This is a genomic window from Sphingobium sp. CCH11-B1, from assembly GCF_001556865.1.
Classification (GTDB): domain Bacteria; phylum Pseudomonadota; class Alphaproteobacteria; order Sphingomonadales; family Sphingomonadaceae; genus Sphingobium.
In genome coordinates, this window is the sequence record NZ_LSJY01000022.1 from 1 (window position 1) to 54603 (window position 54603).

60 protein-coding genes and 1 tRNA gene (1 of these 61 only partly in view) are annotated in these 54603 nt (G+C 65.4%); 29 read left to right on the forward strand and 32 right to left on the reverse strand.

Annotation, left to right across the window (positions count from 1 at the left end):
- Both AX724_RS02765 and AX724_RS02770 read right to left on the reverse strand, forming a co-directional pair.
- Positions 1 to 593: RBBP9/YdeN family alpha/beta hydrolase (locus tag AX724_RS02765; protein ID WP_066763510.1), on the reverse strand; the 593-nt coding region annotated here is incomplete at its 3' end.
- Positions 594 to 745: 152 nt separating this feature from the next.
- Positions 746 to 1108 carry a PRC-barrel domain-containing protein gene (locus AX724_RS02770; RefSeq protein ID WP_066763320.1) on the reverse strand — a complete coding sequence of 121 codons (363 nt, stop codon included), beginning with the start codon at positions 1106 to 1108 and terminating at the stop codon, positions 746 to 748.
- A 90-nt stretch (positions 1109 to 1198) separates the two neighbouring features.
- Between AX724_RS02770 and AX724_RS02775 the strand changes: the two genes are divergently transcribed.
- The gene (locus AX724_RS02775) at positions 1199 to 1630 is read left to right on the forward strand and encodes an OsmC family protein (RefSeq protein ID WP_066763324.1); all 432 of its coding nucleotides are present in this window, start codon (positions 1199 to 1201) and stop codon (positions 1628 to 1630) included.
- On the opposite strand, the gene AX724_RS02780 is transcribed toward AX724_RS02775, so the two are convergent.
- The 9 genes from AX724_RS02780 to AX724_RS02820 form a co-directional block, all read right to left on the reverse strand.
- Positions 1602 to 2480: a DMT family transporter gene (locus AX724_RS02780; protein WP_066763511.1), complete on the reverse strand. Its 879-nt coding sequence runs from the start codon at positions 2478 to 2480 to the stop codon at positions 1602 to 1604. The two genes, AX724_RS02775 and AX724_RS02780, sit on opposite strands and share 29 nt — an antisense overlap.
- Positions 2481 to 2571: 91 nt before the next feature.
- Entirely contained in the window at positions 2572 to 3381 is an 810-nt protein-coding gene (locus AX724_RS02785; RefSeq protein ID WP_066763326.1) for a class I SAM-dependent methyltransferase, read from the reverse strand.
- Positions 3382 to 3511: 130 nt separating this feature from the next.
- On the reverse strand, positions 3512 to 5044 hold the full coding sequence (locus AX724_RS02790; protein WP_066763328.1) for a CpaF family protein: 1533 nt from the start codon (positions 5042 to 5044) through the stop codon (positions 3512 to 3514).
- 244 nt (positions 5045 to 5288) lie between these two features.
- Positions 5289 to 5543, reverse strand: coding sequence for an ATP synthase F1 subunit epsilon (locus AX724_RS02795; protein ID WP_066763330.1), 255 nt, complete (start codon positions 5541 to 5543; stop codon positions 5289 to 5291).
- A 55-nt stretch (positions 5544 to 5598) separates the two neighbouring features.
- Positions 5599 to 7044 carry a F0F1 ATP synthase subunit beta gene (atpD, locus tag AX724_RS02800; protein ID WP_066763332.1) on the reverse strand — a complete coding sequence of 482 codons (1446 nt, stop codon included), beginning with the start codon at positions 7042 to 7044 and terminating at the stop codon, positions 5599 to 5601.
- Between the two features lie 21 nt (positions 7045 to 7065).
- Positions 7066 to 7950: a F0F1 ATP synthase subunit gamma gene (locus AX724_RS02805; RefSeq protein ID WP_066763333.1), complete on the reverse strand. Its 885-nt coding sequence runs from the start codon at positions 7948 to 7950 to the stop codon at positions 7066 to 7068.
- Between the two features lie 108 nt (positions 7951 to 8058).
- Positions 8059 to 9588, reverse strand: coding sequence for a F0F1 ATP synthase subunit alpha (atpA, locus tag AX724_RS02810; protein ID WP_066763334.1), 1530 nt, complete (start codon positions 9586 to 9588; stop codon positions 8059 to 8061).
- Between the two features lie 11 nt (positions 9589 to 9599).
- Entirely contained in the window at positions 9600 to 10154 is a 555-nt protein-coding gene (locus AX724_RS02815) for a F0F1 ATP synthase subunit delta (protein ID WP_066763335.1), read from the reverse strand.
- 202 nt (positions 10155 to 10356) lie between these two features.
- A complete protein-coding gene (locus tag AX724_RS02820; RefSeq protein ID WP_066763336.1) occupies positions 10357 to 11916 on the reverse strand; it encodes a S1C family serine protease in 1560 nt (519 codons plus the stop codon).
- Between the two features lie 133 nt (positions 11917 to 12049).
- Between AX724_RS02820 and ada the strand changes: the two genes are divergently transcribed.
- Positions 12050 to 13102 carry a bifunctional DNA-binding transcriptional regulator/O6-methylguanine-DNA methyltransferase Ada gene (gene ada / locus AX724_RS02825; RefSeq protein WP_066763338.1) on the forward strand — a complete coding sequence of 351 codons (1053 nt, stop codon included), beginning with the start codon at positions 12050 to 12052 and terminating at the stop codon, positions 13100 to 13102.
- 68 nt (positions 13103 to 13170) lie between these two features.
- On the forward strand, positions 13171 to 14691 hold the full coding sequence (locus tag AX724_RS02830) for a hypothetical protein (protein ID WP_066763340.1): 1521 nt from the start codon (positions 13171 to 13173) through the stop codon (positions 14689 to 14691).
- Here the strand turns inward: AX724_RS02830 and AX724_RS22560 are convergent.
- Together AX724_RS22560 and AX724_RS02835 are read right to left on the reverse strand one after the other, a co-directional pair.
- Positions 14648 to 14899 (reverse strand): DUF1289 domain-containing protein, encoded by a 252-nt coding sequence (locus AX724_RS22560; protein ID WP_331711409.1) that lies wholly within the window; start codon positions 14897 to 14899, stop codon positions 14648 to 14650. The genes AX724_RS02830 and AX724_RS22560 overlap by 44 nt on opposite strands.
- The gene (locus AX724_RS02835; protein ID WP_066763343.1) at positions 14827 to 16995 is read right to left on the reverse strand and encodes a primosomal protein N'; all 2169 of its coding nucleotides are present in this window, start codon (positions 16993 to 16995) and stop codon (positions 14827 to 14829) included. The genes AX724_RS22560 and AX724_RS02835 overlap by 73 nt, the downstream gene beginning before the upstream one ends.
- Before the next feature lie 84 nt (positions 16996 to 17079).
- Here AX724_RS02835 and fsa point away from each other — a divergent pair, with 84 nt between their 5' ends.
- A complete protein-coding gene (gene fsa, locus AX724_RS02840; protein WP_066763344.1) occupies positions 17080 to 17733 on the forward strand; it encodes a fructose-6-phosphate aldolase in 654 nt (217 codons plus the stop codon).
- Between the two features lie 42 nt (positions 17734 to 17775).
- Here fsa and AX724_RS02845 read toward each other — a convergent pair.
- Positions 17776 to 17852 (reverse strand) — tRNA-Arg (locus AX724_RS02845).
- Between the two features lie 69 nt (positions 17853 to 17921).
- Between AX724_RS02845 and AX724_RS02850 the strand changes: the two genes are divergently transcribed.
- Both AX724_RS02850 and AX724_RS02855 read left to right on the forward strand, forming a co-directional pair.
- A complete protein-coding gene (locus tag AX724_RS02850; RefSeq protein WP_066763512.1) occupies positions 17922 to 18644 on the forward strand; it encodes a queuosine precursor transporter in 723 nt (240 codons plus the stop codon).
- Positions 18645 to 18707: 63 nt separating this feature from the next.
- On the forward strand, positions 18708 to 19676 hold the full coding sequence (locus tag AX724_RS02855) for a GGDEF domain-containing protein (RefSeq protein ID WP_066763348.1): 969 nt from the start codon (positions 18708 to 18710) through the stop codon (positions 19674 to 19676).
- Here the strand turns inward: AX724_RS02855 and truA are convergent.
- Together truA and fmt are read right to left on the reverse strand one after the other, a co-directional pair.
- On the reverse strand, positions 19649 to 20407 hold the full coding sequence (truA, locus tag AX724_RS02860; RefSeq protein WP_066763349.1) for a tRNA pseudouridine(38-40) synthase TruA: 759 nt from the start codon (positions 20405 to 20407) through the stop codon (positions 19649 to 19651). The two genes, AX724_RS02855 and truA, sit on opposite strands and share 28 nt — an antisense overlap.
- Positions 20408 to 20411: 4 nt before the next feature.
- The gene (fmt, locus tag AX724_RS02865) at positions 20412 to 21320 is read right to left on the reverse strand and encodes a methionyl-tRNA formyltransferase (protein WP_066763350.1); all 909 of its coding nucleotides are present in this window, start codon (positions 21318 to 21320) and stop codon (positions 20412 to 20414) included.
- 54 nt (positions 21321 to 21374) lie between these two features.
- On the opposite strand from fmt, the gene recR reads away from it, so the two are divergent.
- The 4 genes from recR (at position 21375) to AX724_RS02885 (ending at position 24038) form a co-directional block, all read left to right on the forward strand.
- Positions 21375 to 21971: a recombination mediator RecR gene (gene recR, locus AX724_RS02870; RefSeq protein WP_066763351.1), complete on the forward strand. Its 597-nt coding sequence runs from the start codon at positions 21375 to 21377 to the stop codon at positions 21969 to 21971.
- A 201-nt stretch (positions 21972 to 22172) separates the two neighbouring features.
- Complete coding sequence (def, locus tag AX724_RS02875; RefSeq protein ID WP_066763357.1) at positions 22173 to 22703, forward strand: peptide deformylase; 531 nt, start codon at positions 22173 to 22175, stop codon at positions 22701 to 22703.
- 213 nt (positions 22704 to 22916) lie between these two features.
- Positions 22917 to 23219: a hypothetical protein gene (locus AX724_RS02880; RefSeq protein ID WP_066763361.1), complete on the forward strand. Its 303-nt coding sequence runs from the start codon at positions 22917 to 22919 to the stop codon at positions 23217 to 23219.
- 57 nt (positions 23220 to 23276) lie between these two features.
- Complete coding sequence (locus AX724_RS02885) at positions 23277 to 24038, forward strand: L,D-transpeptidase (protein WP_066763362.1); 762 nt, start codon at positions 23277 to 23279, stop codon at positions 24036 to 24038.
- Positions 24039 to 24053: 15 nt separating this feature from the next.
- Here the strand turns inward: AX724_RS02885 and phoB are convergent, their stop codons facing one another.
- From phoB to AX724_RS02920, 7 genes are all read right to left on the reverse strand, one after another.
- Entirely contained in the window at positions 24054 to 24755 is a 702-nt protein-coding gene (phoB, locus tag AX724_RS02890; RefSeq protein WP_066763364.1) for a phosphate regulon transcriptional regulator PhoB, read from the reverse strand.
- 4 nt (positions 24756 to 24759) lie between these two features.
- Complete coding sequence (gene phoU / locus AX724_RS02895) at positions 24760 to 25455, reverse strand: phosphate signaling complex protein PhoU (RefSeq protein WP_066763367.1); 696 nt, start codon at positions 25453 to 25455, stop codon at positions 24760 to 24762.
- A 17-nt stretch (positions 25456 to 25472) separates the two neighbouring features.
- The gene (gene pstB / locus AX724_RS02900) at positions 25473 to 26261 is read right to left on the reverse strand and encodes a phosphate ABC transporter ATP-binding protein PstB (protein WP_066763370.1); all 789 of its coding nucleotides are present in this window, start codon (positions 26259 to 26261) and stop codon (positions 25473 to 25475) included.
- 5 nt (positions 26262 to 26266) lie between these two features.
- Positions 26267 to 27523: a phosphate ABC transporter permease PstA gene (gene pstA, locus AX724_RS02905; protein ID WP_066763375.1), complete on the reverse strand. Its 1257-nt coding sequence runs from the start codon at positions 27521 to 27523 to the stop codon at positions 26267 to 26269.
- Positions 27523 to 28791 (reverse strand): PstC family ABC transporter permease, encoded by a 1269-nt coding sequence (locus AX724_RS02910; protein WP_066763377.1) that lies wholly within the window; start codon positions 28789 to 28791, stop codon positions 27523 to 27525. Before AX724_RS02910 ends, pstA begins: the two co-directional genes overlap by 1 nt.
- 7 nt (positions 28792 to 28798) lie before the next feature.
- Positions 28799 to 29851, reverse strand: coding sequence for a substrate-binding domain-containing protein (locus AX724_RS02915; RefSeq protein ID WP_156447981.1), 1053 nt, complete (start codon positions 29849 to 29851; stop codon positions 28799 to 28801).
- A gap of 102 nt (positions 29852 to 29953) precedes the next feature.
- Positions 29954 to 31240, reverse strand: a complete 1287-nt coding sequence (locus AX724_RS02920) for an ATP-binding protein (protein WP_066763514.1) — start codon at positions 31238 to 31240, stop codon at positions 29954 to 29956.
- Positions 31241 to 31341: 101 nt separating this feature from the next.
- On the opposite strand from AX724_RS02920, the gene AX724_RS02925 reads away from it, so the two are divergent.
- From AX724_RS02925 to AX724_RS02940, 4 genes are all read left to right on the forward strand, one after another.
- Positions 31342 to 31785, forward strand: coding sequence for a hypothetical protein (locus AX724_RS02925; RefSeq protein ID WP_066763382.1), 444 nt, complete (start codon positions 31342 to 31344; stop codon positions 31783 to 31785).
- Positions 31786 to 31874: 89 nt separating this feature from the next.
- Entirely contained in the window at positions 31875 to 32171 is a 297-nt protein-coding gene (locus tag AX724_RS02930) for an HPr-rel-A system PqqD family peptide chaperone (RefSeq protein ID WP_231736453.1), read from the forward strand.
- The gene (locus tag AX724_RS02935) at positions 32168 to 33031 is read left to right on the forward strand and encodes an HprK-related kinase A (protein ID WP_066763384.1); all 864 of its coding nucleotides are present in this window, start codon (positions 32168 to 32170) and stop codon (positions 33029 to 33031) included. The genes AX724_RS02930 and AX724_RS02935 overlap by 4 nt, the downstream gene beginning before the upstream one ends.
- The gene (locus tag AX724_RS02940) at positions 33028 to 34017 is read left to right on the forward strand and encodes a nucleotidyltransferase domain-containing protein (protein WP_066763386.1); all 990 of its coding nucleotides are present in this window, start codon (positions 33028 to 33030) and stop codon (positions 34015 to 34017) included. Before AX724_RS02935 ends, AX724_RS02940 begins: the two co-directional genes overlap by 4 nt.
- A 13-nt stretch (positions 34018 to 34030) precedes the next feature.
- Here AX724_RS02940 and AX724_RS02945 read toward each other — a convergent pair whose 3' ends face one another.
- On the reverse strand, positions 34031 to 34624 hold the full coding sequence (locus AX724_RS02945; RefSeq protein WP_066763390.1) for a TetR/AcrR family transcriptional regulator: 594 nt from the start codon (positions 34622 to 34624) through the stop codon (positions 34031 to 34033).
- A 72-nt stretch (positions 34625 to 34696) separates the two neighbouring features.
- On the opposite strand from AX724_RS02945, the gene bdcA reads away from it, so the two are divergent.
- Positions 34697 to 35410, forward strand: a complete 714-nt coding sequence (gene bdcA, locus AX724_RS02950; protein ID WP_066763392.1) for an SDR family oxidoreductase — start codon at positions 34697 to 34699, stop codon at positions 35408 to 35410.
- Between the two features lie 109 nt (positions 35411 to 35519).
- On the opposite strand, the gene AX724_RS02955 is transcribed toward bdcA, so the two are convergent.
- The 4 genes from AX724_RS02955 to AX724_RS02970 all read right to left on the reverse strand — a co-directional run bounded on the left by AX724_RS02955 (position 35520) and on the right by AX724_RS02970 (position 39699).
- A complete protein-coding gene (locus AX724_RS02955; protein ID WP_066763395.1) occupies positions 35520 to 36902 on the reverse strand; it encodes an amidohydrolase in 1383 nt (460 codons plus the stop codon).
- 129 nt (positions 36903 to 37031) lie between these two features.
- A complete protein-coding gene (locus tag AX724_RS02960; protein WP_066763397.1) occupies positions 37032 to 37583 on the reverse strand; it encodes an opacity protein in 552 nt (183 codons plus the stop codon).
- A gap of 134 nt (positions 37584 to 37717) precedes the next feature.
- On the reverse strand, positions 37718 to 38509 hold the full coding sequence (locus tag AX724_RS02965) for a 3-hydroxybutyrate dehydrogenase (RefSeq protein WP_066763399.1): 792 nt from the start codon (positions 38507 to 38509) through the stop codon (positions 37718 to 37720).
- Complete coding sequence (locus tag AX724_RS02970; RefSeq protein ID WP_066763400.1) at positions 38506 to 39699, reverse strand: DUF3734 domain-containing protein; 1194 nt, start codon at positions 39697 to 39699, stop codon at positions 38506 to 38508. The genes AX724_RS02965 and AX724_RS02970 overlap by 4 nt, the downstream gene beginning before the upstream one ends.
- Before the next feature lie 145 nt (positions 39700 to 39844).
- On the opposite strand from AX724_RS02970, the gene ypfJ reads away from it, so the two are divergent.
- Together ypfJ and AX724_RS23235 are read left to right on the forward strand one after the other, a co-directional pair.
- The gene (ypfJ, locus tag AX724_RS02975) at positions 39845 to 40726 is read left to right on the forward strand and encodes a KPN_02809 family neutral zinc metallopeptidase (RefSeq protein WP_066763402.1); all 882 of its coding nucleotides are present in this window, start codon (positions 39845 to 39847) and stop codon (positions 40724 to 40726) included.
- A 9-nt stretch (positions 40727 to 40735) separates the two neighbouring features.
- On the forward strand, positions 40736 to 40876 hold the full coding sequence (locus AX724_RS23235) for a hypothetical protein (protein ID WP_156447982.1): 141 nt from the start codon (positions 40736 to 40738) through the stop codon (positions 40874 to 40876).
- A gap of 56 nt (positions 40877 to 40932) precedes the next feature.
- Here AX724_RS23235 and AX724_RS02980 read toward each other — a convergent pair whose 3' ends face one another.
- Complete coding sequence (locus AX724_RS02980) at positions 40933 to 41121, reverse strand: hypothetical protein (RefSeq protein WP_066763404.1); 189 nt, start codon at positions 41119 to 41121, stop codon at positions 40933 to 40935.
- Between the two features lie 87 nt (positions 41122 to 41208).
- On the opposite strand from AX724_RS02980, the gene AX724_RS02985 reads away from it, so the two are divergent.
- The 9 genes from AX724_RS02985 to AX724_RS03025 all read left to right on the forward strand — a co-directional run bounded on the left by AX724_RS02985 (position 41209) and on the right by AX724_RS03025 (position 50047).
- The gene (locus AX724_RS02985; protein ID WP_066763406.1) at positions 41209 to 43911 is read left to right on the forward strand and encodes a bifunctional [glutamine synthetase] adenylyltransferase/[glutamine synthetase]-adenylyl-L-tyrosine phosphorylase; all 2703 of its coding nucleotides are present in this window, start codon (positions 41209 to 41211) and stop codon (positions 43909 to 43911) included.
- Positions 43895 to 44359 carry a thioredoxin-dependent thiol peroxidase gene (gene bcp / locus AX724_RS02990; protein WP_066763407.1) on the forward strand — a complete coding sequence of 155 codons (465 nt, stop codon included), beginning with the start codon at positions 43895 to 43897 and terminating at the stop codon, positions 44357 to 44359. Before AX724_RS02985 ends, bcp begins: the two co-directional genes overlap by 17 nt.
- On the forward strand, positions 44359 to 45165 hold the full coding sequence (locus AX724_RS02995; RefSeq protein ID WP_197421456.1) for a ferritin-like domain-containing protein: 807 nt from the start codon (positions 44359 to 44361) through the stop codon (positions 45163 to 45165). Before bcp ends, AX724_RS02995 begins: the two co-directional genes overlap by 1 nt.
- Positions 45166 to 45273: 108 nt before the next feature.
- Positions 45274 to 46002 (forward strand): M23 family metallopeptidase, encoded by a 729-nt coding sequence (locus AX724_RS03000; RefSeq protein ID WP_082733382.1) that lies wholly within the window; start codon positions 45274 to 45276, stop codon positions 46000 to 46002.
- Positions 46003 to 46084: 82 nt separating this feature from the next.
- A complete protein-coding gene (erpA, locus tag AX724_RS03005; RefSeq protein ID WP_066763413.1) occupies positions 46085 to 46411 on the forward strand; it encodes an iron-sulfur cluster insertion protein ErpA in 327 nt (108 codons plus the stop codon).
- A gap of 114 nt (positions 46412 to 46525) precedes the next feature.
- The gene (gene xth, locus AX724_RS03010; RefSeq protein WP_066763415.1) at positions 46526 to 47302 is read left to right on the forward strand and encodes an exodeoxyribonuclease III; all 777 of its coding nucleotides are present in this window, start codon (positions 46526 to 46528) and stop codon (positions 47300 to 47302) included.
- A gap of 63 nt (positions 47303 to 47365) precedes the next feature.
- Complete coding sequence (locus tag AX724_RS03015; protein WP_066763417.1) at positions 47366 to 47899, forward strand: DUF2239 family protein; 534 nt, start codon at positions 47366 to 47368, stop codon at positions 47897 to 47899.
- Between the two features lie 109 nt (positions 47900 to 48008).
- Complete coding sequence (locus AX724_RS03020) at positions 48009 to 48377, forward strand: BlaI/MecI/CopY family transcriptional regulator (protein WP_066763421.1); 369 nt, start codon at positions 48009 to 48011, stop codon at positions 48375 to 48377.
- Complete coding sequence (locus AX724_RS03025) at positions 48374 to 50047, forward strand: M56 family metallopeptidase (RefSeq protein WP_066763423.1); 1674 nt, start codon at positions 48374 to 48376, stop codon at positions 50045 to 50047. Before AX724_RS03020 ends, AX724_RS03025 begins: the two co-directional genes overlap by 4 nt.
- 4 nt (positions 50048 to 50051) lie before the next feature.
- Here the strand turns inward: AX724_RS03025 and hemW are convergent, their stop codons facing one another.
- Entirely contained in the window at positions 50052 to 51224 is a 1173-nt protein-coding gene (hemW, locus tag AX724_RS03030; RefSeq protein WP_066763521.1) for a radical SAM family heme chaperone HemW, read from the reverse strand.
- Between the two features lie 82 nt (positions 51225 to 51306).
- Here hemW and AX724_RS03035 point away from each other — a divergent pair, with 82 nt between their 5' ends.
- Positions 51307 to 52038, forward strand: coding sequence for a CAP domain-containing protein (locus AX724_RS03035; protein ID WP_231736454.1), 732 nt, complete (start codon positions 51307 to 51309; stop codon positions 52036 to 52038).
- Here AX724_RS03035 and rdgB read toward each other — a convergent pair.
- Both rdgB and rph read right to left on the reverse strand, forming a co-directional pair.
- Positions 52035 to 52664 (reverse strand): RdgB/HAM1 family non-canonical purine NTP pyrophosphatase, encoded by a 630-nt coding sequence (gene rdgB, locus AX724_RS03040; protein WP_066763425.1) that lies wholly within the window; start codon positions 52662 to 52664, stop codon positions 52035 to 52037. The genes AX724_RS03035 and rdgB overlap by 4 nt on opposite strands.
- A gap of 100 nt (positions 52665 to 52764) precedes the next feature.
- Positions 52765 to 53481, reverse strand: coding sequence for a ribonuclease PH (rph, locus tag AX724_RS03045; RefSeq protein ID WP_066763429.1), 717 nt, complete (start codon positions 53479 to 53481; stop codon positions 52765 to 52767).
- Between the two features lie 109 nt (positions 53482 to 53590).
- Between rph and AX724_RS03050 the strand changes: the two genes are divergently transcribed.
- Both AX724_RS03050 and hrcA read left to right on the forward strand, forming a co-directional pair.
- The gene (locus AX724_RS03050) at positions 53591 to 54085 is read left to right on the forward strand and encodes a DUF6438 domain-containing protein (RefSeq protein WP_331711410.1); all 495 of its coding nucleotides are present in this window, start codon (positions 53591 to 53593) and stop codon (positions 54083 to 54085) included.
- Between the two features lie 43 nt (positions 54086 to 54128).
- Positions 54129 to 54603, forward strand: partial view of a heat-inducible transcriptional repressor HrcA gene (hrcA, locus tag AX724_RS03055; RefSeq protein WP_066763432.1) — the beginning only. The gene runs 569 nt beyond the window's last position; the window shows 475 of its 1044 coding nt (coding positions 1–475); its start codon is at positions 54129 to 54131; its stop codon lies off the right edge, out of view.

Consider the following 54603-nt stretch of genomic DNA (forward strand, 5'->3'; position numbering starts at 1 on the left):
GCGGATGCCTGTTCGCACGCATTGTCTATCAACTGTTCCAGCAGGGATTGGCCGAACTGCCAGTCACCCAGGCCTGAGTCCGCGTTGATATGGCCTGCATAGCCCGCATCGACGAACTGGCTGCCCCAATTCTTGCCGATGCTGTGTGCCCGTTCGAAGAAGATATAGGGGTCGTCACGGCTGGCCACCATGATCGAGGGGAAGGGAAGCTGGGCGCGCGGCGTGGGGCCGAAGCCGCCGATCGTCTCGGGCGTTTCCATCCGGTCGCAATCGGGCGGCGCGACCAGCAGCGCGCCTGTGACGGGCCAGCCATAGGCCTGACTTTGCAGCGCGCCCCACCAGGCGACGGCCATGCAGCCCAGGCTGTGCGCGGCCAGGATGACGGGCGCATTGGCTTCGCGAATCGCCGTGTCGAGCCGCGTCACCCACGCGTTGCGGTTCGGGCTGGCCCAGCTGCCAAGGTCAACCCGCTGGCAATCGCCCCGCCGTTCGTCCCACAAAGTCTGCCAATGGCCCGGTCCGCTATTGTTAAGGCCCGGGATCGTCAGCACCACCGGCTGGCGCGCATCGCCCGAGAAACCGAATCGCTCCATCGTCTGATCCTCATCCTTGTCGGAGCCTTTCAAAATAATTCTATTGTTTTGATAGACAATGGTTCAGCGGCGAATTGTGGTGAAATTTGGGCGGTCGGAAAAGCGGCTGCATGGGTGCGTCGGCAAGCGCCGATTTTCGTGCTCAGCCGCCCTCACCAGGGATAGATCAACCCATAATATTGATAGACGTTGCGGCCATAATCCTCGTCATAGCCCGGCTCGTCGCCAGCCCCGTAGCGCGGCGCATTTTCCAGCAGCCGCTTGTCCAGGTCGACCACATATCCGCCCTGCTGCATGTCATAGCGCAGCATCGACCAGGGCAGGGGATAATGATCCTGCCCTATCCCCAGGAAGCCGCCGAAGGACAGGACGGCATAGCGGACCTGGCCGCTTACCTTGTCCACCATGAAGCGGGCGATCCGGCCGAGATGGTCGCCCTGCCGGTTGAAGACCGCGGTTCCTTCCACCCGGTCGGATGCGATCAATTCGCCCTGATGGGCCGGAATGTCGATCATCGTCACTCTCCTGCATCAATTGCTCTATTCTATGGCAACCATAGGGAGCCGAGCGGGTTCCTTCGGTTCATCATCAAGGGAGCAGAGGCAATGAAGATCAATCGCAGCGGATCGGCGGTCTGGACGGGCGGCCTCAAGGACGGGAAGGGCGCGATTTCCACCCAGAGCGGGGCCTTGAGCGCCTATCCCTACGGCTTTGCCGCCCGGTTCGAAGGACAGCCGGGCAGCAATCCGGAGGAACTGATCGCGGCGGCGCATGCGTCCTGCTTCACCATGGCGCTGTCGCTCATTCTGGGCGAAGCGGGGCTCACGGCGGAGAAAATGGAAACGAACGCCGTCGTGACGCTGGAACAACAGGATGGCGGCTATGCCGTCACCGCCAGCCACCTGACGCTGAAGGCCACCATCCCCGGCACGGACGACGCCACCTTTCAGGAACTGGCCGGCAAGGCGAAGGCCAACTGCCCGATCTCGAAGTTGCTGAAGGCCGAGATCAGCCTTGAGGCGGAACTGCTGAACTGACGACCGGCAGCCTGGCGCGCACATGCTCGCGCCAGGCGATATAGAGGCCGCTGGCGATGATGAGGACCGCCCCGATCCACGTCGTCGCCATCGGCCAGCCTTCGCCGATGAACGCGCCGAGCAACGTCGTCCAGATGATCGCGCTGTAATCCATCGGCAGCACGACCGCGACGGGCCCAAAGCGCAGCGCTGCCGTCATCAACATCTGCGCCGCCCCACCGACCACGCCGATGATGAGGAGCAGGCCCCAGGTCGCCGCGTCATGCTGCTGCGCGAAGAAGGGTATGGCAAGGCCGAGCGGCGCCATCGACAGCAAGGTGAACCAGAACACCACCGTGCCCGCTTGTTCGGTGCGGCCCAGTTCGCGCAACACCAGGCTCACCACGGCGGTCAACATGGCTGCGGCGAGCGCCACCGCGACGCCTTCCGCCGGGAAATGACCCGCGTCCGGGCGGACCATCACCAGCACCCCGGCAAAGCCCAGCAGCACCGCGCTCCAGCGGTGCATGCCGGTCGCCTCGCGCAGGATCACTGCGGACAGGATCGTGCCGAAAATCGGCATGGTGAAGCCGATCGTCGCCGCCTCGGCCGGGGGCAGCAGAATATAGGACAGGAAATTCAGTATCATGCCGACCAGCCCGATCGTCATCCGCGCCGCGTGGACGCCGATGCGGCGGGTGCGGATCGTGCCGATGCCGCTCGTCATCGCGACCGTCGCGAACACGACCGGCAGCGCGATCAACTGGCGGTAGAAGGCCGTTTCGATGAGGTTCACGCCATGATCGGCGGCGATCCGGCCGGTGACGAACATGATCGAAAGACACAGGACAGCGACCAGGCGCAACGCCATCGCCAGCAGCGGGCGATGGGGACGGGGGGCGGGGGCGGCGGTCACGCCACCCCCTTAGCCCGGTAGCGCCGCAGCGCAACCGGGCCACTTGTCATTTGGTGGGCTTGAGCGGCTTGCGGAATTTGAGGGTCATGCGGTCGCTTTCGCCGATGGCGAGATATTTGGCCTTGTCCACTTCCCCATTTTGCAGAACGGGGGGCAGGGTCCACACGCCCTCTTTCCAGTCGGCCGTATCCTTGGGGTTGGCGTTGATCTCCGACGCGCCGACAAATTCGAAGCCGGCCTGCTGCGCGATGCGGCGGATGGTGGAGACCTTGAGATAGCCGCTGGTCTTTTCCAGGGCGGCGTCGCGGCTTTCGGGCAGGCGGTGGTCGACCACGCCCAGCGTGCCGCCGGGCTTCAGCATCGTATAGAAGGCCTTGAACGTCGCCGCCTCCGTTCCGCCCATCACCATGTTATGAACGTTGCGGAAAGTCAGCACGGTGTCGACGGTGCCGGCGGGAATCGTCGCCACTTCGTCGGGATAGGCCACCACCTTCACCTTGCCGTAAACGTCCGGCTTGGCGGCAAGGAAGCTCTTATAGCCGTCCAGCCCCCGGCCGGCGGGCTGTAGCGCATAGAAAGTGCCCGATTGCGCCAGGAGCGGCGCCAGGATTTCGGAGTACCAGCCCCCGCCGGGCGCGTATTCGACCACCGTCTGGTCGGGCTTCACACCGAAAAAGGCCAGCGTTTGCGCCGGATGCCGATATTTGTCGCGTGCGACGTTGGCGGGCGTGCGACCGGGGGCGGCGATCGCCGCGGCGATCGGGTCGGCGGCCTTGCCATGGCCGGCATGTTGGGCAACGGCGCCGCCCAGCGGCAGCAGCATGGCGGCGAGGGCGATCGGGACGAGACGGTTCATGCGGGGAATCCTCTCTCTTTGGGGGAGAGGAGGATGTGCCGGTCAGGATGCCGCCTTGCAAGGGAAGAATATCGTCATCCCCGCTTTGACCGTCGGTCGCCCTTCGGGTCGCGGGAACGACGATGGGTTCCTACAGGCAGGCTTCGAGGAACGGCTGGTCGAAGCCGAACATGCGCGCCTTGTCGAGCGTGTAGGGACGCAGGCCCATGGAGCGATATTCGCCAACGATCTTCCCGCTGTCATCCTCGTCATGATATTCGAACTTGAACAGTTCCTGGGTGACGATAACGTCGCCTTCCATGCCGATGACTTCGGTGATGTTGGTGACACGGCGTGAACCGTCGCGCAGGCGCTTGACCTGAACGATCAGATCGACCGAGTCGGCGATCTGCTTGGAAATGGCTTCCTTCGGGATCTTGATGTCGCCCATCAGGATCATATTCTCCATACGGCCCAGGCACTCGCGCGGGCTGTTGGAGTGGAGCGTACACATCGAGCCATCATGGCCGGTGTTCATCGCGGCGAGCAGGTCGAAACATTCCGCGCCACGAATTTCGCCCAGGATGATACGGTCAGGACGCATACGCAGGGCGTTCTTGACGAGATCGCCGATGGTGATCGCGCCTTGTCCTTCCAGGTTCGGCGGCCGGGTTTCCAGCGGCAGCCAGTGTGGCTGCTGCAACCGCAGTTCCGCCGCGTCCTCTATCGTCAGCACGCGCTCGCCCGGATCGATCATCTTGGACAGGGCATTGAGCATCGTGGTCTTGCCCGAACCGGTGCCGCCCGAAATGACGATGTTGAAGCGGCAGGCTCCGGCGATCTTCAGCGCGGTCGCCATCTTGGGACTCATCGCGCCCCACTGGGCCAGCATGTCGATGGTGATCGGCTTGGCGGAAAATTTACGGATCGAGATGGCGGTGCCGCGCAGCGAGAGCGGCGGCACGATCACGTTGACGCGGCTGCCGTCGGGCAGGCGGGCGTCGGCCAAGGGCGTCGTCTGGTCGACGCGGCGGCCGACCTTGTTCACGATGCGCTGCGCGATCTGGAACAGATGCTCCTCGTCGCGGAACTTGATCGGCGCGATCTGGAGCTTGCCCTTCTTTTCGATGTAGGTCTGTTCCGGCCCGTTGACCATGATGTCGCTGACGTCCGGGTCGGCCAGCAATTCTTCGAGCGGACCCAGGCCCAGCAGCTCGTCGACCAGCACCTTCTCCAGCGCGAACTGCTCGCGCCGGTTGAGCGTCAGCTTCAGTTCCGCCAGCACTTCCATGATGATCGGGCGGAATTCCTCCGCCAACTCATCCTTGGTGAGCGTCGCCGCTGCCTCGGGATCGACACGTTCCAGCAGGCGAGGGAGCACCTGTTCCTTGATCTTGTGGACGCTTGCCTCGAACCCGGTGGGGCCGGCATCCTGCACATGTTCGGCGTTGGCGCGTTCGGACAGGCGCGACATGGCGTCGGCGTTGCGCTGCATCTGGCTGGTCGGCACGGACAGCGGATCGAACGGCGCTTCTCCCGGCAAGGACGCGATGTCGAGGGGCGGGAACTGGTCCCCGCCGCGCGGCAATTCCTCACGCTGGGGGGAGCCGCCCTGCATTGGCCGGGCTACGCCGAAGCCGGGCTTGATCCCGGCAGGTCCATTCTTCCGTCCAAAGGCGCTCATGATTCTCCGCCGCTTTGCCGGATCGAGCCACGCCGATGGCCACCGATCCGATAGGGTTCGGAAAGGTGAATAAGACGGAAACTTTGATAAAAGGCTAATGTCGGCGCGCTGGGCGGCAGGCCGCATCGGTTGGCAATCCGGCTGGCATGATGCTCGGCCATGGCCCCGGCGGCGAGGGAGCGCCTAAGCAGAAGCCGCGCTCCTTGCGGAACGCGGCTTCTGCTTCGATCATCGATGGGTCAGATCAGCCCGCCTTTTCGGCGAGCACCGTCAGGCCCTTTTCGTTGACCTCGGCAAAGCCGCCTTCGACCGGGATGATCTCCGGCGCGGCGCCCGCGCTGGCATAGATCTGGATCGCGCCGTCGCGGACCGTGGACATGAAGGGCGCATGACCTTCCAGCACGCCGAAGTCGCCCTCGGTGCCGGGGACGACCACCTGATAGACCTCCTGCGAGCGGATGAGCTTTTCAGGGGTCACGAGTTCGAAATGCAGTGCCATCAACTAAACTCCCCCCTCCCGCGTCGAGCAGGAGGGGTTATCCTTGAGGTCGCGATCAGGCGGCTTCCGCAGCCAGCTTCTTGGCCTTCTCGACCGCCTCGTCGATGCCGCCGACCATGTAGAAGGCGTTTTCGGGCAGATGGTCATATTCGCCTTCGACCACCGCCTTGAACGAGCGGACCGTGTCCTCGATCTGGACAAACTTGCCGCTGATGCCGGTGAAGACTTCGGCAACGTGGAAGGGCTGCGACAGGAACTTCTGGATCTTGCGCGCGCGGGCGACGGTCAGCTTGTCCTCTTCGGACAGCTCGTCCATGCCCAGAATGGCGATGATGTCCTGAAGCGACTTGTACTTCTGCAGGATCGCCTGGACCGCGCGGGCGGTTTCATAATGTTCCTGGCCGACGACGCGCGGTTCCAGAACGCGGCTGGTCGAATCGAGCGGATCGACCGCCGGATAGATGCCCAGTTCCGAAATGGCGCGGTTGAGAACGGTGGTGGCGTCAAGGTGCGCGAAGCTGGTGGCCGGCGCCGGGTCGGTCAAGTCGTCCGCGGGGACGTACACGGCCTGCACCGAGGTGATCGAGCCCTTGTTGGTCGAGGTGATGCGCTCCTGCAGCGCGCCCATGTCGGTCGACAGGGTCGGCTGATAGCCCACCGCCGAAGGAATACGGCCAAGCAGCGCCGACACTTCCGCGCCCGCCTGCGTGAAACGGAAGATGTTGTCGACGAAGAAGAGCACGTCCTGATTCTCGACGTCGCGGAAATATTCGGCGATCGTCAGGCCCGACAGCGCGACGCGGGCACGCGCGCCCGGCGGTTCGTTCATCTGGCCGTAAACGAGGGCGACCTTCGAGCCTTCGCTGATCGCGTTGCCCTCGGCGTCCTTGGCGATGACGCCGGCGTCGAGGAATTCGTGATAGAGGTCGTTGCCCTCGCGGGTCCGCTCACCCACGCCCGCGAAGACCGAGGTGCCGCCATGGCCCTTCGCGATGTTGTTGATGAGTTCCTGGATGAGCACGGTCTTGCCCACGCCCGCGCCGCCGAACAGGCCGATCTTGCCGCCCTTGGCATAAGGGGCGAGCAGGTCGATGACCTTGATGCCGGTGACGAGGATCGATGCGTCGGTCGACTGGTCGATGAACTCGGGGGCCTTGGCGTGGATCGGCGACTTGAGCTCCGTCGCGACCGGGCCGCGCTCGTCGATCGGTTCGCCCACGACGTTCAGGATGCGGCCGAGCGTGGCGGGGCCGACGGGCACGCTGATCTGCGCGCCGGTGTCGGTCACTTCCTGACCGCGGGTCAGGCCATCGGTCGAATCCATCGCGATGGTGCGGACGGTGTTTTCACCCAGATGCTGGGCGACTTCCAGCACCAGCCGCTGGCCGTTGTTGCTGGTTTCCAGCGCCGAAAGGATCGCCGGGAGCGCATCGGGGAAGGTCACGTCGACGACGGCGCCGATGACCTGCGAAATGCGGCCTACATTGTTGGTGGTTGCCATGACTGCTGTCCTTGCCTGCACTTAAAGGGCTTCGGCGCCCGAGATGATTTCGACGAGTTCGGTGGTGATCGCGGCCTGGCGGCTGCGGTTATACTGGATCGTCAGCTTGTTGATGAGGTCGCCGGCGTTGCGGGTCGCATTGTCCATGGCGGTCATCGACGCGCCCTGTTCCGATGCATTGTTTTCCAGCAGCGCCTTGAAGATCTGCACCGTCACATTGCGCGGCAGCAGGTCATCGAGGATCGCTTCCTCGCTCGGTTCATATTCCACCGTCGCGCCGATGGCGTTGCGGTCGGCATCGGCGGGAATCTTGACCGGGATGATCTGCTGCTCGGTCGGGATCTGGGCGAGGGCCGACTTGAAACGCGAATAGAAGAGGTGGGCGACGTCGAACTTGCCGTCGAGGAACATCTTGCTGAGTTCCTGCGCCACCGCCTGCGCCTGCGCGAAGCCCGGTTCCTTGGCCCCGGTCGTGTCGTAATTGGCGACGATCTTGCCCGGATAGGCGCGGTTGATGACCGGGCGGCCCTTGCGTCCGATCAGGTAGAACAGCACCTTCTTGCCGTCCAGCTCCAGCGCGCGCGCCTTGGCGAGCGCGGCCTTGACGATGTTGGCATTGAACGCGCCGGCAAGGCCGCGGTCGGAGTTGGCGACGACCAGCAGGTGGACCTCATCCTTGCCGGTACCCGCGAGCAGCGGCGAGGCGCCTTCGCCCGAGCCGCCGGCGATCTTGCTGGCAAGGCTCGCCACCACCGCTTCCAATCGCTGGCTGTACGGGCGCGCGGCCTCGGCGGCGGCCTGCGCCTTGCGCAGCTTCGCGGCGGCGACCATCTGCTTCGCCTTGGTGATCTTCTGGGTCGATTTGACCGACCCGATCCGAATTTTCAGTTCCTTGAGGCTGGGCATGACGAACCTTCTGGTTCGTCATCCCGACGAAGGTCAGGATCTCGTGCCTCCAGGTTGGACCTGTGCGGCCTGAGATCCCGGCCTTCGCCGGGATGACGGATTTAACTGTTACGCAAACGTCTTCCCGAACGCGTCGAGGGCCGCCTTGAGCTTCGCCTTCGCGTCGTCGCCCAGATCCTTGCTGTCGCGGATGGCGGCCAGCACTTCGGGATGATCGTGGCGGAGGTAAGCCAGCATCAGTTCCTCGTAACGGGTCACGTCCTTGACCGGGATGGCGTCAAGATAGCCGTTGGTGCCCGCGAAGATCGACGCGGTCTGCTCCTCGAAGGGGAGGGGCGAGAACTGCGCCTGCTTCAGCAGTTCGGTCAGGCGCGCGCCGCGATTGAGCAGCTTCTGCGTCGATGCGTCCAGGTCCGAACCGAACTGGGCGAAGGCCGCCATTTCGCGATACTGGGCCAGCTCCAGCTTGATCGAGCCCGACACCTTCTTCATCGCCTTGGTCTGCGCGGCGGAGCCGACGCGCGACACCGAAAGGCCCACGTTGATCGCCGGGCGGACGCCCTGGTAGAAGAGGTTGGTTTCAAGGAAGATCTGGCCGTCGGTGATCGAAATCACGTTGGTCGGAATATAGGCCGACACGTCGCCAGCCTGCGTTTCGATGATCGGCAGGGCGGTCAGCGAACCCGCGCCATTGGCGTCGTTCATCTTCGCCGCGCGCTCCAGCAGGCGGCTGTGCAGGTAGAAAACGTCGCCGGGATAGGCTTCGCGGCCCGGAGGGCGACGCAGCAGCAGCGACATCTGACGGTAGGCGACGGCCTGCTTGGAAAGGTCGTCATAGACGATCACGGCGTGCATGCCGTTGTCGCGGAAATATTCGCCCATGGTGACGCCGGTATAGGGCGCCAGATACTGGAGCGGAGCGGGTTCCGAAGCGGTCGCGGCGACGACGATGGAATATTCCATCGCGCCATTTTCTTCGAGCTGCTTGACGATCTGGGCGACGGTCGAGCGCTTCTGGCCGATGGCGACGTAGATGCAGTAGAGCTTCTTGCTCTCGTCATCGCCCGCGTTGATGCCCTTCTGGTTGATGAAGGTGTCGATCGCGACGGCGGTCTTGCCGGTCTGGCGGTCGCCGATGATCAGCTCGCGCTGGCCACGGCCGACGGGGACGAGGGCGTCGATGGCCTTGAGGCCGGTCTGCACGGGCTCGTGCACCGACTTGCGGGGAATGATGCCCGGGGCCTTCACTTCCACGCGCTTGCGCTCGGTGTACTGGATCGGGCCCTTGCCGTCGATCGGGTTGCCAAGGCCGTCCACGACGCGACCCAGCAGGCCCTTGCCCACGGGAACGTCGACGATGGTGCCGGTGCGCTTGACGGTGTCGCCTTCCTTGATCTCGGCGTCCGAACCGAAGATCACGACGCCGACATTGTCGGCTTCCAGGTTCAGCGCCATGCCCTGCACGCCGTTGGCGAACTCGACCATTTCGCCCGCCTGGACATTGTCGAGGCCATGGACGCGGGCGATGCCGTCACCCACGGTCAGCACGGAACCGACTTCGCTCACCTGCGCTTCGGTGCCGAAATTGGCGATCTGGTCCTTGATGACCTTCGAAATTTCTGCGGCGTTGATGTCCATGATTTGAGCCTTCAGCCTTTCATCGCCATGGCGAGGGTGTTCAGTCGGGTACGGATGGAGCTGTCGATCATCTGGCTGCCGATCTTGACGACCAGCCCGCCCAGGATCGCGGGATCGACCTTTGCGTCGATGGCGACCTCGCGGCCAACGCGGGCGCGCAGGCTGCGCTGGAGCGCGACGACCTGATCGTTGTCGAGCGGGTGGGCGCTCGTCACTTCGGCCCGGGCCTCGCCCTTGTGATTCGACAGCAGCGTTTCATAGGCGCGGATCACGGCCGGCAACTGGGCAAGGCGGCGGTTCTGCGCCAGCACGCCCAGGAATTTTGTCGTCAGCGCGTCGATTCCCATGGCGGATGCGACCGCCGCGATCGTCTTGCCTGCTGCATCCCGGCTCAGCACCGGGCTGTTGATCAGGCCCTTGAAGTCGGGCGATTCGGCCAGTGCGGCCTTGAGCCCGCGCAGGCTGTCCGCCACGGTGTCGAGCGATTGCGCGTCGCGGGCCAGATCGAACAGCGCCACCGCATAGCGGCCACTGAGGCTGGCCTGAATACCGCCGCTAGTCTCCACGCGCTTATCGTCCTCCGTTGACTATACGGCGCTTGATACGCCGGTCATGCAAAAAGAGGGCGCGGTCTGATCCCGTCCCGAGCCCCTGTCGACGGGCCGGTTAGCAGTGCCATTATGACTATGCAAGTCATGTGACGCGATTCGCGTGAAAGCCCGAAATGCGTGCCAAAATCGCCCGGCCATCGCTGCCGGCCCGAATCGCTCAGGGCGTCGGATCGGGCGGGGCGAGGCTTCCCTTCTGGCAATGATAGACGATGCGCTCGTTCGGCTGCTCCGGCAGCAGGGCCGCGACATCGTTCCGCAACGTCGCGATACGCGCGAGCAGGCCGGCGTCCGCGCTGCAACCCTTCACCGGCTTGTCCTTGGTAAGCGCGCGGACCTTGTCCATCGTGTCGAGGTCGGGCAGCCAGCGCCGCACGCGCAGCGTCCCGGTGGCGGGATCGAACTGGCTGTCGGTCACATAATTGCCTTCGTCCGGAACGCCGGTCCGCTGCCACAGCGATCCGGTGGACACATATTGGGTGCCGCCGTCCACGCATCCGCCTTCGGCCCAGTTGAAGCCGATGTCGCTGGGCTGCGACACCGTCAGGCGGCTGCGGGTGAGGTCGACCTTGCACACATTGTCGCCTGCCCAGGCGAAGGCTCCATTGCTGGTCACGCTTCCATCCTGGGGCAGCTTCACCCGATCGTCGATGCTGGAAAAGCTGGGCTTGAGGAAAAACAGGCCAAGCGCCGCGAGCAGCATCACGCCACCGCCCGCCAGGAACCAGGTCGACTGCTTCTCCTTGCCCTGGGAGTAGAACAGCCCGCCCGCGCCTAGGCCCAGCACCGCGAGAGCCAGCAGCACGGCCGCGCCCGCCATCGCGTTCTCGCGCGCGGTGATGACGTCGCGCTCGGCATCGTCGCGGGCCTTCGCCAAGGCTTGGTCGCGCGCTTGACTGGCGGCCCGGTCCTTCTGTTCGCTCGCCTGCGCCTCCCGCTGGGTCAGCGAGGCTTCGGCGGCGTCGGCTTCCGCCATGGAGCGGCAGGGCACGACGGTGTGGAGCGACGATACGCCCGCCTGCCGCAGGAAGGACGCGACTTCCCGCCATGACACAGCGAAGCCGAATTCGGCGTCATTGCCGTCCGACACCGATCCGAAGCTGTTGACGCCCAGCACCCGGCCGCAATCATCCACCAGCGGACCGCCGCTATTGCCCGCCGCCAGCGGGGCGGTGTGCAGGATCGTGTCGAAGCTCTGGCTGGCGCGGCCCGACGAGATGTTGCCGCTGGTCTTCACGGTCGCAAGCGGCTCGACCAACTGTTTGAGGCCAAGGCCCTGCGCGCGGTCGACCGTGCCGGGATAGCCGATCGCGGTCACATGGCTCCCGTCGGCCACCGCCCCGGCGTAGAAGGTGCTGACCGGAAGCCGCCCTTCCTCCAGTTGGATGAGGGCAAGGTCGTTGCCCGGCGAATAGGCGATGATGCGCCCGCCATAGGTCTTCGTGCCCTCGGATGGGATCACGCCGATGACGAGGTTTTTCTCCTCGCGCGCCAGTTCGACGACATGGGCGTTGGTCAGCACCTTGTCCGGCGCGACCGCGAAGCCGCTGCCATGGCCCACGAAATAGGCGTCCGATCCGTCCGTCGCGACCAGCGCGACCCGCACCACGCCGCGCGCGGCGGCGGCGATGTCCTGCTGTTCCGCACGCGAAACGGACGGCGCGGCCAGGGCGATGGCGAAGCCCATAAGGATGGCGAAGCGGCGGCGAAGGGCGTGCATAGGTTTGCGCATCCATATTCAAACCCGTCCGCCGTGCAATCGGGAAATGGCGGGACGCCCCACAAGGCAGGCGGGCTTTTGACCGCAATCGGCGGGAAGCGTGGCGGCCGGGCAAGGTTTATCGCATAAAGCCATGACCCATATGACTCGCCTTGCGCCGCCCATGCCCGACAATGATGCCTGCTGGCAGGCCTTCCTGGCCCGCGACCGGATGATGGACGGCCGCTTTGTCGGCTGCGTCACGACGACCGGAATCTATTGCAAGCCAAGCTGCGCCGCGCGCCACCCCCGGCGCGAAAATATGCGCTTCCAGCCCGATCCCGCGGCAGCGCGGGCGGCCGGCTTTCGCGCCTGCCTGCGCTGCCGGCCGGACGAAGTGGGACGCGACAGGCTGGCGGTGGATGCGGCCGTCGCCTTCATCCGGGCGGCAGAGGAAGTCCCGGCTCTCGGCGCCCTGGCCGCGCATGTCGGCTATGCCCCCCATCATTTCCATCGCCTGTTCAAGCGAGAAACGGGGCTGACGCCTGCCGCCTATGCCCGCTCGCTGCGCGCCGAGCGGTTGAAGGCGGCGCTGGGGCAGGGGGGAAGCATCACCAACGCCATTTATGAAGCGGGCTATAGCGCGCCCAGTCGCGCCTATGCCGATGCGCAGCGGCATTTGGGGATGACACCCAGCGCCTGGAAGGATGGCGGGCGCGGCGCCGCGATTCGCTGGCGGGCGATCGAAACCAGCCTGGGGCCGGTTCTGGTCGCCGCGACAGAAAAGGGCCTGTGCCGCATCAGCTTTGGCGAGGGCGAGGAGGAACTGCGCGCGCATTTTCCGAAGGCCGACATATTTCCCGCCGACTCCGCGCTGGACGCGATGGCGGAGGCGGTCGCCGCGCTGGTCGAAAATCCGGCCGCGTCGCCGGACCTGCCGATGGACGTGGGCGGAACCGCGTTTCAGCAGGCGGTCTGGTCCGCGCTACGCGCGATCCCGCCCGGCGAGACGCGCAGCTACGCGCAACTGGCGGCGGCGGCGGGTCGTCCAACCGCCACCCGTGCGGCGGGCAGCGCATGCGGCGGAAACAGCCTGGCCGTTCTCATCCCCTGCCACCGCATCCTGCGCGGCGACGGTTCGCTTGGCGGCTATGCCTGGGGCACGGATCGCAAGCGCGCCTTGTTGGATCGGGAACGGGGCAAGTGATGGAAATATAGCGCTTTCCATTTTGTCCGCTGTGCGCCAACCTGCATGACTGGGGGCAGGGGAAGACGATGGGGAAATGGTTAAGGGCTCTGGCGGCGGCGGGGTTGATGCTCTGCGGCATGGGGAGCGCGCAGGCGGCATGGTGGCAGGCGCAGACACAGCATTTCACGGTCTATAGCGAAGGCAACGACCAGAAGCTGCGCGCCTTTGCCGAGCGGCTGGAGAAGTTCGATTTCCTGCTGCGACGGCTGACCGGTGTCACCGATCCGCAGGCGGGCGCGGCGGTGAAGGTCTACCTTTTGTCCAATGAGGACAAGGTGAAGAAGCTGGCCCGCAATCCCAATATCGCGGGTTTCTACACCACCTCGACTCGCAACGCCTTCGCCGTGCTGTCGCGCGAGGCAAAGGACGGCAGGTTCGATTTCGGCGCGGAGGAGGTGCTGTTCCACGAATATGCGCACCATTTCATGCTGCACCATTTTCCGGCCGCCTATCCCGCCTGGTATGTCGAGGGTTTCGCCGAATTCTTTTCCGTGGTGAAATTCCCGCAGGACGGGTCGATCGAATTCGGCAATGTCCCGATGGGGCGCGTTCCCGGCCTGGTGCTTGGGTCGCCCTATCCTGTGAAGAACCTGTTCGCGCGCGACGCGGACGGTCTCAGCCTGCGCGACGGGGACCGTTATTACGGCACCGCCTGGCTGCTCACCCATTATTATCAATATAACAAGACCGGGCGCCGGGCGGAAATCCAGCATTATCTGGACGATGTGGCCAAGGGCGTCCCCAACCTGCAGCCGGACAGCTACTTTGCCGGCGGCCTCAACGGGCTGGAAAAAGACCTCAAGGCCTATATGCGGCATCGCCTGTCCGCGTCGAAATTCGCCAGCAGCGAAATGACGATCGGCGCGATCGACGTGCAGCCGGTCGAGGCGTCGCGTGCCGCGCTGATCGAGGACGAACTGCGCCTGATCAATCGGCCGTCGACAGAGGATCTGCCGGGCATTGTCACCGCCATCCGCGCGACCGCCGCTCGCTATCCCGGCAGCGCCTATGCCCTCGCGCTGCTCGCCGAGGCGGAATGGGCGGCCGAACAGCAGGACGCGGCGCTTGCCGATGCCGACCGGGCGATCGCCATCGATGCGCAGTCCACGCGCGCCCATGCGGTGCGGGCGCGCGTCCTGCTCGACCGGGCGCAGGTAAGCGACAAGGCGGAGGATTGGAAGGCGGCGCTCGGCGCCATCGTGCGCGCCAACTGGGCGGACACGGAGGATCCGGTGCCGCTCGACCTCTTCTACCGCTACCATGCGATGCGCGGCGGCAAGATGCCGCAGGTCGGTTATGACGGTTTGCGAAAGGCGTTCAGCCTGTTGCCGCAAAACCCGTCCTATCGAATGACGCTCGCCCACGCGTTGTCGGTCCGCGGCGATTATGCGGAGGCGTCCGCGCTGCTCGATCCCATCGCCTATTCGCCGCACGGCTCCGACATGCGGAACGTGGCGCTCAAGCTGAAGGCGGAACTGGACGAGCAGGCGGCGCAGAAGGCGGTCACGGCCGGGGCGAAGGCCGGAAGTCCCGCACCCGCGTCATGACGACGGCGCGCTGCGCGTCCGTCATGCTGCGCCAGTGGACGATCTCTTCCATCGTCCGCCCGCATCCCGTGCATGTCCGGCGTCCGGCGTCGAGCGCGCAGAGGTTGCGGCAAGGGGTGGGGAGCGGCGTCGTCATCACATGAAACTGTAGGGATCGACGTCCACCGCGACGCGCGTGCCCGATTTCCAGGCGAGATTGCCCAGCCATTCGCGGATCGCGCCCTGCACGTCCACCTGCCGGCTGGCATGGATCAGCAGCCTGTGCCGGTGCCGCCCCCGCAGCACGGATAGCGGCGCGGGCGCCGGGCCATAGACGCGCATCCCGTCGATCACAGGCGCGGACTTGCCGATCAGCCGCGCGGTCTGCGCCGCCTCGTCCGCATCCTCGCTCGACACGATGATCGCGGCGAATCGGCCGAACGGCGGGGCGTTCGCGCGCCGCCGATTCTCCGTCTCGACATCGTAGAAGCGCGCGCTGTCGCCATCGATCAGCGCCTTGATGACCTCGCTTTCTGGCATCCGCGTCTGGATATAGACCCGGCCCGGCTTCTCGCCCCGGCCCGCGCGCCCCGCCACCTGAACGATCTGCTGGAAAGTCCGCTCCGCCGCGCGCAGGTCCCCGCCTTCAAGGCCCAGGTCGGCGTCGATCACGCCTACCAGCGTCAGGTTGGGGAAATGATAGCCCTTCGTAACCAGCTGCGTGCCGATGATGATGTCCACATCGCCCGCCTCCACCGACTTCACGAAATCGGCGACCCTGGCCGGCGACCAAAGCGTGTCGGACGTGACGATGGCGGTGCGCGCGTCGGGCCAGAGCGCCTTCACCTCGTCCGCGATTCGCTCGACGCCCGGACCGCAGGCGACCAGCGAATCCTCCTCCTTGCATTCCGGGCAATGGCGGGGAGCAGGCGTCACATGGCCGCAATGGTGGCAGGCGAGCCGATGGGTGAGGCGATGTTCGACCATCCATGCCGTGCAGTTGGGGCATTGGAAGCGATAGCCGCAATGACGGCAGAGCGTCAGCGGCGCATAGCCGCGCCGATTGAGGAAAAGCAGGCTCTGCTCGCCTTTCGAGCGCGTCTCGTCGATCGCCTTCACCAGTTCGGGCGCGATCCAGCGGCCCCGCTCGGGCGGATCGGTCAGCAGGTTGATGCCATGGATGTCGGGCATCTCCGCCCCGCCATAGCGCGATGGCAGCTTGATCTCGGCATAGCGGCCCAGCTCCACCTGATGCCGAGTCTCGATCGCGGGGGTTGCGGACGCCAGGATCACCGGGAATTTTTCGATGAGGCCGCGCATCACCGCCACGTCGCGGGCGTGGTAGTGGACGCCGTCCTCCTGCTTGAAGCTTGCCTCATGCGCTTCGTCCACGACGATGAGGCCAAGGTTCGGATAGGGAAGGAACAGGGCGGAGCGCGCGCCTACGAGCACCTGCGCCTGGCCGCTGGCGATGGCGCGCCATGCCCTGCGCCGCTCGCTCTGGCGCAGGCCGCTGTGCCAGTTGACGGGAATTGTGCCGAAGCGCTTCTCGAACCGTTCCAGAAAAGGTTCGGTCAGTGCGATTTCCGGCAGCAGCACCAGGACCTGCCGGTCCGATCGGATCGCAGCGGCGATCGCCTCGAAATAGACTTCCGTCTTGCCCGATCCGGTTACACCGTCGAGCAGGAAGGGCGCGAAGTCATGCGCCCGCACCGCATCGGCCATCCGGGTGGCGGCGGCGGCCTGCGCATCGGACAAGGTGGGCGGCGCATGGTCGGGATCGGGCATGGGGAAGGGCGTATCGACGCTGACTTCCACCGGCTCGAAGATGTCCTGTTTGATGAGGCCGCGGATCACCGCGTCGCTTACCCCACCGATCATCGCGAGTTCGCGGATCAATCCCTGCCGCTCGCCGATTCGTTCAAGCGCCTGCGCGCGCTGCTCTGTCATGCGGTCGGGCACCGCACCGGTCGCCCGATATTCGATCACCGTGCGCGCGCCTTCCAGCGCCGACATGGAGGACAACGCCATGCGCAGCACGGCGGCGGGCGGCGACAGATAATAATCCGCCGTCCATTCGATCAGCCGGCGCAGCGGCTCGGGGAGGGGCGGCGCGTCCACCACTTCCAGCAGGTTGCGCAGGCGATTGTCCCCCACAGCGTCCACATCGGGGAAGCTATCCTCTTCCCATACCACGCCGATCAGCTGGCGCGGTCCCAGCGGCGCGACGACGATGCTGCCCGGTTCCACCCGCATCCCGTGGGGCACGCGATAGTCCAGGGGGCCAAGGGCGGCGTTGAGCAGGAGGACACGGGCGCGGGACATTTGCGACCCCATGTAGGACAGCAGGGGCGGGGGACGCTATAGGCGCAGCCAACGAATCACTTTTCCGCGCGAGGGGAGCATCCCATGAAATTCTTCGTCGATACCGCAGACATCGCCGAAATCCGTGAGCTGGAGGCTACCGGCCTGCTCGACGGCGTCACCACCAATCCGACCCTGATCCACAAATCGGGCCGCAAGTTCCTGGAAGTGATCGAGGAAATCTGCGGGGCGGTGGACGGTCCCGTTTCGGCCGAAGTCGTCGCGCTCGACCATGAGACGATGATGAAGGAAGCCGAAATCCTGCGGAAGATCGCGGACAATGTCTGCATCAAGGTGCCGCTGACCATCGATGGCCTCAAGACCTGCAAGGCGCTGACCGGTGAGGGGACCAAGGTCAATGTCACCCTTTGCTTCTCCGCCAACCAGGCGCTGCTGGCGGCCAAGGCGGGCGCGACCTTCATCTCGCCCTTCGTCGGCCGGCATGACGACAATGGCTTCGACGGCCTCCAACTGATCGAGGATATTCGCCTCATCTACGACAATTACAGCTTCAAGACGGAAATTCTGGCTGCCTCGCTGCGCCACCCCATCCATGTGCTCGACTGCGCGAAGATCGGCGCGGACGTCATCACCGCGCCGCCCGCCGTCATCAAGATGCTGTCCAAGCATGTGCTGACCGACAAGGGCCTCGACGCGTTCGCCGCCGACTGGGCGAAGACGGGGCAGACAATCCTTTGATCGGGCGCCGGGCGGGCCGTTTCGGCCCGCCTGCGTGACGGATGGCGACCCCGGCAGGATTCGAACCTGCGACCATTCGCTTAGAAGGCGAATGCTCTATCCAACTGAGCTACGGGGCCGTGCACCGGTCCCGATAGCGGGCGATGCCGGTGCTTGCAATCGCCCGGCCAGCCGATAAGCATGGCGGCATGAGCGAAGGGGCGGTTCAAAGGGTCGATGCTGGCGCGCTAGGCGCGCGGCCGCTGCGCTATTATGATTTCTTCATGGCGGCCTTCGTCGCCATCCTGCTGCTGTCGAACCTGATCGGGGCGGCGAAGCTCTCGACGGTCGGCGGCTTCACCTTCGGCGCTGGCATTCTCTTTTTTCCGCTGGGCTATGTCATCGGCGACGTGCTGACGGAAGTCTATGGCTATGCCCGCGCCCGGCGCTGCGTCTGGGCGGGCTTTGGCGCGATGCTGTTCATGGCGTTGATGAGCTGGGTGGTCGTCGCCCTGCCGCCAGCGGACGGCTGGCCCGACCAGCGGGCCTATGAGGCGGTTTTCGGCAGCACATGGCGCATCGTCTTCGCCTCGCTCATCGCCTTCTGGGCGGGCGAGTTCGCCAACAGTTTCGTCCTCGCCCGGATGAAGCTGCTGACGCAGGGCCGGCATCTCTGGATGCGCACCATCGGCTCGACGGTCGTTGGGCAGGGGGTGGACAGCCTGCTCTTCTACCCGCTTGCCTTCCTCGGCAACTGGACGACCGCGCAGGTGCTGGTCGTGATGGTCACCAATTGGGCGATGAAGGTCGCTTGGGAAGCGCTGCTGACGCCGGTCACCTACGCCGTGGTGAACGCTCTCAAGAAGCGCGAGGGGCTGGACGTTTATGACGCCGGCACCGACTTCACCCCCTTCCGCGCCCGGCTATCCTGAAATTTTCGCGGCTTGCCGCACCGATAAGGCCATATTTACCACTTTCCCGGCAAAGCGCCTTGGATGAGCAGGCATTGGCACGATCAATTTGGCGCGGTCGCGCAGGGGCAGGATGTCGAACAGCTGGCGCGGGATATCGCGGCCCAAAGCTATGGCGTGGTCGAAGCCGAACTCGCCCGCGCCCGCCGCCGTTTCGACGCGACATTCCATCACGCGCCGGTGGGGATGGCGCATGTCGCGCTGGACGGCAGCTTCCTGCTGGTCAACCCACGCTTCTGCGCCATCAGCGGCTATGATGCCGACACGCTGCTCCGTACCGGATTCCAGCAGATCACGCATCCTGACGATCTCAATGCCGACGAAGCGCTGCTCGCCCAGCTGAACGCGGGCGAGCTGCCGCGATATTCTATGGAAAAGCGGTACATCCGGCCGGACGGCACGATCATCTGGGTCAGGTTGACCGTGGCCATGGCGCGGGATGAGGCCGGCGAACCGGAGCTCTACGTCGCTGTCATCGAGGATCTTTCGGAATTGCGGCAGGCGAGTTTCGAGGCGATCCACGATCCGCTGACGGGGCTGCTCAACCGGCGCGGCTTCGCGTCCCGTGCGCGCAACCGGCTGGGCGCGGCGGGCGCGTCGCTGCCGCCCTGCCTCCTCTTTCTTGACCTGGACGGGTTCAAGCAGCTCAATGATCGGGAAGGGCATGGCGCGGGGGACGCCTGCCTGATCGACGTCGCCGGACTGCTGCGCGAGGGAGCGGGCGAAGGCGACCTCATCGCCCGGCTGGGCGGCGACGAATTCGTCCTGTTGATGCTCGACGCGGATGCGGGCAGCGCGCGCTCCCGCGCGGAACGGCTTTGCGACGCTCTCGCCCGGTGCAACTGGGACATCACAGGGAGCATCGGCCTCGCCGTTGCGGAGGCGGACGATCGGGAACTCGATGGCCTTATCGCGCGGGCCGACACGGCGATGCTGGCCGCCAAGCGCATGGGCAAGAATCAGGTTCAGGTCGCGGCGTCCGCGTCGCGATAGGTGGCGCGCAGGAAATAGAGGCCATCGGGCGGCGCGTTGAGGCCGAGCGCCGCACGGTCGCGGGCCTCCAGCGCGGCACGCAGGTCGCCAGTGGTCCACCGCCCCATCCCGACCATCGCCAGGCATCCCACCATCGACCGCACCTGATGATGCAGGAAAGATCGCGCCGCCGCATGGATGGCGATGCGGTCGGCGTCTTGGCTGACCTCCAGCCGGTCCAGCGTCTTGACCGGGCTGGCCGACTGGCAGTGGGCGGAACGGAAGGTGGTGAAATCATGCAGCCCCACCAGCAGTTGCGCCGCATCGTGCATCGCATGCGCATCGAGCGGCTGGATCACCCGCCAGGCAAGCCCCTGTTCGACCGTCAGCGGCGCGCGACGGTTGACGATGCGATACACATAGGACCGGCCGACGCAGGAAAAGCGCGCATGCCAGTCGTCAGGCACCACCACGCAGTCGAGGATCGCGACGGGATGGGGCCGCAGCCGCGCGTTCAGCGCCTCCATCAGGCGGAAGGGTGCGATTGGCTTTGCCACATCGGCATGGGCGCGCATGGCGATGCCATGGACGCCCGCATCGGTGCGGCCGGCGGCGTGGACGGCCGCGCTCTCGCCGGTGACGGCATGGATCGCCGTTTCGATCGCCTGCTGCACGCTTGGCCCATGCGCCTGCCGCTGCCACCCCATGAAGGGACGGCCGTCAAATTCGACGATGAAGGCGAAACGGGTCATGCGTTCAGGCGTCTACGTGGCTGCCCGCCGGCATGTCGTAGCCGCGCAGCAATTCGCCCGCGCTCATCGCGCCCTTGCCGGCGCGCTGCACCAGCGTCGGACGGATCGCGTCATGGCCGCAGCCGATCAGAAGGCTGTCGTCCAGCAATTCGCCTGCCGGGCCGGCATGATGTTCGACATGAGCGGCAAGGATGCGGAACCGCTCGCCGCGATATTGGAAAAAGGCGCCCGGCGCCGGATTGAAGGCGCGCACCTGCCGCTCGACGGCATGCGCGTCCTTGGCAAAGTCGATCCGCGCCTCCGCCTTGTCGATCTTGGCGGCATAGGTCACGCCTTCGTCGGGCTGCGCCATGGGTGGGTACAGCGCAATATCCTCTAGCACTTCCACCATCAGCGCCGCGCCCGCTTCGGCCAGTTCCTGCGTCAGCGCGCCCGCCGTCTTGTCCTCGATCGGCGTCACATGCTTGGCGCGCATCGGTCCGGTGTCGAGGCCCGCCTCCATGTCCATGATCGTCACACCGCTCAGATTGTCCCCGGCCAGGATCGCCCGCTGGATCGGCGCGGCCCCGCGCCAGCGCGGCAGCAGCGAGGCATGGATGTTCATGCAGCCATGGCGCGGCGCGGCCAGGATCGGGCGCGGCAGGATGAGGCCATAGGCCGCGACCACCGCGACATCGGCATCCAGCGCGGCAAAGGCGGCCTGCGTTTCCGCGTCCTTCAACGACAGGGGCGTGCGTACCTCTATCCCCATCGCTTCCGCGCGCAGCTGCACCGGGGATGGGCGCAGGCCCTTGCCCCGGCCGGCGGGCCGCGGCGGCTGGCTGTAGGCCGCGACGATCTCGTGCCCGGCCTTCGCCAGCGCGTCGAGCGCGGGGACGGCGAAATCGGGAGTGCCCATATAGACGATACGCATGATCCGCTCCTCAAACCCCTTGTCGTCGGGACATGCAACCCTTTATCTCACGATATGGCCTCACCTGAAATCGACGCATTGACGCAGGCGCTTTCGCGGCTTCCCGGTCTTGGCCCCCGCTCGGCCCGGCGCGCGGTGCTGCATCTCCTCAAGAAGCGCGAGGGGGCGATGGAACCGCTGCTGCGCGCGCTGGAGGCAGTGAACGAGCGGCTGGTGACATGCCATGTCTGCGGCAATGTCGACACGATCGACCCCTGCGGCATCTGCGCCGATCCCCGGCGTGATCCGCGCGCGCTGTGCGTGGTCGAGGATGTGTCGGACCTTTGGGCGCTCGACCGGTCGCGGCTTTTCCCCGGCCGCTTCCATGTACTGGGCGGTCGCCTGTCGGCGCTGGAGGGGGTGCGGCCGGAGGATCTGGCGATCGACGCGCTGGTCGCCCGGCTGGAACAGGGTGGGGTGGACGAAGTCGTGCTGGCGATGAACGCGACATTGGAAGGGCAGACCACCGCCCATTATCTCGCGGAACGGCTGGAGCATTTCCCCATCCGATTGACGCAGCTGGCGCATGGCGTGCCGGTGGGCGGGGAACTCGACTATCTGGATGAGGGCACGCTGGCGCAGGCGCTGCGCGCGCGACGGCCACTGGGCTGACCTGTCCTATCCCGCCGGGACGTCCTAGGCCGGTATCCGTCCGGCGATGGCCGTGCGACCGAATATGTCCCACATAGGAAATTCAATGTCGGCTTTTACGGGAAATATGCGAAGTTAAGGGGGTAAGATCGATCAGTCTGATCGACACGATCCGCCGTCGCCCGGCTTGATCCTGCGGCGCGTTCCGCCTATGTTCGGGCCATGGCCATACGTCCCATTCTCGAAGCGCCCGATCCGCGCCTGCGTACCATCTCGACCCCGGTCGAAGCGATCGACGACGATCTGCAAACGCTGATCGACGATATGTTCGACACCATGTACGACGCGCCGGGCATTGGCCTCGCCGCGATCCAGGTGGGGGTGCCCAAGCGCATTCTGGTGATCGATCTGCAGGAACCCGAATCGGACGAAGAGGGCGCGCCGCCAGTCAAGAAGCCGATGGTCTTCATCAACCCTCAGACTCTGAAGGGTTCTGAGGAACTTTCGGTCTATAATGAAGGCTGCCTTTCGGTGCCTGACCAGTTTGCGGAGGTCGAGCGGCCCGCCGTCATCCGCGCCAGTTGGATGGACCGGGACGGCCGAATCCATGAAGAGCAGCTGGAAGGGCTGCTTGCCACCTGTCTCCAGCATGAAATGGACCATCTGGAAGGCGTACTTTTCATCGATCATCTGTCCCGGCTGAAGCGGGATATGTTGATGAAAAAGCTGATAAAGGCGCGCAAGGCGGCTTGATTTGAATCAGTTTTTACAGGCTCTCTGAGTGACGCTCCGACTCCCAAAGTCGGGGCGTTTTTCTTGGCATTTTTCCGAAAAATCCTTTTCTTTCAATCTGTTCATTTTCCTCATTCCGTCTTTCCAGCGGCACGTCCGGACGGAAACCCCATTGTCGCTGGCGCGTTGCTGCGTTTGAGGTGCGTGGGGTTATTGACCAAGGAGGAATAATATATGTCGCCGTCTCTGACGAAAATGGGGGCCCTCGCCCTGGTGCTGGCCGGCTCGGTCAGCCTTGGCGGCTGCGCCACCAAAGGCTTCGTGCGCGAACAGGTCGCGACCGTGAACCAGCGCGTCGATGCGCTCGACGCAAAGCTGCAGCAGACGGATGCCACGGCGCAGCAGGCGCTGGGCGAAGCCCGTTCCGCTTCGGGTCTGGCGCAGCAGAACGGCCAGCGTCTCGACCAGCTCGGCGCCCGCGTCGACAGCGTCGAACAGCGCATGGTCGAAGCGCAGCGCAAGCGTCCGCGCAACTGATGCGATCATGGCCGGCGCCCCTTGTCGCCGGCCATAATTTCCGAGTATCCAGCCCGCATGAAAAGCCTGTCCCGGCTCCTGCTATGTCTAAGCCTGATCGCCATTCCGTCCGTTCAGGCCGCTGAGAAGGCCAGGCCCAAGACCACCGCCGCGAAATCCACGAACGCAAAGACCCCCGCGTCGAAGGCGCGGGCCGCGAAGACGTCCGTCGCCAAGGCGTCCGCTCTTCCGGCGATCCCCGATGCAACGGAGATGGTGGTGGACCCGACGCCGCAGGCGGCGCGAATTCTGAACTGGGTTACCGGCGCGGCCGATAACAAGGCGCTTCCCTATGTCGTGCTCGACAAGGCGGCCGCCCGGATCTGGCTGTATGACGGGAAGGGCAAGCGGATCGCGGACGCGCCCGTGCTGGTCGGCATCGCGCTGGGCGACGATGCGACGCCGGGCGTGGGCGCCAAGTCGCTGGCGGAGATCGGCCCGGCCGAAAAGACCACGCCTGCGGGCCGCTTCCTCGCCAAGTTCGGCGTCGCGGCGGGCAAGACCCGCGTCCTGTGGGTCGATTATGCGACATCCGTCGCGCTCCACACCATTCCGCCGGGCAATCCGAAGGAAAAGCGGGTGGACCGGATGCTGTCCCCCGACATCGCCGACAACCGCATCACCTTCGGCTGCATCAACGTGCCCAAGGCCTTCTATGCGAAGGTCGGGCCGCTGTTTCGGAAGAAGGGCGGCTATGTCTATATCCTGCCCGACGCAAAGCCGATCGAGGAGGTGTTCCCGCAGCTTCACGCCTATCCGGCCGTTGTCGATGCAGCCTGACGGGCAGGCGCTGCGTCAGCCCATGCCTTCGGTATCGAGGGCGTAGCCCGCCGACCGCACGGTGCGGATGATGTCCTGATACTGGCCGTCCGCATTGATAGCCTTGCGCAGGCGACGGATATGGACGTCGACGGTGCGCAATTCGATGTCGCTGTCCTGTCCCCATACGCTGTCGAGCAGCCGCTCGCGCGAGAAAACCCAGCCGGGATGCTCCAGGAAATGCTTGAGCAGCCGGAACTCGGTGGGGCCCAGCGGGATCACCTGACCACTGCGGCGGACCTTGTGCCCCACCGTGTCCATCTCGACATCGGCGAAGGTCAGCGTCTCGCCGGCGAGCGCCGGACGTACGCGGCGCAGCACCGCGCCCACGCGCGCCACCAGTTCGCGGGGCGAAAAGGGCTTGGTCACATAATCGTCCGCGCCGGTTTCCAGGCCGCGCACCCGATCCTCTTCCTCGCCGCGCGCGGTGAGCATGATGATGGGGACGTTTGCGGTGCCGTTCATCCGGCGCAGGCGGCGGCACACCTCGATGCCCGACAGGCTTTCCACCATCCAGTCGAGCAGAACGATGTCGGGCGTGCTTTCCTGCGCCATCAGCAGCGCTTCCTCGCCATCGACGGTATGGGAAACGTCGAAATCCTCGCGCTTGAAATGCCAGATGAGCAATTCGGCCAACGCCGCGTCATCCTCCACCAGCAGCATCTTTGCTCGTGCCATCGGTTCAATCCTCTTGGGTCAGGTCGCCGCCGCGCTCGCGTTCGGGCAGCGTCTGGCCGGTCGCGGCGTAATAGACCATCTCGGCCACGTTGGTGGCATGGTCGCCGATCCGTTCGATATTCTTGGCGATGAACAGCAGGTGCGCGCATTCGCTGATCGTCTTGGGGTTTTCGACCATGAAGGTCACAAGCGTGCGGAACACGCTGTTGTAGAAATCGTCGACCACCGTGTCGCGTTCGACCACCGCCAGCGCCAGATCGGGGTCGCGCGCGGCAAAGGCGTTCAGCGCGTCATGCACCATTTCGCCCGCCACCTGGCCCATGGACGGCAGCAGCGAGATCGGCTCCAGCGTGCGGGTGTTGGTGGCGACCAGCGGAACGCGCTTGGCGATGTTCTTGGCATAATCGCCGATGCGCTCGACCACGCTGACGATCTTCAGCGCGGCGATCACGTCGCGCAGGTCGTTGGCCATCGGCGCGCGAAGGGCAATGACCTGGATCACCAGCTTCTCGACCTCGGCCTCGATCGCGTCGATGCGCTTGTCGTCGGCGACGACTTCGGCGGCCAGTGCGCGGTCCTGCCGCTGCAACGCCAGCATGGCATTCTCGATCGCCGCTTCGGCGCGCCCGCCCATTTCGGCGATCAGCCCGCGCAGCCGGTCTATCTCTTCGTCGAATGCCTTGATCGTATGTTCAGCCATAATCTTTCTCCCCCGGATCAGCCGTAGCGACCGGTGATGTAATCCTTGGTCCGTTCCGCCTTCGGATTGGTGAAGATGTCGGACGTCACGCCATATTCGACCAGCTCGCCCAGGTGAAAGAAGGCCGTCCGCTGGGACACGCGCGCTGCCTGCTGCATATTGTGCGTGACGATGACGATGGCGTAGCGGCCGCGCAGTTCGTGGATCAGCTCCTCGATCTTGGCCGTGGCGATGGGGTCCAGCGCCGAACAGGGCTCATCCATCAGGATGACTTCGGGTTCGACCGCGATGGCGCGCCCGATGCACAGGCGCTGCTGCTGTCCGCCGGACAGGGCGGTGCCGCTGTCGGACAGCCGATCCTTCACTTCTTCCCACAGCCCCGCGCGGCGCAGCGACTTTTCCACGATCACGTCCATGTCCGCCTTGCTCGCGGCCAGTCCGTGGATGCGCGGGCCGTAGGCGATATTCTCGTAGATCGACTTGGGAAAGGGATTGGGCTTCTGGAACACCATGCCGACACGGGCGCGCAGCTGCACCACGTCCATCGAGGGGGCGTAGATATTCTCGCCGTCGAGCGTGATTTCCCCCTCGACCCGGGCCGAGGCCACGGTGTCGTTCATGCGGTTGAGCGTGCGCAGGAAGGTCGACTTGCCGCAGCCCGACGGACCGATGAAGGCGGTGACATTGTCCATGTCCACATCGATGGACACACCCTTGATCGCCTGTTTGGCGCCGTAGAAGACTTTCACGTCGCGCGCGGTCATCTTCGGGTCGGCGGGGGCGAGGTTTTTCTGTTCTTCGGTCATGGCGGTTACCACCGTTTTTCGAATTTGTTGCGCAGGTAGATGGCGAGGCCGTTCATCGCGAGCAGGAAGACCAGCAGGACGATGATCGCGGCGGAGGTTTTTTCGACAAAGCCCTTCGAGACTTCGTCGGACCAGAGGAAGATCTGCACCGGCAGCACGGTCGCCGGATCGGTGACGCCGCCCGGAGGCGTGGCGATGAAGGCGCGCATGCCGATCATCAGCAGCGGCGCGGTTTCGCCCAGCGCGCGCGCCATGCCGATGATGGTGCCGGTCAGGATGCCGGGCAGGGCGAGCGGCAGGACATGCTGGAACACCACCTGCACGGGCGACGCGCCGATGCCGAGCGCCGCGTCGCGGATGCTGGGCGGCACCGATTTGATCGCGTTGCGGCCGGCGATGACGATGACCGGCATGGTCATCAGCGCCAGCGTCATGCCGCCCACCAGGGCGGCCGATCGCGGCAGATGCACCAGGTTGAGGAAGATGGAGAGACCCAGCAGGCCGAAGATGATCGATGGCACCGCCGCCAGATTGTTGATCGACACTTCGATGATGTCGGTCCACCAGGTCTTGGGCGCATATTCCTCAAGATAGAGGGCAGTGGCCACGCCGATCGGAAAGCTCAGGATCAGGGTGACGAGCATCGTCAGCAGCGATCCCTTGAACGCCCCCCAGATGCCCACCTGCGTCGGATCGGTCCCGTCGCTGGCGGTCAGGAAGTTCCAGTTGAAGCCGGTAGACAGCAGGCCCGCCCGGCTCAGCCGGTCGACGGCGGCCTCCGCCTCCGGCGATCCGTCGCTCTTGACGGCAAGGTCGATCGCGGTGGACGCGGGGACGCTGATCGTTTCCGTCCGGCCCAGAATCTTGGGATCGGCCTTGATCGCATCACGGATACTGACCCAGGCGGAGGGCGACAGCAGGTCGTCGGCCTTGTCGCCCAGCTCCGCCTTGGCGACCGTGCTCGTCACCATCGGCAGGTTGGCATTGGCCAGCGCCTCGTCGGTGACGGCATCGGGATCGAGCAGCAGCGGCGAGGCGGGAAAGTCGACCTTCAGCGCGATTTCCGTGCGGGTGAAGCCGCGCAGGCCGTTGCCCATCATGGTGACGAGCAGGAAGGCGAGGAACGCGGCCGACAGCAGCACGGCGCCCAGGCCCAGCAGGCGGAAGCGTCGTTCCGCGGCGTAGCGGCGGGCGATCCGCCGGCGCATCGCGTCCGATTTCCAGTCGGTGGGGAGGCGACCGGGAGAGCTTTCGACGGTCATTATTCGTAAGCCTCGCGATATTTCTTCACGACCCGCAGGGCCACGATGTTGAGCAGCAGGGTGACGATGAAGAGGACGAGCCCGAGCGCGAAGGCGGCCAGTGTCTTGGCGCTGTCGAATTCCTGGTCGCCCGTCAGCAGCTGGACGATCTGGGTCGTCACCGTGGTCACGCTGGCGAAGGGATTGGCGGTCAGATTTGTTGTCGCGCCCATCGCCAGGCTGCCGTCGCGCATCGACTGCGGCACGGCGGCGATACTGTCGTCGGCCATGGAGGATACGAAGGGGATGATCATCACGCCCATGACGAGGCCGGCGGCGAGCGCGCTTTCCGACGATGCGCCGCTGATGCCGATCGATACCGCAAGGTCGCGCAACGCCGGCGCGACCGTCAGCGCGGCGAAATAGCCGTAGACGACCGTCGGCACGCCCGCCAGCACCTCAAGGATCGGCTTCATCCACTTGCGGACGGTGGGACTGGCATATTGCGTCAGATAGACTGCGCTCATCAGCCCCAGCGGGATGGCGACGATCATGGCGATGATTGCACCGATGAAGATGGTGCCCCAGAAGAGCGGCACCGCGCCGAATGCGTCCTCGTTGCCATAGCCCATGGCCGCCGACTGCGGGCTCCATTTCAGGCCGAAGAGGAAGTCGATGGGATTTACCATCGAAAAGAAGCGGAAACTTTCCCACAGCAGCGAGGCGACGATGCCGAGCGTGGTGACGATCGCCAGCAGCGATGCGATCAGCAGCAGCGCCATCACCAGCCGTTCGACCCGGGTGCGCGCGCGGAAGTCCGGGCGGACGCGGGTGAAGGCGAAGGCGCCACCGGCAAAGGCGAGCAGCAGCGCAAGGATGGCACCGGCGACGCCATATTTGGTGTCGGCGTCGCGATAGGGCTGGACCAGTGCCTGGCTAGCCGGGTTGAACGCGCCAGCCTGCCTGCCGGTGGCGATGGCCCGCGCCTCGCCCAGCACCGCGGAGCGCGAGAAGGCGTCGGTGGGCAGCGCCTGCGCCGCGGGATCGGCCAGCACGCTCTGGGTGACGAGACCGGGCGCAACGTTGGCCCAGACGGCGAGGAAGATCGCCGCTGGAACGAGTGTCCACAGCGCCACGTACCAGCCATGATAGCCGGGCAGCGAATGGACGGCGTCGCGCCGCCCGCTCGCCCGCGCAACGGTTTGGAGGCGCAGCGCGCGGGCTCGGGCGCTGACCCAGGCGATCGCGCCCAGGCCCGCGAGCAGCAGGAAGATGGCTGGTCCGGTCATATCCCTCTTACTTCAGGTCGGCGCCGTTGAGGACGGTCAGCGCCTTCACCGTTTCGGCGCTCTTCTTGCGGATCTCTTCGGGGGAAGCGACCATGCCGCGCTTCGTCAGGGCGCCATCCGGGTTCCAGTTCGCAGCAAAGACGTTCAGGAAATTCTGGAGGCCCGGTATGGCCTGCATATGCGCTTTCTTGACGTAGATGTAGAGCGGGCGCGCACCGGGATACTGGCCGGTCGAGACGGTTTCGTAGGTCGCCTGGATGCCGTTGATCGGCACATCCTTCAGGCTGTCCTTATTTTCTTCCAGGAAGCTGTAGCCGAACACGCCCACCGCATTGGGATTGGCTCCCAGCTTCTGCACGATCAGATTGTCGTTCTCGCCCGAATCGACATATTTTCCGTCTTCGCGAACGCGAGTGCAGGTCGCCTTATACTCGTCCTCATTCTTGTCCTTGAGCGCCTTCATCGCCGGGTCGCTCTGACAGCCTTTCTCCAGGATCAGTTCCGCCAGCGAATCGCGGGTGCCGCTGGTCGAAGGCGGGCCAAAGACGGAAATGGTGATGGGCGGCAGGCTGGGATCGACATCCTTCCAGGTCTGCGCCTTGTTCGGGCCCTTGCCGTAGGGGTTGGCGGCCAGCGCCTCATAGACGATCTTGGGAGTGAGGGCGATGGCGGGGCCATTCTTCGCCTGGGCGAAAGCCAGACCGTCAACGCCCACCTGGATTTCGATGATGTCCTTCACGCCGTTGGCCTGGCACTGGTCGAACTCCGACTTCTTCATCCGGCGGGAAGCGTTCTCGATGTCGGGATGCTGCGCGCCGACGCCGGCGCAGAACAGCTTCATCCCGCCGCCCGTACCGGTGGATTCGATGATCGGCGACTTCATGCCGGCATTGCCCTGCACGAACAGTTCGGCGACGGCCGTTGCGAAAGGATAGACAGTGGAGGATCCGACCGCGCGAATCTGGTCGCGGGTCGCTCCGGCACCGCCGCTCTGGTCACCGCAGGCGGCAAGGCTGATGACGCTCGCGGCGCAGGCGGCGAACAGGGCAAACTTCGTCACGGGAACCTCCATTGCAAGGCCGCGATTCGCTTGTCGCCGCCCCCCTCAGGATGCGGCCCTAGTCGCGGACCATCGCGCATTTGTGACAGGCAGGTTTCATTTTCATGACATGGTGCCCGAAAGCGCGGAAGGCCGCTTTTTCTCGTCATTCCGTGGCGCGATTTCTTCGATCGGCGGCGGCAGCAGCACCGTGATGGTCGTCCCCTTGCCCAACGTGCTGGCGATGTCGAACCGCCCCCGGTGGCGTTCGACGATATGCTTGACGATGGCAAGGCCAAGGCCCGTGCCCCCCATGGCGCGGCTGCGGCCCGAATCGACGCGGTAGAAGCGCTCGGTCAGGCGGGGCAGATGATCGGGGCCGATCCCTTCGCCTTCGTCCGCCACGACCAGCCGGGCCATCCCGCTTGGTCCTTCCGCCAGGGTGACGTGGATCGGGGTGCCGGGGCGGCCATATTTGATCGAATTGCCGATCAGATTGTGCAGCAGTTGGGACAATTGCGCGCGATCGCCCTGGACCGCCGGCAGGCCGGGGCTGATCTCCATCTCCACATCCCGGCCCCGATCGCCATGGCTGGACCGGAATACGCCGACCACCTCCGCCGCCAGTTCGGACAGGTCCACGCGGGCATCAGGCGGGCGATATTTCTCCGATTCGATCCGGCTCAGGGATATAAGGTCGTCTATCAGCCGCTGCATCCGGCGCGCTTCGCCGTCCATGATCTTCAGGAAGCGCTGGCGCGTATCCCCGTCCTTGCCCAGTTCAGGGTCGGCCAGCGTTTCGATGAAACCCAATATGCCCGCGAGCGGGGTGCGCAGTTCATGGCTGGCGTTGGCCACGAAATCGACGCGCATCCGCTCGGCCGCGTGCGTGCCGCTATGATCGACCAGATGCACCAGCCGCCTGGCGTCGGCCACCGCGCCCACCGGCGCCACGCGCATCTGCCACCGCTGGTCACGCGCGCCCAGCCCCACCAGCTCGACCATGATCGGTTCGGCCAGCGGCGCGATGCTGGCCAGCCGTTCGGCGGCTGCGGGGTGGCGGATGGCGATGCGCGCATCTTCCCCTTCGATATGATTGCCCAGCAGCCGCTGCGCCGCCCGGTTGGCGCGCACGATGCGTCCGCGCTCCACCAGCATCAGCGGGTCGGAAATCCCCTCCAGCAGGCTGGCGAAGTCGGCATGGGCCGTCAGGTCTGGCAGGTCCGTCGCCTCGCGCGCTTCGTGGACCCGTGCCGTGCCGCCCTCCGCGCAAATCAGCAGGACGATGAGGCCCGCCAGGATCGGCAGGCCGATGGCCATGGGCGAAGCGCCCAGCATCAGCGCCCCGCCCGTGCCGAGCAATAGCATGGCCAGTGAAGCCGTGATCTGGGAGATGGTCAGTCGATTCATGGTTACCGCGCTGGATTTTTCGCGCATTTGCTGCGATGGCTCACGGCAATAGCGTGCAATTTTTACGCTTTGGCAAGCGCGACGAGCAACAGGATTATCGAATGAGCGAGCCGACGCCCGAACAGCAGCATGACCCGCATGGCAATGGCCCTGCGGATCAGGACGATGCGCTGTCGATCGTTACGCCCTCGCGTCGCCAGTTGCTGATGGGGGGTGCGGTCGCCGCATCCGCCATCGTCTCGATCCGCCCGGCGCTGGCCAATACCGCCGCATCCGTGCTCAACTGCACTATCCCCGTCCCCGATCAGGGGCGCGCCGCCAATTATGTCGCCCCTGACGGCCAACTGGTCCCTGCGGGCACGCCGGGCGCCTTCCCCGGATCGGGGCGGCCCTTCACCGGCGAGCAGGTCAAGCAGGCGATGCGCGGCGGCCGCCTGCCGGGCGTAGGCTATGAGCAGAACCAGGCCTATCTCAACTATATCCGTCGCTTGCAGCGCGGCACGAGCGGCTTCACTTGTTACGCGTCGCTGCAGATGCCGCGCTGAACGGCGGTCGACGGTCTGAAACCGGTATCCATGCGTTAGGCTCTTGGCTACGTCTTGCGCGCTAAAGCGGCGGGACGGGAGCTTCAAAAGTGCCGAACGTGGACGCGATCATTGCCTACCGCCGGGATGCGGCAGACGCTGTGGCAGCCTGCGCGCTCGACGATCTCGTCCTGCTCTATCACCGGCGGTCGGGCCAGACCCACATGGTCATCAGCCCCGTGCCGGAGATATTGGCGCAGCTTGCCGACGGCATGGCGATGACCGCCGATATGGTGCATGATGCACTCGCCCGCGACTATGACCTTGGCGAACGCGCTGAGGCGGTGGCGGAGATCAGCGCGCATCTTGAATCCCTGGTCGCGCTCGGGCTGGTGCGCCGGGCATGAAGCACGCGATCAGGCTGAAGATCGGACCCGCGACATTCCGTATCGGTTCCACATGGCCGCAGCCCATCGCGCAACTGGCGCAGCTCTATGCCGCCTATCCCGATGTTTCGGACGCGGTCGCGGATTTCACCGTCCGGCTCCAGCCGACCGGCTTCGCCCGGCGCTGGCTGCGCCCGTCGATCTTCATCACCGGCGACCACGGACTGGCCGACGCTGCGCCCATGAGTTTGGCGCATGGCCTGCTCGCGGCGGAGATGGGCATGAACCTGCAAATGGCGCTTGGATGGCGGCGACACCTGTTGCTCCATGCGTCCAGCGTCGAAAAGGACGGCCGGGCGCTTGTGATGACGGGCGAGTCGGGTTCCGGCAAGTCCACCCTGGCTGCATTGCTGGGAGAAAGAGGCTGGCGGCTGATGGGCGACGAATTCGCGCTGCTCGATCTCGATAGCGGCATGATCCTGCCCTTTCCCCGGCTCGTCAGTTTGAAGAACCAGGCGATCGACGTAGTGACGGCGGCGGTCGGGCCAGAGCGGATGGGGCCGCTGCTTCGCGCCACGGCAAAGGGTGACATTCGCCACATGGTGCCGCGCGCCGACGCCGTGCGCCGGATGGGGGAGGGGGCGAAGCCCGCGCTGCTGCTTTTCCCCCGCTTCGGCCATGCGGCGGATGTCCGTCCGCTCGGACAAGGTGAGATATTCATGCGGCTGACGCAGGCGTCGACCAATTATGTCACGCTAGGCGAACGGAGCTTCACCGCCCTGACCCGTTTCGTGACGCAGGTTCCGGCGCGCGCCATCGACTTCCCCTCGGGCGAGGCGGCATTCGACATGGTCGATCGCCTGTGGGAGGCATTGGCATGAGCGCGGCCCTGCTGGTGCGGGCGTTGCGCGATCCGGCCTCGGTCGCGGGACTGAACGCGGACGGGTGGAACGCGCTGCTCGCGGCGGCGAAGGCGGAGCGGCTGATCGCCACGCTGGCCTTGCGCCTGGACGGGCAGGCGGTGCCGGCAGAAGCGCGCGCGATCCTTGCCGACGCGGTGGCGGATGCGGCGCGGGAGGCGCAGCAGGCGCTGTGGGAAGCGGATCGGGCCCGTCATGCGCTGGCGCCCCTCGGCATTCCGGTCGTGCTGCTCAAGGGGACCGCCTATGCCGCCGCTGGCCTGAAAGCCGGGGAGGGGCGCTTCATCGGCGATCTCGACATTCTCGTGCCCCGCGCGGCAATGGCTGACGTCGAGCGGGCACTGATCGCGGCGGGCTGGGAATGGGTGAAGGAAGACGCCTATGACGATGCCTATTACCGGCAATGGATGCACGAACTGCCGCCGCTCATCCATGTCGAGCGGGACCGGATGATCGATGTCCACCACACCATCCTCCCGCTCACCGCCGGGCCGAAGCCGGATGCCCCCGCCATGCTGGCAGAGGCCATTCAGATAACCGATGGATTATATATACTGTCTGCCGAAGACCGCATTGTCCATGCGGCAGCGCATATGCTGGCGGACGGCGACTTGCAGGGCGGGTTGCGCAACCTGTGGGACATCCATTGCCTGCTGCCGGATGCCGATCCGGCGGTGCTGGACCATCGCGCCCGCCGCCATGGACTTGCGCGTCAGGTATCGCAGGCGCAGCGTCTGGCCGCCGCTCTCTATGGTCCAGGCGCACGGCTGACCCTGTGGGATCGCATCCTCCGCGCCCGACTGCTTGCCCGCGAGGGATGGGGACGCGAAACGCGCAAGCCCTTGGTCTTCGCTTTCTATGTCCGATCGCACCTGCTGCGCATGCCGCCGCTCATGCTGGCGCGGCACCTGTTCACCAAATGGCGCAAGGGGCATCGCCCCCGATGATCCGGCAGGGCGGTCAGCGCTCGCCCAGCATCGCCCGGATCGCCAGCCCTGCCATGTCCGCTACGGCCAGTATCTGCGCCGCCGGTTTGCCCGCCCGCGCATCGGCGGACATGCCGGACATGATGGCCGCCATATAGTCCGATACGACCTGCGCCTTGTCGGGATGGGTCATGGCGACGAAGTCGCGCATCCGGGTGCAACTGAGGTCCAGAACGGCGCGGGCACGGCAACTCGCGTCCTGATCGACGCCTCTCGCTCCCTCCAGCACCAGGCAGCCGGGCGCCTGGGGATCGGCGGCGTAAATCGCCGCCGCTTCGCGCAAGAGCGTGGACAATGCCTCGCCCGGATCGCCGCCCGGAGCCAGAAGATCGCGCATCGGCGCCGCGGCGCAATCATAGCGCGCGAGTACTTCCTCATAGAGAGCGGCCTTGCTCCCGAAAGCGGCATAGAGGCTGGGCGGATTGATGCCCATCGCATCCGCCAGAGCCGCCACGCCCACCCCTTCATAGCCATGCGCGTGGAACAGTGCCTGCGCCTTCTGCAGCGCTTCGTCCCGATCGAAAGCGCGAGGCCGGCCTCGGCCTCTCGATTTTTCTTTATCGACCACTATAAAAATCCTTGAACGGGCATTTCGGCGTTATACATAGCGACTGCTACAAAATTCTCAAGGAAGGCTCCCATGACTGACTTCTCATCCAAAAAGGCACTCGTCATCGGCGGCAGCCGCGGCATCGGCGCGGCGATCGTGCGCCGGTTCGCGGCGGATGGCGCGCACGTGACTTTCACCTATTCGGGATCGCATGATGCGGCGCAGGCGCTGGCGGCGGAGACCGGCGCCACTGCCGTCCGCTCCGACGCCGCCGACCGCCAACAGGTAATCGACGTGGTGGCGGCGCAGGGGCCGCTCGACATCTTGGTGGTGAATGCCGGCGTCGCGATCATTGGCGATCCGCTCAGCTTCGATTCCGATGCGGTGGACAGGATGATCGACATCAACGTCCGCGCGCCTTATCACGCGTCTGTCGAAGCCGCGCGGCAGATGCCCGATGGCGGCCGCATCATCGTGATCGGATCGATCAACGGCGATCGCACGGGCTTTGCCGGGGCGGCGGCCTACTCGCTCACCAAGTCAGCCTTGCAGGGCATGGCGCGGGGTCTGGCCCGTGACTTCGGGGACCGGGGCATCACGGTGAACATTGTACAGCCCGGCCCGATCGACACCGACATGAACCCGGCCGACGGCGAAATCGCCGAAATCGTCAAGCCCTTCCTGGCGATCAAGCGCTATGGCCACGCCGAAGAGGTTGCCGGACTGACCGCCTATCTTGCCGGTCCCGAAGCGTCCTACGTCACTGGCGCGATGCACACGATCGACGGCGGTTTCGGGGCGTGAGCCCGTCGCTCGCCGGTCCAGCCTGAGGCGCGGAGCTTCATGGGCGTCGCCCTCAGTCCCTGGACCCCGGCCTGCGCCGGGGTCCAGGATGCCGGGCTGGCCTCGTATCTCAGTCCTTCTTCAATATATCGAGCGCCAGCACGGTCATCGCCTCGCTCGCCGTGGCGATGACCTGATCGGCCTGCGGCGCCCAGAAAGGACTGTGGAGCGAGGGCAGGGTGGCCTGGCCCGCCTTTGCCGCCGCCATCTTGTCGGCCGGAACGCCGCCGACCCAGAAGATGAAGCTGTTGATGCTCTTGTCCGCCCGATAGAAGCGGCCAAAATCTTCGCCACCCATCACCGCTGGCGTCTTCACCACGCGGCCTTCGGGGAAATGGGCTTTCAGCAATCCTGCCATCTGCTCGGCGAATTCAGGCGGGTTGTATGTCGACGGGGTGAATTCATCCTTCACCGTCACCACCGGCATCCGATCGTCCGGCATGCCCGCGGCAATGGCTTCTCCGCGTGAGATGCGCTTGATCCCCTCGATCAGCTTGGCGCGGGTTTCGTCCGAATAGCTGCGCACGGTCAGCAGCAGCTTCGCGTCGTCGGGGATGATATTGTGCTTGGCCCCGCCCTGGAAGCTGCCGACCGTCACCACCGCAGGGTCTTGCGGCTCCTGTTCGCGGCTGACCAGCGTCTGAAGGCTGGTCACGATCCGCGCGCCCAGCACGATGGGATCGCGCGTCGTTTGCGGATAGGCGCCATGGCCGCCCACGCCCTTCACGTCGATGTCGACGCTGTCAACATTGGCGAGCGCATAGCCCGGCGTGTATCCGATCTGGCCTGCGACCAGGTTCGCGGCATCGTGGAAAGCAAGGGCGTGGGTCGGGCGCGGGAAGCGGGTATAAAGTCCGTCCTCCAGCATGTCGCGCGCGCCTTTGCCCACTTCTTCTGCGGGCTGAAGGATCATGACGAGCGTGCCCTCCCACTCCTTTTTCCGTGCCGCGAGCAGCTTGGCCGTTTCGATGAAGGCGGTCATGTGGGTGTCATGGCCGCAGGCATGCATGACGCCGGTCTCCACGCCCTCAGGCGTCTTGGTGCGTACCTTCGACGCGAAATCGAGCCCGGTCTGCTCCACCACAGGCAGCCCATCCATGTCGGCGCGGATCAGCAGAACGGGGCCGGACCCGTTTTTGAGCACCGCAACGACCCCCGTGCCGCCCACCTTTTCCGTTACGTCGAACTTCAGTGCACGCAGCCGCTTCGCCAGCTTGGCAGCGGTGTTCACCTCCTGCAGGGACAGTTCCGGATTGGCATGGAGATCGCGATAGAGCGTCATCAGGCCGTCCATATCCTTGGCTATGGCAGCGCCGATTTCGCTTTGCGGCGCGGCTGCGGGCTGCGGCGCCTGCCCGGCCGGCATGGGCGTCTGGTTCTGGGCTGCCGGCGTCTGGGCGGCGGCGGACGATAGGCTGGCGGCGGCCAGAACGGCCGTGAGCGCATGGCGCATGTTCGATTGTCTCCCTTGCTGGCCGCCATGATAAAAGGAAAAGCGCGCGCGAAAAGGGGCAAAAGAAAAGGCCCGCTTCCTTGCGGAAACGGGCCTCCTGCTATGTACCGGAATGTACCGGTGTGCCGATCAGAGGTGGAACACCAGACCGGCCATCGGGCGGAAGCTGTCCCAGTCATAGGTGTCGACCTGGAAGCGGACGCGCACGCCGCTGTTGCCGGTGATGCCGCCAAGGCCGATGTCCTTCGGGCCAACCTCAACGCCTGCACCGTACATCCAGTCCTTGCGGTCGGGCCAGCCGCCCTTGCCGTTGACCCACTGATAGCCGGCCGACGCGTAAATCAGGCCGCTTTCACCGGCGCGCGCGCCGAAACGGCCCTTGACGCCATATTCCCAGTCGATGTCGCTAAAGCCCTTGGTGGCGTTACCTTCCACGCCGACGAAGACCGGGCCGAGCGGCACGTTCACGCCCGCGATGCCGCTGATCAGCGCGCCGTTCATGATGGTTTCGCCAGGAATGCGGCCGAACTCGCTGCCGCGATCGAATGTGTGATAACCACCGAGCACGCCGACATAGGGCTCAATGCCGAAGGCGTCGGTGCCGTCGGGCGCGGTTTCCTGCGCGAAGGCAGCCGAGGGCAGCGCGGCAATCGCCGCGGCGGCGAAGAGGAATTTTTTCATGATGAAATCCTGCGAAGTTTAGTTTGCGTTTGCAGGGAGCTTAACCCGTAGCAATCTTCGCGGGTTTCCTCTGTCTCGCTAAAATCTCGCTGCGTTGCAAAAAAGCCACGGAAACTTTCTGGAAGATGAACGGCTTACTGAGCCGTCCACCCCCCATCGATGCTGAGATTGGCGCCCGTTACCTGCGCCGCCGCGTCGCTGCAAAGGTAGAGGGCGGTGGCCGCGACCTGTTCGGCCGTCACGAACTGCTTGGTCGGCTGACCTGCGAGCAGCACATCGTTCATCACCTGCTCGCGCGTCATGTTCCGCGCCTTCATCGTGTCGGGAATCTGGTTCTCCACCAGCGGGGTCCAGACATAGCCGGGTGAAATGCAGTTGGCAGTGATGCCGAATGTCGCGACTTCCAGCGCCACCGTCTTGGTGAAGCCGGCAAGGCCATGCTTCGCGGTCACATAGGCCGACTTGAAGGGCGAGGCGACGAGCGAGTGGGCCGATGCGGTCTGGATGATCCTCCCCCACTTCTTCTCCTTCATATGGGGAATGGCGAGCCGCGTCGTATGGAAGGCGGCGTTGAGGTTCAGCGCGATGATGAGGTCCCATTTGTCGAGCGGGAATTCCTCCACCGGGGCGACATGCTGCATGCCCGCATTGTTGATGAGGATGTCGACGCCGCCGAAGGTGTCCGCGGCTTCCTTCATCATCGCCTCGATCTGGTCGACCTTGGTCAGATCGTGGCCCGAATAGAGCGCCTTGGCCCCGGACAGGTCCTCCAGCCCGACGCGTTCCCTTTCGATCGCCGCCGCATCGCCGAAGCCGTTGATGACGATGTTCGCGCCTTCCCCGGCCAGCGCCTTGGCATAGGCAAGCCCGATGCCGGAGGTGGAACCGGTGATGAGGGCCGTCTTGCCGGCGAGGGACTTGCTCATGCGCTCTTCTCCTTGAGATGATCCGGTGCGTCGAGGTCGAAGGTCGCGCTTTTGCCGTCGAGGATGTTGCGGGCGATGAGATCACCCTTGTGCATCACTTCCTCCACCGCCTCGCGGCCCTGACTCCAGTGGTCGAGCATGGTCGACCGGGAAAATTCGAAATCCTTCGCGCCGCTTTCCCAGTTCCGCGAGCGGTAGATGAGATGGACGATGTTGACCGACGCGCAATCCAGCATTCCGCTGAGGCGCAGCGCGTCGGGATCGTTGCGCAGGTTCGGCGGCAGCTTGTCGAGCAGAGCCTTGATCGCGCCATGTTCCCGCCGCAGCCGCAGATACTGGTCCGTCACCTGCCGGGTGCGGCTGCTATATTGAATATCCTTCATCCGGGAATAGACGTCGGTCATCTGCCGCGGCATCGGCCCTTCGGCGGGGAACAGATCGACCTGGAACACCAGCATGTCGTCGGTCTGGTGGTTGAGGACATGGGAAAGCGGCGTGTTCGATACGATGCCGCCGTCCCAGTACCAGCGCCCGTCAATCTCTATGGGCGGCAGGCCGGGCGGCAGAGCGCCGGACGCCATGATATGCCGCGCGTCGATCCGCGTGTTGCCGCCGGGCCCGCGCGTGTCCCAATAGGCGAAATTGCCGGTCTCCACGTCCACCGCGCCGACTGAAAGCCGTACCGGCCCGTCGTTCAGCAGATCCCAGTCGATGCAGGCGTCCAGCGTGTCCTTGAGCGGGGCGCTGTCGTAGAAGCTGATCGCGCCCGGCGTCCCTTCGGGCATCAGCGCCGCGGGCCACAAGCGCGGTCGGAACATGCCCGGCACGCCGAAGGTTGCGACGGTGGCGGCGGCACCCAGATGCGCAGCTTCGCGGATCGGGTCGAAATCGGGCAGGATGACGTTGGGCATCCCGCCCGACAGGGTGTACCAGAATTTTTTCAGGCGGCTGATCCGGCGATGCGGCGGATTGCCGGCGATGATGGCCGCGTTGGCCGCGCCGATGGAAATGCCCGCGACCCAGCTGACGTCGATCCCCAGTTCATCGAGCCGTTCATAGACGCCCGATTGGAAGGAGCCCAGCGCGCCGCCGCCCTGCAGCAGCAGGGCGACCTCCCGGGGGAGGGGCAACGGCGTTCGCGCGCGGCGCGGTGGCGCGGGGTCTGCGGGATGCGGTTCGATGTCAGCCATGATGCAGTGCAATATAGACTCTCGGTGCCTCATTCCAACTTAAACTCTGGTAACAAATCGCTGCCGACCGCAACCTTCCGTCAACCCGGCGGTTCCCCTCCACGCCTGGATCGCTTAGGAAACGATCGCGAAAGGGGAAGGCGGCATGCGGCTCGACGACGAACAGGAAAGCACTCATTATGAGGTGCAGGACGGACGCGGCGGTGGCGGCCTAGGCGGCGGGCTGGGCGGTGGCCTGGGCATGTTGCTGCCGCTGGTTGGCAGCCGGTTCGGCTGCGGCGGGATTGTGGTCGTGCTCATCATCATGGCGGTCATGGGGATGAACCCCCTCAGCCTGATCGGCGGGGGCGGCGGCGGGCAGCAGGTCCAGAGCGAGCGGCCCAAGGTGCAAGATCTGTCGGATGTGCAGCGCGTGTCCCTGAAGGTGCTGGGATCGACGGAGCGGCGCTGGAGCGACATCTTTCGGGCGGAAGGGCAGGAATATCCGCCGCCCACGCTCGTTTTCTACCGCCAGAACGGCCAGTCGGGCTGTGGCGCTGCGATGTCCGCCATGGGCCCCTTCTATTGTCCCGCCGACCAGCGCATCTATCTCGACACGGATTTCTTCGACGAGATGAAGACTCGCTTCAACGCGCCGGGCGACTTCCCGATCGGCTATATCATCGCGCATGAGGTCGGCCATCATATCCAGACCATCACCGGCGAAGCCGACCGAATCCGCAAGGCGCAGCAGCGCGCTTCGGAGGCCGAGGGCAATGCGCTTCAGGTGAAGATGGAATTACAGGCCGACTGCTATGCCGGCGTGTGGGCCGCGCGCGACACCAATCTTATGGAAGCGGGCGACCTTGAGGAAGGGATGCGCGCGGCCGAGGCGATCGGCGACGATACGTTGCAAAAAGCGGCCGGGCGGCGGCCGGTGCCGGAAAGCTTTACCCATGGCACCAGCGCGCAGCGTATGGAATGGCTGCGCAAGGGCCTGTCGACCGGAGACCCCGCGCAGTGCGACACGTTCAGGGGCGCGATCTGAACGCGGTTAGTGTCGGAATTTTGGAAGGGGCTTGCCGCCTGCATTCCCGGCATCACCGGCGTGCCCGCACCAACGCGCATGGCGACGATCGGCGATGACATGCACGGCGGCGGCGAACCGGTCATGCAGCAGGACGGGCTTTCAGATTAGGGTACCGCGACAGCGACCTTTTGGCCGATCCAGGGCGATTAAACGCCCGCCGAGCCTTAGTGCCGATCCAGTTTGGCGAGCAACGCCATCATGTCGTCCGGTAACGACTCCCGACCCGGCGCATAGGTGGACCGCAATGCATTGCCCACGCCCTCATAGGGCGCAGGCACGCGCACGGTCACCAGACGACCGTTTCCGTCGCGCGCCATGGCCGATCGGCCGAGGGGTTTGCGTTGCATTTCCATAGTCCCTGAACGGCCAAGTGCCGCAAAAGTTTCTGGCATTGCGCTACTGCCCGCGCAATAGCCCCGTCATATAACGGAGAGGCTGGCGTGACGGACTGGTTAAAAACCGAGGCAAGGATCAGGGCGCATTCGCCTTTCCTGGCGCGCGCGCTCGATCGATTTCCCACCGTCAGGTCGCGGCTGGAGGAAGCGGATTTCGATGGCGCGTTCGATGCCGCGCATGACGCCGCCATGCCGGAGGACGGCGTGGCGCGATCGCTGCGAAAACGGCGCGGCGCTATCGCGCTTGCGGTTGCGGCGGCTGATCTTGCAGGCGCATGGGATCTTGATCGCGTCACCCGCGCCCTGTCGGATTTTGCGGACGACGCGCTGGAGGAGGCGCTCGCCACGGCCATGCGCGAACGCTATCCCGATGCGGAGCACAGGGGGTTCGTGGTGCTGGCGCTGGGCAAGCATGGCAGCCGCGAACTCAATTATTCGTCCGATATCGATCCGATCCTGCTCTACGATCCCCATACCCTGCCGCATGGCGGGCGGGAGGATGTCGCCGACGCCGCCGTTCGCATCGGACGGCGGGTCAGCGAACTGCTGAGCGCGCGGGACGGTGACGGTTACGTCTTTCGCGTCGACCTGCGCCTGCGTCCCTCGCCTGAAGCGACGCCCATCGCGCTGCCGGTGGACGCGGCGATCGGCTATTATGAATCGACGGCGCTCGGCTGGGAGCAGGCGGCCTTCATTCGCGCCCGGCCGGCGGCCGGGGACAAGCAACTGGGCGACTATTTCCTGCGCCAGATTCGCCCCTTCGTGTGGCGAAGGAGCCTGGATTTCGGCGCGATCGACGCGATCGTCGACATCAGCCGCCGCATCCGCGACCATTATGCGCAGGGGCAGGCGCTGGGGCCTGGATATGACCTGAAACGCGGCCGTGGCGGCATAAGGGAGGTCGAATTCTTCGCCCAGGTGCATCAGCTCATCCACGGCGGACGCGACCCCTCGCTACGATCGGGCAACACCCGGCAGGCGCTGCGGGCGCTTGCCGAAGCCGGCGTCATGGAGCGCGAAATAGCGACGCGGCTGGACGAGGCCTATGCCCTCTTCCGCACGGTCGAACACCGCCTCCAGATGGTGGAGGACCGGCAGACGCACGAACTGCCCAAATCGCCGGACGCGCTCGACAATGTGGCGCGGCTGCATGGTCTGGACGATGGGACGGCGCTCATCGATCTGCTGCGCCCGCATGTCGAGTGGGTGGGACGCAACTATGACCGCCTGACGCCGGAAAAGGAGGACGGATCCCTCTCGAACGATGAAGAGCGGCTGAAGGCGCAACTTGTCGATATGGGCTTTGCCGATCCGGACACGCCGCTGGCGCGGATCGGGCGTTGGCGGGGCGGCACGATTCGCGCCCTGCGCAGCGCGGCGTCGCGCGACGCGTTGGAGGCGCTGCTGCCCGACCTGATGCGCGCCCTGGCCCGTGCGCCCGATCCGTCCCGCGCGCTTAACCGTCTGGACGACATGATCGGCCGCCTGCCGAGCGCGATCAACTTCTTCAAGCTGCTCGCCGCCCGACCTGCGCTGGTGGCGCTGCTGGCGGAAATATTGAGCCATGCCCCCACGCTCGCAGACGCGCTCGGGCGACGGGCGGAACTGCTCGACGGGCTGATCGACGCTTCCGCTTTCGATCCGCCGCCGCCGGTGCCCCGGCTCGCCGCGCAATTCGCCGCGCTGGAACCGGGCGAGGATTATCAGGCGCTGCTGGACCGGGTGCGTCAGCGGGTCAACGACCGCCGCTTCGCGCTGGGCGCGCAGATCATCCGGGGCGGCGATCCGATCGAGGCGGGCAGGGGCTATGGCCGGGTTGCCGAAGCGGCGATCGAGGCGCTCGGCGCTGCGACCGTCACGGAGTTCGAGAAGGCTCATGGCAAGGTGCCGGGCGGGGAACTGCTGATCTTGGCGCTGGGGCGCATGGGGGGCGGGGTACTCACCCATGCCTCGGATCTTGATCTTGTCTATCTCTTCACCGGCGACTTCTCGACCGAAAACGACGGGCCCAAACCGCTCGGCGCCACCCAATATTTCAACCGTCTGGCGCAGCGCATCACCAACGCCCTGTCGGTCCCGACGGCGTCCGGCCCGCTCTATGAAGTGGACACGCGGCTGCGGCCATCGGGCGCGCAGGGATTGCTGGCGGTCAGTCTCGACAGCTTCGCCCGCTATCAGCGGGAAGAAGCCTGGACCTGGGAGCATCTGGCGCTGACCCGCGCGCGTCCGGTGTTCGGATCGGCACCGGCGCGCGCGGCGCTCCACGCCGTGCTGGCGGAAACGCTGCAGCGCCCGCGCGACGTCGACATGCTGGCGCGCCAGGCAGTGAAGATGCGCGGCGACATTGCGCGTCACAAGCCGCCCGCCAGCAATCTCGACGTGAAGCTGGTGCCCGGCGGCCTGATTGACCTCGAATTCCTGATCCACGTCATGCAGTTCCGTCACCGGATGGCGTTTGATCCGGACCTGTCGGTGGCGCTGGCGGAACTGGTCGCGGCCGGCCATCTGCCCCCGGAACTGGTAGCGGCGCACGACCTCATCACTCGCTTCCTCGTTGTCTCGCGCCTCGTTTCGCCCAAATCGACCGAGCCGCCCGAAGCCACCCGGCCGCTGGTCGCGCGTGCCTGCGGCGCGCAATGTTGGGACGGCCTGCTTGAAAGCTACGCCAAGGCGCGGCAATGCGTCGGGGAAAGCTGGGGCGCGCTGGCCGCCCCCTATCAGGAGGCCCAAGATGCTGGAACAGGGTGATCCCATCCCTGCGGTGACGCTCAAGGACGCGGACGGCGTGGATTTCACGCTGGACGCCTATCGCGGCAAGCCGCTGGTCGTCTATTTCTACCCCAAGGCCGACACGCCCGGCTGCACCAACGAGGCGAAGGATTTCACGGCGCTGGCGGATGAATATGCGGCGGCCGGTGTGCCGGTGATCGGCGTTTCCAAGGACAAGCCCGCCAAGCTCAAGAAATTCGCCGACAAATACGGGCTTTCCGTCATCCTCGCGTCGGATGAGGAGCAGGGCGCGGCGTGCGAGGCTTTCGGCACATGGGTCGAAAAATCGCTCTATGGCCGCAAATATATGGGCATTGAACGGGCAACCTTCCTCTTCGACGCGGGCGGCCATGTCGCGCGCGTCTGGCCCAAGGTGAAGGTGAAGGGCCATGCGCAGGAGGTGCTGGAGGCGGCGCAGGCGCTTTGATGCTACCCGCTTCCGTCGACAGCGTAGGCGCGGCCTGCGCCCATGTGCTGCTGACGCCCGACCCCTCGGCCAAGCTGAAGGCTGCCCGCGCCGTCGCACGCGCTTGGCGGCAGGGGCGGCTCGACGCCCGGTTCGATGCGGCGATGCCGGATCGTCCGGCGCGGCCTGCCCTGCCCGAACTGCTGCCGCCCAATCGGATGCCGAAGCGCGGGAAGATCGGGTCGGAGCGCGCCCGGACTGCGATGCTCCACGCGCTTGCTCATATCGAATTCGTCGCGATCGACCTGGCGTTCGACTTGGTCGGACGGTTCGGCCGCCAATTTCCCGATGCCTTCATCGACCAATGGATGCAGGTCGGCGCGGAGGAGGCGATGCATTTCGCGCTGCTTGACCGGCGCTTGCGGCAGATGGGCAGCCATTATGGCGCGCTCCCCGCGCATGACGGCTTGTGGCAGGCGGCGGAGGAAACCGCGACGGATGCGCTCGCCCGTCTCGCTATCGTGCCGATGGTGCTGGAGGCGCGCGCGCTCGATATCACGCCGGCGACGGTCGACCGGTTCGAAAGCGTCGGTGACCATGTCTCTGCGCGGATGCTGAGACGGATCATGGCGGACGAGATTCGGCATGTGTCGGCGGGGACGACATGGTTCAACTGGGCGACGAACCGACTGGGGATAGACTCCCCAAATCATTACCAAATCCTTGTGAAACGCCATTTTCGGGGTGGGCTGAAGGCGCCGTTCAACGCTTCGGCGCGTCGGCAGGCCGGTTTGACGGAAGAATATTACGCCGCGCTTGCAACATAAGGCGGGATTTGCACTTCTGCGCCCAGCGGGGGCGATGAAAGTCGCCAGAATTTGAACACGGGAAGCGCCGAGGGGCAACAGCCTCCGGTGACATAAGTCGGGGTCTGCATGTCGGTTCTTCAGTCGGTGAATGCTCGCGGGTTGCATTGGTTCCAGGTCGCGCGTCGGATTTCTCACATTCTGGGTGGTATCGGAATTGCCGGAGCGCTGTGCGCGGCTGTTCCGGCCCATGCCTCGGAAACCGATGACCCCTATGGCGACGCGTCGGAAGTGAATATGAGCCCTCTCGGGCCGTCCGATGTCGGCTTCTCCACCCTCTTCGCCAGCCTCCAGCGCATGGATGGACACGCAAAGACCGCCGCCTACATCCCGTCGGGCCGCCCGGTCGAAAAGCTCTCGCTCACCTCCAACTTCGGCGTCCGTTCCGATCCGTTCAACGGCGGCGCGCGCATGCACAAGGGCATCGACATTCCCGGCCCGGTGGGCACGCCGATCCATGCCACCGCCGACGGCATCGTCAGCCGTTCGGGCTGGGCCAGCGGCTACGGTAATCTCGTCCAGATCTCGCACGGCAGCGGCATGGAAACGCGTTACGGCCACATGTCGAAGCTGCTGGTCGCCGAAAACAGCTTTGTGAAGCGCGGCCAGATCATCGGCCTCATGGGGTCCACCGGCCGTTCGACCGGCAGCCACCTTCATTATGAAGTCCGCGTGGACGGCGCGGCGATCAACCCGATGCCTTTCGTGACCGGCCCCGACTATCTGGTGGCGATGAACACGAAGCCCCCGGTCGCCATGGGCGGCCCGACCAAGGCGGAGGAAAAGGCCGTCGATTGACGCATCTTTTCGCCTCAACTTTCGCAAAGGCCCGGCAGCACCGCTTGCCGGGCCTTTTGCATGATCCTATCTAGGCACCATCATGGCCGATATCGATCTCACCTCTTCCGCCGCCGCCCGTGTGGCGACCATTGCCGCCAAGCAGGGCAAGCCCGCCATCCTGCGCCTGTCGGTGGAAGGGGGCGGCTGTTCGGGCTTTCAATACCGGTTCGGCCTCGCCGACAGCGTGGAACCCGACGACCTGTCGGTGCAACGTGACGGCGTGACGCTGGTGGTGGACGATGTCAGCATCGATCTGGTGCGCGGGTCCGCCGTCGATTTCGTGTCGGATCTTGCCGGTGCGGCGTTCAAGGTCACGAACCCCAACGCCACCGCCGGATGCGGATGCGGGACGAGCTTTTCGGTATAATCGCCTGGAATTTTCTTCGTCACCTCAGTGAAGGCTGGGTCTCACTTTACCTCTCGCAATGCTGAAGGCAGTGAGAGGCCAGCCTGTGCTGGCATGACGGAAGGAAATACGGGAATGCGCATCGCGACCTTCAACATCAACGGCATCAAGGCGCGCCTGCCGCGCCTGCTGGAATGGCTGGACGAAACGCGGCCAGACATTGCCTGCCTTCAGGAAATCAAGACCAGCGACGATACTTTCCCGGCCAAGGATATCGAGGCCGCAGGCTATGGCGCGATCTGGCACGGGCAAAAGGGTTTCAACGGTGTCGCCATCCTGGCGCGCGGCGAAACGCCGGTGGAGGTGCGCCGGGGTCTGGAGGGCGAGCCGGAGGACGAGCATAGCCGTTACCTTGAGGCTGACGTGAAGGGCGTGCGCGTTGCCTCCATCTACCTGCCGAACGGCAATCCGCAGCCCGGCCCCAAATTCGACTATAAGCTGCGCTGGATGAAGCGATTGCGTACACGCGCCGCGGAAATCTGGGCGGAAGAAGTGCCGGCGATCCTTGCGGGCGATTACAATGTCATCCCGCGCGACGTCGACACCTATTCGGTCAAGGCGATGGCGGACGACGCGCTGATGCAGCCGGAAAGCCGCGCAGCCTATCGCCGCCTGCTGGGCGATGGCTGGACCGACGCCATCCTGTCGCGGCACCCCGCCGGCGGGGTCTGGACCTTCTGGGACTATCAGATGAACGCCTGGCCGCGCGACGCGGGTTTCCGCATTGACCATCTGTTGCTCAGCCCCGCTGCCGCCGACCGGCTGATCGACGCGCAGGTTGATCGCGAATTTCGCGGCCGGGAAAAGGCGAGCGACCACGCGCCGACCTGGGTCGAACTCCGGCCGCAATAATTATCCGGGTAATATTGACTAAGTTTTATCCGGATAATAATGCCATGCCGAAGGAGATTCGACATGGAACGGACATTGACGGCTTTTGCAGGGGATATGTGGATCGCCACGGGCGATGAAGCGGAAGTGCGGGAAGCGGTGCGCGCGATGGGCGAGGACGCGCAGGCCGTGCTGCTCTTCGACGACAGGACCGGGCGACAGGTCGACATAGACTTGCGCGGCCCTTCCGAAACCGCGCCGCGCGGGCGCGGGCGCCCGAAACTGGGCGTCCAGCCGCGGGAGGTTACGCTGTTGCCGCGTCAGTGGGACTGGCTGGCCCAGCAGCCGGGCGGCGCGTCCGCCACGTTGCGCCGCCTGGTCGACGCCGCGCGCAAGGCGGAAGCGACCGCGCCGTCGCCACGCGCCGCGAAGGATGCCGCCTATCATTTCCTCACTGCCATGGCGGGCGACCGGCCGCATTATGAAGCGGCGATCCGGGCGCTCTATGCCGGGGACGGGGCGCAGTTCGACTCGCTTTGCGCCGACTGGCCCTCCGGCATTCGCGATCATGGGCGCGCGCTCGCCGCTCCGGCCTTCGACATGCAAGCGGCAGGATAAGAGTCATCTTTAACATTGCCCCACCTGCAACGGACAAGCGGCAGGCTATTGACCACAACTGTAATCGATGCGACTACATATGTAGTTACAACGATCCGAGTCGAATCAGGTGAGCGAGAAGATCAGCGAAGCGGAACTGGTGGTGATGGAGGCGCTGTGGGAACAGTCGCCCTTGACCGCTGCCGAGGTCGCGGACCGCGTCACCCAGGATCGGGACTGGAGCGTCCAGACGGTAAAGACTCTGTTGTCGCGCCTGATGGCCAAGGATGTGATCGGGGCCGACCAGGACGGTCGCCGCTTCCTGTACCATCCCCTGGTTGCGCGCGACGATTATGTCGCGGGCGAATCCGGTCGGCTGGTGAACCGGCTGTTCGGCGGGCGGGTATCGCCGCTGGTAGCGCAGCTCGCCAGCCAGGATCAGTTGACGGCGGAAGATATCGCCGAGCTTGAGGAAATCCTGAAAGGGTTGAGATCATGAGCGTCTGGGTCGCCGAAACGCTGATCGCCACCACCTTGCTGATGGCGCTGGTCATGATGCTGCGGCGGCCGGTGGCCCGGTGGCTGGGTGCGGGCGCCGCCTACATGCTCTGGGCGCTGCCGCTCGCGCGCATGCTGATGCCCGCATTGCCCAGCGCGGTCGATCCTTCGCCGCTGCATCTGGCGGTGGACCAGGCGGGGCTGGCGGCGATGCTCGACGCCGCGCCCGCCGCGACCGTCGCCGCCGCAACGCCCGTTCCCGCCGAAGCCGCCTTTCCCTGGCTGGAGACCGGCATCACCCTCTGGTTCATCGGCATGCTGCTCTTTCTGCTGGTGCAGGCGATGGGCTATGCGCGCTTCCGCCGCCACATGCTGGATGGCGCGACCGATCTTGGCCAGGAAGGCCGCATCCGCCTCATCAACAGCCCCAATGCGTCAGGGCCGCTCGCCTTCGGCCTGTTCCGCCCCTATATCGTCCTGCCCACCGATTTCGGCCTGCGCTACGACGCGCAGGAACAGGATATGGCGATCGCGCATGAACGCGCCCACCATGAGCGTGGCGACCTGATCGCCAATATGGTCGCGCTCCTGCTGCTGGCGGTGCATTGGTGCAACCCGGTCGCCTGGCTTGCCTACCGCGCCTATCGCACGGATCAGGAAACCGCCTGCGACGCTCGCGTCCTTTCGCTTTACGGCCGCGAATCCGCCCATGCCTATGGCCGGGCTATCCTGAAGGCGGCGGGCGGACGACAATTCGCCGCCGCCTGCCATTTGACCCGCGTCACAGCTCTTAAAGGGAGGCTGAAAATGCTTTCGAACCACGACATGTCGCTGCGCCGGATCAGCTGGGGCATGGCCGCCGTCGCGCTCGTTACGGCGACCGGTCTCGCGCTCACCGCGTCCGGCACCCGCGCCGCGCAGCAGATGGCGGCCATCACTGATAAGGTCGAGGCCGCCGACTTCACGCGCCTCAAGAATTTGGTGGCGCAGCCCGCCGCCGCCAGCGTCGCGACTGCGGCTCCCGCCGGGTCGGCAACACCGGCAGCGCCTGCCGCCGCTGCCACCCCTGCATTGTCTTCGGCCCATGCCGATGCCTGGCCTGTCGCACCTGTCCCCCCGGTGGCCCCGGCCGCTGACATGATCGCCCCGGTTCCGCCAACGCCGCCGGCGCCGCCCAGCGTCCGGTCGGAAAAGAATCGGATCGTGGTCACGCATGCCGATGGTCGCGTCGAAACCCATGCCATCCCGACAGAGCGGGAGATCGCGCGAATGATGCCGGTGATCGACGTGCGCGAAGGCTGCGATGGCGGCAACGAGCAAATGACCAGCCATCGCGAATGGGTCGATGGCGACGGCAAGCGCCATGTCCGCGTGCGCATCTGCAACCGGGCGATCGAGGCGCAGGCGCACCGCGCCGAAAGGCAGGCCGAAGCGCAGAGCCGCCAAGCCGAAGCGCAGCGCCGTCAGGCCGAGGCGCAGGCCCGGCGGATGGAGATGATTGCCGAACGCGAAGCCGCGCGCGCCGAGCGGATGGGCAAGATCGCGGCGCGTCGCGGCCTGATGAACGCGCGCACGCAAATATTGAACGCGTCCCTGTCGCCGTCCGATCGGGACGAGGCGTTGCGCGACATCGATCGCGAAATCGCCGCGCTCGACCGCGACGACGACTGATTTTTCAGACCGCTACGATTTCAGGCAGGATCGCGTCGAGCAGCAACATGCCGCTCGGCGTGACCTGCAGCCGGGTGCCGTTCAGATGGACAAGGCCGTGGCGCTCAAGCTGATGCACGGCCTGTGCATCGATCAGATTGCCCGCCGGGACGGCTGAAAGCGCTCCGATCCGCGCCAGATCCACCCCTTCGCCCAGGCGCAATCCCATCAGCAGCGCTTCGCGCGCCCTGTCCTGCGGCAACAGGCCTTCCTCGCTCTGGATGCCATGGCCGTTGCGCGCGACCGCGCTCATCCAGTTTTCGGGCTTCTTGTGGCGCAGTGTCGCCATGCCGCCGCGCCGGCCATGCGCGCCCGGCCCGATCCCGATATAGTCGCCATAGCGCCAGTAGGTAAGGTTGTGCCGGCTTTCCTCGCCCGGACGGGCATGGTTGCTGATCTCATAAGCCGGGATGCCGGCTGCGCCCGTCATCGTTCGCGTCAGTTCATAGAGGGTCGCGCCATGATCCGGGTCGACCGGGGTCAGCTTGCCCTGCGCCACCAGCGTCGCGAAGCGCGTGCCCGGCTCGATGGTGAGTTGATAGAGGGACAGGTGGCCGGTGCCGAACGAAAGGGCGCGTTCCAGTTCCGCCTGCCAGTCCGCCTCGCTTTGTTCGGGCCGTGCGTAGATCAGGTCGAAGCTCACCCGGCTGAATGCGGCCTGCGCCGTCTCAAGCGCTGCCAGGCCCTCCGCCACATCATGCGCGCGGCCCAGGAAATGCAGCGCCTCATTGTCGAGCGCCTGCAACCCCAGCGACACGCGGTTCACGCCCGCCGCGGCGAGGTCGGCGAAGCGCGCTGCCTCCACCGAATTGGGGTTCGCCTCCAGCGTGATCTCTATGCCTGGCGCAAAGCTCCAATATCGTTCCGCCGCCGCGATCAGGCTCTCCACCAGCGCGGGCGGCATCAGCGACGGCGTGCCGCCCCCGAAGAAGATGGAGGCGAGCGGCCGGCCGCCGCTCAACCCGGCTTCGTGCGCCATGTCCGCCAACAATGCGGGACGCCATGCGTCGATGTCGATGGCGTCACGGACATGACTGTTAAAATCGCAGTAAGGACATTTGGAAACGCAAAAGGGCCAGTGGATATATAAAGCCAAAGGCTCGCCGCTGGTCGGCAGGAGTCGGGGATTTGAGGACATGATCGGGGGCTTCCCTAGCCGCCTTTGGCGCGGCTTGCCATGGGCGCTGTGTGCAGTTTCATCGACCTGCGGGTCTGCCGCCATGGCGTCGGAAGCCGTGATGCCCGCGATCCCGCTGCCAACCGGGCCGTTTCAGGTCGCCGCGATTCTACCGCCCCCGGCATTGCCGCCCGTCGCTTCGTCGCCCGCCCCATTGCCAGGGGCGGCGCAGACTGTCCCGGCACTGGCCGCGCGCAAAGCCTATGCCTATCCCACGGCGCCGACCGCGGCGGTCATGGCCGCCAGCTTCTATGGCATGCAGGAAGCGGCACGGGGCGAGGCGCTGCTACGGCAGGTGATGCTCGACGCCCATAATGACGAACGCTTGGCATTGGGTCATGCGCCGCTTGCCTGGGACGATGCTCTGGCGGCGGACGCAGCCCGCTACGCGACGGAAATGGCGCGAACAGGTGCCTACCGGCACAGCAGCAGGGCCAGCCGAGCGATACCCAGCGGCGAAAATCTCTGGATGGGACCGCGTCGCCTTTACAGCTACCAGCTGATGGCGCAGGCCTTCCTTGACGAAAAACGCAACTTCATCCCCACGGCGAAGCTGCCGGATATCAGCGCCACCGGCCATTGGCAGGAAGTTGCGCACTATACCCAGATGATCTGGCGCGGCACGCAGAAAGTCGGCTGCGCTGTCGGTGACGGGCGCGATTATGAATATCTCGTCTGCCGCTATTTCCCGGCGGGCAATGCCTTCGGCAAGGGGCCGTTCGACGTGGACGAAGCCACCCTTGCCATGGCCGCGCCGGGCGAGGGGCCGCGCTAGAAAACCGCGGCCACCAGCTTGGCGAAGGCGTCGGCGCGGTGGCTCATCGCATGCTTGGCGTCGGGGTCCATCTCACCAAAGCTGATGTCGAACCCCAGCGGCTGGAACATGGGGTCGTACCCGAACCCCTTGTCCCCGCGCGGCGGCCAGACGAGCGTGCCGTCGACCCGCCCCTCGAACGCCTCGACATGGCCGTCGGGCCAGGCGAGGGCGAGGGCGCAGATGAAATGCGCGTCATGGCCGGCATCCGGGCCTTTGGCCTCCACGCCGTCCCAGACCTTCTGCATGGCGAGGCCGAAATCCTTGTCCGGTCCCGCCCAGCGCGCCGAAAACAGCCCTGGATCACCGCCCAGCGCCTCGACGCAAAGGCCGCTGTCGTCGGCGAGAGCGGGGAGGCCGCTCAAATCCGCTGCCTGCATCGCCTTCAATTCCGCATTGGCGATGAAGGTCGTGCCGGTCTCCTCCGGTTCGGGCAGGTCCAGGCTGCCGGCCGAGATCGGCTCGATACCATAGGGGCCAAGCAGCGCCGCGATCTCCCGCACTTTGCCTGCATTGTGGCTGGCGATCACCAGCTTGCCCGGCTGCAATTTGCGGATCGCCTGTTCCTGTCCGAATTGGTCGGTCATTTTATCTCACTCATTCCGTTCGCTTCGAGCCTAGTCGAGAAGCGGATAGCGCATCCATAGCGTTTCTCGACCTCGCTCGAAACGAACGGAGATTGGAGGCTTACCGCCCCGTCGCCGCGTCCTGCGCCGCGAAAATCTTCGCGCAGCCGATTCGGGCGAGGCGCAGCAGTCGGAGCAGTTCCTCCTCGTCATAGGCCGCGCCTTCCGCCGTCGCCTGCACTTCGGCGAACTTGCCGTCGCCGGTCAGGATCAGGTTGGCGTCCGTCTCGGCATTGCTGTCCTCGGCATAGTCGAGGTCGAGTACGGGCGTGCCTTGATAGATGCCGCAGCTGATCGCCGCGACCTTCTGGATGATCGGGTCTTGCGTGAGTGCGCCCGAGGCCAGCAACTTGTCCACCGCGATGCGCAGCGCGACCCAGCTTCCCGAAATGGCCGCCGTGCGCGTGCCGCCATCGGCCTGGATCACGTCGCAATCGACCACGATCTGCCGTTCGCCCAGTGCTTTCAAGTCGACGATGGTGCGCAACGAGCGGCCGATCAGCCGCTGGATTTCCTGCGTCCGGCCCGACTGCTTGCCCTTGGCCGCCTCGCGGCTGCCGCGTGTGTGGGTGGCGCGGGGCAGCATCCCATATTCCGCCGTGACCCAGCCCGATCCCTTGCCGCGCAGGAAGGGTGGGACCTTCTCCTCCACCGACGCGGTGCACAGCACGCGCGTGTCGCCGAAGCTGACGAGGCAGCTGCCTTCGGCATGGATGGTGAAGCCGGGCTCCATGGTGATGTCGCGCATCTGGTCGGGCGCGCGGCCGGAAGGACGCATATCTGTTACTCCGAAACGATCAAGGGACGGCGCTTAGCGCCCGATGGCGTCAGTTGCCAGTGGGCAGACGCGCCTGCGATCGATATGAGAGCGTATGAGGATAAAAATCATGGTTGCGGCCGCCATGCTCGCGCTTGCGGGCTGCGCGGCGGAAACGGAGAGGCTCGAACCGCCGAGGGCACCGGGCGACATGATCCGGTTCACGGCGGGGCGCTGTTTCGGCGCTTGTCCGGCCTATACGCTCCAGGTGTCGCCCGACGGGGCTGGCCTGCTGGAACCGCAGCGCTTCACCTCGGTTCCAGGCCCCACCCGCTTCACCGTCACCCCTGCGCAATATCGCCGGCTGATCGCGACGCTCGCGCCCTATCGTCCGGCATCCGGCACGACAAAGCGCATCGCCCATGGGCAGGATTGCGACCGCTTCGCCACTGACATGCCCAGCTATGTTGTGGAATGGACCCGGCCGGACCGGCCCGCGACGAAACTGGAATATCAGTCGGGCTGCATGGATGCCCGCCACGGCAGGCTGCGCGTTGCCATCGCCTCAGTGCCCAAGATCCTGGACATCGAAACGATGCTCAATCCCAAAGCCGTGACGCCGTGAGGCCATCTTGAGGGCCGCGCAACCTTCCCCTAGATAGAAAGGCATGTCGGTCACCCCGATCTCTGAACTCAACGATCGCGCGCGCGATGTCTTCCGCCTGGTGGTGGAAAGCTATCTCGGCACGGGTCTCCCCGTGGGCTCGCGCACGATCAGCAAGATGGCGTCGCTCAGCCTGTCGCCCGCCTCCATCCGCAACGTGATGCAGGATCTGGAGGAACTCGGCCTCCTCGCCGCGCCCCATACATCGGCCGGGCGGATGCCGACCGAAACGGGGCTGCGTCTGTTCGTCGACGGTATGATGCAGGCGGCCGAACCTTCCGCGGAGGAACGGCGCGCGATCGAAGCGGGGATCGCGGAAAGCGGCCCGATCGAGGAGGCGCTTTCCGCCGCCACCGCAACGCTTTCGGGCCTCTCCGCCTGCGCCGGCATCGTCATGGTGCCCAAGCGCGAGCCGGTTCTGCGCCAGTTCGGCTTCGTGCCGTTGAACGCGCGGCAGGCGCTCGCGGTCCTGGTGGGAC

Coding starts and splice junctions, on each gene's coding strand:
- AX724_RS02770 (WP_066763320.1), bottom strand. CDS start 1,108: ATGATCGACATTCCGGCCCATCAGGGCGAATTGATCGCATCCGACCGG.
- AX724_RS02775 (WP_066763324.1), top strand. CDS start 1,199: ATGAAGATCAATCGCAGCGGATCGGCGGTCTGGACGGGCGGCCTCAAG.
- AX724_RS02780 (WP_066763511.1), bottom strand. CDS start 2,480: ATGGCGTTGCGCCTGGTCGCTGTCCTGTGTCTTTCGATCATGTTCGTC.
- AX724_RS02785 (WP_066763326.1), bottom strand. CDS start 3,381: ATGAACCGTCTCGTCCCGATCGCCCTCGCCGCCATGCTGCTGCCGCTG.
- AX724_RS02790 (WP_066763328.1), bottom strand. CDS start 5,044: ATGAGCGCCTTTGGACGGAAGAATGGACCTGCCGGGATCAAGCCCGGC.
- AX724_RS02795 (WP_066763330.1), bottom strand. CDS start 5,543: ATGGCACTGCATTTCGAACTCGTGACCCCTGAAAAGCTCATCCGCTCG.
- atpD (WP_066763332.1), bottom strand. CDS start 7,044: ATGGCAACCACCAACAATGTAGGCCGCATTTCGCAGGTCATCGGCGCC.
- AX724_RS02805 (WP_066763333.1), bottom strand. CDS start 7,950: ATGCCCAGCCTCAAGGAACTGAAAATTCGGATCGGGTCGGTCAAATCG.
- atpA (WP_066763334.1), bottom strand. CDS start 9,588: ATGGACATCAACGCCGCAGAAATTTCGAAGGTCATCAAGGACCAGATC.
- AX724_RS02820 (WP_066763336.1), bottom strand. CDS start 11,916: ATGCACGCCCTTCGCCGCCGCTTCGCCATCCTTATGGGCTTCGCCATC.
- ada (WP_066763338.1), top strand. CDS start 12,050: ATGACCCATATGACTCGCCTTGCGCCGCCCATGCCCGACAATGATGCC.
- AX724_RS02830 (WP_066763340.1), top strand. CDS start 13,171: ATGGGGAAATGGTTAAGGGCTCTGGCGGCGGCGGGGTTGATGCTCTGC.
- AX724_RS22560 (WP_331711409.1), bottom strand. CDS start 14,899: ATGGCTGGGCAATCTCGCCTGGAAATCGGGCACGCGCGTCGCGGTGGA.
- AX724_RS02835 (WP_066763343.1), bottom strand. CDS start 16,995: ATGTCCCGCGCCCGTGTCCTCCTGCTCAACGCCGCCCTTGGCCCCCTG.
- fsa (WP_066763344.1), top strand. CDS start 17,080: ATGAAATTCTTCGTCGATACCGCAGACATCGCCGAAATCCGTGAGCTG.
- AX724_RS02850 (WP_066763512.1), top strand. CDS start 17,922: ATGAGCGAAGGGGCGGTTCAAAGGGTCGATGCTGGCGCGCTAGGCGCG.
- AX724_RS02855 (WP_066763348.1), top strand. CDS start 18,708: ATGAGCAGGCATTGGCACGATCAATTTGGCGCGGTCGCGCAGGGGCAG.
- truA (WP_066763349.1), bottom strand. CDS start 20,407: ATGACCCGTTTCGCCTTCATCGTCGAATTTGACGGCCGTCCCTTCATG.
- fmt (WP_066763350.1), bottom strand. CDS start 21,320: ATGCGTATCGTCTATATGGGCACTCCCGATTTCGCCGTCCCCGCGCTC.
- recR (WP_066763351.1), top strand. CDS start 21,375: ATGGCCTCACCTGAAATCGACGCATTGACGCAGGCGCTTTCGCGGCTT.
- def (WP_066763357.1), top strand. CDS start 22,173: ATGGCCATACGTCCCATTCTCGAAGCGCCCGATCCGCGCCTGCGTACC.
- AX724_RS02880 (WP_066763361.1), top strand. CDS start 22,917: ATGTCGCCGTCTCTGACGAAAATGGGGGCCCTCGCCCTGGTGCTGGCC.
- AX724_RS02885 (WP_066763362.1), top strand. CDS start 23,277: ATGAAAAGCCTGTCCCGGCTCCTGCTATGTCTAAGCCTGATCGCCATT.
- phoB (WP_066763364.1), bottom strand. CDS start 24,755: ATGGCACGAGCAAAGATGCTGCTGGTGGAGGATGACGCGGCGTTGGCC.
- phoU (WP_066763367.1), bottom strand. CDS start 25,455: ATGGCTGAACATACGATCAAGGCATTCGACGAAGAGATAGACCGGCTG.
- pstB (WP_066763370.1), bottom strand. CDS start 26,261: ATGACCGAAGAACAGAAAAACCTCGCCCCCGCCGACCCGAAGATGACC.
- pstA (WP_066763375.1), bottom strand. CDS start 27,523: ATGACCGTCGAAAGCTCTCCCGGTCGCCTCCCCACCGACTGGAAATCG.
- AX724_RS02910 (WP_066763377.1), bottom strand. CDS start 28,791: ATGACCGGACCAGCCATCTTCCTGCTGCTCGCGGGCCTGGGCGCGATC.
- AX724_RS02920 (WP_066763514.1), bottom strand. CDS start 31,240: ATGAATCGACTGACCATCTCCCAGATCACGGCTTCACTGGCCATGCTA.
- AX724_RS02925 (WP_066763382.1), top strand. CDS start 31,342: ATGAGCGAGCCGACGCCCGAACAGCAGCATGACCCGCATGGCAATGGC.
- AX724_RS02935 (WP_066763384.1), top strand. CDS start 32,168: ATGAAGCACGCGATCAGGCTGAAGATCGGACCCGCGACATTCCGTATC.
- AX724_RS02940 (WP_066763386.1), top strand. CDS start 33,028: ATGAGCGCGGCCCTGCTGGTGCGGGCGTTGCGCGATCCGGCCTCGGTC.
- bdcA (WP_066763392.1), top strand. CDS start 34,697: ATGACTGACTTCTCATCCAAAAAGGCACTCGTCATCGGCGGCAGCCGC.
- AX724_RS02955 (WP_066763395.1), bottom strand. CDS start 36,902: ATGCGCCATGCGCTCACGGCCGTTCTGGCCGCCGCCAGCCTATCGTCC.
- AX724_RS02960 (WP_066763397.1), bottom strand. CDS start 37,583: ATGAAAAAATTCCTCTTCGCCGCCGCGGCGATTGCCGCGCTGCCCTCG.
- AX724_RS02965 (WP_066763399.1), bottom strand. CDS start 38,509: ATGAGCAAGTCCCTCGCCGGCAAGACGGCCCTCATCACCGGTTCCACC.
- AX724_RS02970 (WP_066763400.1), bottom strand. CDS start 39,699: ATGGCTGACATCGAACCGCATCCCGCAGACCCCGCGCCACCGCGCCGC.
- ypfJ (WP_066763402.1), top strand. CDS start 39,845: ATGCGGCTCGACGACGAACAGGAAAGCACTCATTATGAGGTGCAGGAC.
- AX724_RS02980 (WP_066763404.1), bottom strand. CDS start 41,121: ATGGAAATGCAACGCAAACCCCTCGGCCGATCGGCCATGGCGCGCGAC.
- bcp (WP_066763407.1), top strand. CDS start 43,895: ATGCTGGAACAGGGTGATCCCATCCCTGCGGTGACGCTCAAGGACGCG.
- AX724_RS02995 (WP_197421456.1), top strand. CDS start 44,359: ATGCTACCCGCTTCCGTCGACAGCGTAGGCGCGGCCTGCGCCCATGTG.
- AX724_RS03000 (WP_082733382.1), top strand. CDS start 45,274: ATGTCGGTTCTTCAGTCGGTGAATGCTCGCGGGTTGCATTGGTTCCAG.
- erpA (WP_066763413.1), top strand. CDS start 46,085: ATGGCCGATATCGATCTCACCTCTTCCGCCGCCGCCCGTGTGGCGACC.
- xth (WP_066763415.1), top strand. CDS start 46,526: ATGCGCATCGCGACCTTCAACATCAACGGCATCAAGGCGCGCCTGCCG.
- AX724_RS03015 (WP_066763417.1), top strand. CDS start 47,366: ATGGAACGGACATTGACGGCTTTTGCAGGGGATATGTGGATCGCCACG.
- AX724_RS03025 (WP_066763423.1), top strand. CDS start 48,374: ATGAGCGTCTGGGTCGCCGAAACGCTGATCGCCACCACCTTGCTGATG.
- hemW (WP_066763521.1), bottom strand. CDS start 51,224: ATGTCCTCAAATCCCCGACTCCTGCCGACCAGCGGCGAGCCTTTGGCT.
- AX724_RS03035 (WP_231736454.1), top strand. CDS start 51,307: ATGGCGTCGGAAGCCGTGATGCCCGCGATCCCGCTGCCAACCGGGCCG.
- rdgB (WP_066763425.1), bottom strand. CDS start 52,664: ATGACCGACCAATTCGGACAGGAACAGGCGATCCGCAAATTGCAGCCG.
- rph (WP_066763429.1), bottom strand. CDS start 53,481: ATGCGTCCTTCCGGCCGCGCGCCCGACCAGATGCGCGACATCACCATG.
- AX724_RS03050 (WP_331711410.1), top strand. CDS start 53,591: ATGGTTGCGGCCGCCATGCTCGCGCTTGCGGGCTGCGCGGCGGAAACG.